Raw genomic sequence first — 57,671 nt, 5'->3', positions numbered from 1 at the left:
GCGATGTGTACTCTTATTTTGTTCACCATTTATCGGATTGATTGGATTCATGGCAAAGATGTTACATGTTCGCGCAATTTCATAAATACGTTGACTATCATAAGCAGCATCTGCAACGGAAAATAACACATGTTGATTTTGTATATCCTGAAGCAATACAGGTGCCATTTTGCTATCATGGACGTTTACTGTTGTAAACGCGTAAGACAACACAACACCTTCTGGTGTTGAACAAACATGAGCCTTATATCCTTTATACCAACCATAACGGGTCGATTTTCTCCATTTTGCTTGTGAATCATATAAACTACTCCGTAAAGCAGTACTATCGATTAATACACAAGGAATCAGATCTAAATTTAGTTCCTGAAGAACCTTTTCCCTGTTGTTTTCTTTTACCGCTCTTATTTTGAAATTTGGAAAATAGCTAATCGAAGGTTCCTAAGTTTTTAATCCATTTTTATTTTTTTAGCTGTTTCATTTGAATCTCGTTAAAAATAATTTTACTCATTCTCCGTACCTAATTTATATCGTTGGTTCCATTATAACGAGGTTTTTTGATAAAAATACACAAAAACCCCAAATCATTGTACTTGCCAATATTTTCCGGACGCTAAGTTAGGTGAATATTATGAATAGGCTTTCTCAAATTCAATAGGAGAAAGATAATCTAAAGAAGAATGCATTCTTTTTATATTGTAATACAACTCTATATATTTAAATATTTCTTTACGAGCTTGTTCAGGTGTTTTAAATTTAGCACCTTGAATAAGCTCTCTTTTTATAGTCTTGTAAAAGGATTCCATTAATGCATTATCATAAGGTTGTGGGAAAAACGACTGGAACATCCGCACGAATGATTTATTGGTTTACCAAAGATGAATCACCAATAAAACGCCGAAGAGAAGGACCTAATATTGGTGAACAGCGAAGAGTAATAAAAGAAGTAGCAGATTTAAAAGCAGATGCTCTTGTATGTGAATGTATGGCTGTTCAGCCAGATTACCAAATAACTTTTCAGAATATAATGATTAATTCGAATATAGATGTCATCGTCAATGTTTTAGAAGACCACATGGATGTTATGGGACCTACGCTTAATGAGGTAGCAGTTGCATTTACGGCAACCATTCCATACAATGGTTATTTAGTAACAATCGAAAGTGATTTTTTGGAACATTTCAAAAAAAAAAGCTAAACAAAGAAATACAAAGGTAATAACAGCAGAAAATTCAAAAATTTCAGATGAATTTTTACGAAAATTTGATTATATGGTATTCCCTGATAATGCATCGATTGCCGTAGCCGTTTCCGAAGCAATGGGAATTGATGAAGAAACAGCATTTCGTGGTATGTTAAATGCTCAACCAGATCCTGGAGCAATGCGAATTACACGATTTGGAGAAAAAATAGAACCATCATTTTTTGTAAATGGATTTGCAGCAAATGATGCATCATCAACCTTACGTATTTGGGAAAGAGTAAGTTCTTTTAAATATAGCGATAAAGCGCCCATTATTATTATGAATTGTAGAGCGGATCGTGTAGATAGAACTGAACAGTTTGCGAGGGATGTATTACCGTATATTGAGGCAGAAATATTATTAGCCAAAGGAGAGACAACCGCTCCTATTAAGGATTTTCATGAGAAAGGCGTAATACCAGCAAATTTATTTGTTGTTTTAGAAGGTTGGTCAACAGAGGAAATTATGAACGCTATGCGCCCGTATATAAGAGGTCGTATTGTATATGGTATAGGAAATATTCATGGAGCAGCTACACCATAAATTGATGCAATCAAAGAAGAAGAGCTATTAAGCCAAGTTAGCTAAAAACATAATAATTTATGGAGGGGAAGTAATGTTTGGATCAGATTTATATATCGCATTAGTATTAGGTGTAACCTTAAGCCTCATATATACAGAAAAAACGGGAATATTACCTTCAGGATTAATTGTAGCTGGTTGTTTATCCCTCATTTTTAATCAGCCTGTATTTATGGTTACTAGTATTTCTTATCAGTATTTTAACGTACTTAATCGTAACACATGGTATAGCACGTTTTACAATTTCATATGGCCGTCGAAAATTTGCAGCAATGCTTATTACTGGAATTTGCTTAAAACTTATATTTGATTATTTGTATCCTGTAATGCCGTTTGAAGTTTATGAGTTTCGAGGTATTGGTGTCATTGTCCCAGGATTAATTGCTAATACAATCCAAAAACAAGGTTTGCCATTAACTATTGGTAGCACACTTTTATTAAGTGGTCTTACCTTCGGAATTTTAAACGTTTATTATCTATTTTAAGGAGAGAAAAATGAAGAAAAATTTAACATTTCAAGAAAAGCTCTTAGCTTTTAGTAAAAAGACTAAGAAAAAAACACTCTATATACATTAACTACATTACTAGGTATTTTAATAGCGTTAATCTGTTTTTCATTTTTTGAGCGTACTAAAGCAACGGAATCGATAGCTGCCAATAAAGAAGTAATATTTACGATGACGATGGTTGGTGATGTAATGATGGGACGGAATATAAAAGAAATCTCCGAACGTTATGGTCCTACTTATGTTTTCAGATACACTTTACCATACTTTGAGAATTCAGATTACGTTAGTGGTAACTTTGAAAATCCTGTTTTACTAAAAACGAAGGATCAATATGAAAAAGCAGAGAAATATATTCACCTAGAAACACAAAGGCAAGCAGTTGTAACTACTAAAGAAGCTGGTTTTACAATTTTAAATTTAGCAAATAACCATATGATGGATTATGGTGAAAAAGGATTAAGGGATACCTTACAAGTTTTTAAGGAAGAAAACTTAGATTACATAGGAGCCGGGAAAAATTTAACAGACGCTAAAAATATTGTATATCAAGATTTAAAAGAAGACGGTTATAACGTTATTTATAAGGATTCCCCAGTATTTTATGGCGGAGTACAAGCTTTAGTTAGAGATGAAAAAATGAATGGTGCTGGGGATGGAAGGCTGAACGGATCTTGGAAATCTAACTAATAAGAGGGAGAGTGCAGTTTGATGGTGAAAAATACAATAAAATGGTTGGTGCCAATATTGGTTATAGCAGTATTACTTATTACACTTGGAAGCTATAAACGTTCATCAACAATCACATCTGAGGAACAAGAAAAGATTGACTATCATGTAAACGTTGATTGAACTACTCACCACTTAACGTCCTAAAGGACTGTTTGAAGTGGGAGATTCCTGCGAACACGGATGTATCCACCGGTTATCTTAGCAGGCTCTACCCATAGTCCCTACGGTGAGAACTAAAATGTCTTGTACGTTAACTCACCACACTACCTACTTTAGCTTGGTTTTCGCAATTTTGAGAAGCGTGGGGCGATAGAACGTTGAAGATTTTACGATTGCAAAGTTTTTCTGCAACCAACCTCATATCTTCAGTTTTCGAAGAGCAATCTGTACAAGTAAATGATAGCAAATATGTTGGCTTATGCCAACCGACATTCATCTCCTACCTAAAATTGGTATTTCACACCTTCACATTTTTGAGGAAGGAGTCTTCTGTCGGAAAACGATAAAACCATAAAAGTTAAGGATGTTCCAAAACGATACGATGTCTCATTAGATCAAGCCAAACGTTTGTCACGTTATTTAAAAATCACAATAGCTGCGAATAAACATTTAAGTGAATCAGTAAATCGAAAAGTTCATTTGATGGGATTAAAAGTACTAGCGCTCGCAGATTTGTTTAAGAATGAAGACTGGGAAGGACTTGAAGAAATTTTATCTTCTGTAAATGAAAATATTACAAGAGACCAGCTTAAACAAATGGTATTATCTTTAGAAGAAAAACGTGAACGAATACAGGCATTCCTAGAAGAAACAAAATTTAAAATCAAATATTTAGAAGAAAGTAGAAAAGATGCTAAAAAAAAATAGAACAACTAAAATCTATTTAAATTGAAATTAAAGTCTTAACGAATGATTTTCAAAAATATGATGAAATAACAAGAGAATTCTTATTAGAACATGTTGGAATTTATCAACGAACATCACAAGTGAAAAATGAAGCAACAAATACTCTAATTCTCATAAAACGCCTTGATTCTTTGTTTCAAAAAAAGCTGAGAAATATGGGTATCATCGCATATAATGACTTGAAATATACTCGTGAAATCAATGATTTAGACAAATTTGTAAGGGCTTATCTAGAACGGAAAAATAAGCGGGGATGTATCATTTGGGATTTCGAGAAAGAAGATAGAAGAGCTGAAAATAAGACTTATTTTGCGCCTTCTTCACCGTACTATAAAAAAGCGTTCAGTTAATTGGCGAAAGCCTTTTACAAAAAATAGAACAAACAAAAGAAGATTAAAAAAAGACTGAAGAACAAATAAAAGAAACTGAAAAAGAAATTCAAGATATAAGAAAAATTAATGTTAAATCATTTTCCGAAGCCGTTCTTGCATCTAATATGTTATTTACTAAGGAAATTCAAAAACATGGTGAATTACAATATAAGGCTAGGAAATGGTTGTACTCAAAAGGATATGTAGTTGGATTTGAAGTGACCCTACCTAATGGGAGACGTGTTGATGTAGCTGGTTTTAATGAAAATAGAGAAATTATATTTGTTGAAGTAAAAGCACCTAATAATGACTTTCAAAATGATAAGAAATGGAAAGAATATCTTTTGTACTGCGATAAATTTTACTTTTTTGGAGATTGGGAGTTCATACCACATAGTAAAGACGATAAAACAGATGCTGGTTTTTTATTGAAATATGGGAATACAATAGAAGCATGTTCTGAAACAGCAATTGAACACTCTGCAAAAATTCGTGATACTATCATTTTCTCCATTTCACGTGCTATATCAAAAAGTGGCCGTACACTTCTTTATTCGCATTATTTTGACCTATATAACTATTCGTTTATTGAGTTCCATATGGCGTACCGCCAACATTTTAACAAAAACATACGCTAAGCAAATTTCGACATGAAAAAACGTTGATTTTACTACTCTAAGAGCTATGAATAATCTCAAAAACATAGCTATTTGAAAGAAACGTAATTCAAATTTTTTCTAACATCCAATTTCTTTTAGATGGGCCTTAACTTTTGTGGTAAAATACATTAAAAAAGATAGGAAATCTAGACTTCAACATATGAAGAGAGGCAGCAATAGTTCTATTTTCATTTTCTGCCAGGGACACCGTCAGCATTTTGGAAAATAATCACGCTAAGAATTTTCAGTTCATTTTAACGATAATTAAAATTGTGTTGCATCGTAATGTTTTTTGTAGGGCAAAATCCATATCATTTCATGCTGAAATTTGTGATCTATCCCCTATTATAAAAGTGAAACTGACTCTTTTCCTCAATTATAAAGTAATCATTGACATCCACTACAACGTTGTAGTACGTTTAAACCACTATAACGTTGTAGTGGATGTCAGTGTGGACGCACAATGATATTTGAAGGGGTGTACACCGTGAAAAAATCTTATAAACTATCAGAAACAGAGCTGGAAGTAATGCAAGCAATCTGGAAATGTAATGGTCCCGTCAAATCCAGCGAATTATTAAAAATTTTTGCCGAAGATAAAGGGAAAGAATGGAAAGGTCAAACGATTGCAACCTTTTTGGCAAGATTGGCGGATAAAGGATTTTTATATGTTCATAAAGAGGGGAGATCAAATACTTATATACCTCGACTCTCTCCTAAAGAATACAAACGGTTAGAGGCACGTGGTGTACTCAACACTATGTATCAAGGATCCATAAAGAATTTCTTATCAGCGCTTTATGAAAATGAGAAAATGTCAAATGAAGAAATTAAAGAGCTGAAACAATGGTTCTCGAAAAAGTAGGTGAAATAACATGAATGAATGGTTAAAACTACTTACAACACTAACAGTCGCTGGAAGTACCGTAGTTATTTGTATGCTACTTATAAAACCAATTTCCCTAAAATTTCTCTCTGCAAATTGGCAATATCTAATTGGGAAGTTAGCCTTATTATTCTATACTTTACCTTTTGTTTGTATAATTCACATTTTCCCTTCTTTATCACCTACTATGATTGCAGCCTATAATCCAATAGAGTCCAAAGACTTAAATAAAATACTTTCAGAACAAAATATATCAATGGAAATGACAGTGTTGATTTTTACGATTTTGACTATTGGCAGCTTACTTTCTATAATTTGGTACATTTGTTGCTATAAAAAATTTGTTAAAGAAATTAAAAAAAGCAGTTTACCTGTACCTGAAAGTCATGAGGTGTATAAGTTATTTTGTTCCTGTAAACAAGAATTGGGGATAAAAAAGCAAGTACAGCTTGCGTATAACTATAAAATTTCAACCCCAGCCCTAGTTGGACTATGGAAGCCAACTTTACTTCTTCCAATTGAACAAGGGGATAACGTTGAGTTAAGTATGGTTATACGTCATGAGTTGATACACTTTAAGAGTAAAGATTTATGGATCAAAATGTTTACTTTAGTAGTAATTTCTCTCCATTGGTTCAATCCTTTAGTTTATGTTCTGCGTAAGCATATCCATACATGGAGCGAGTTTTCTTGTGATGAAAAGGTTGTAGTAAAAATGACTCGTGCTGAGCGAAAACGTTATGGTGAAACTATTTTAAATATGCTAGAGAATACCCCTGTAATCCGCTCAAACTTTAGTGTTTCGTTATCTGGAACCCGTAAGAATCTAGAGAGGAGATTAACTATGTTACTAAATGCAAAAAAGGTGAAAACATCTATTGTGGTTATTACAACCATAGGTATCATTGCAATTGGATACGTCGGGATTACAACATCATCTTTAGCATCAAAAAACATACCGATTGTAAGCGCTCTTGAGGTGAAAGAAGCTAAAATTGAACTTGATAATCCTAAAAATCTTGAATCAAATTCTTCATATGAACTAATTTCAGTAAAAAAATCTGATGAAAATAGATTTAGACCAGAGGTATGGAAAGATATCCTTAGCAAAATTGATAGCGGGGAAATTACCTGGGAAGATGAATAAATTAATCATTATTGAAAAACACTACTTCTCCAAAAAGTAGTGTTTTTCAATAATGATTAATTTATAAAATTGACAGTTACGTTCAAAATGATGGTTATTTGTTTAATTAGTTAGTTTAATAGTGATGTAATGATACCCTTATTAAAACTTAAATTGACTATTTACAGTTATTCGAGCATTGTTAGTAGAAGGTGTTCCGACAGCTACATAGTACTCACCAGCAGGACCATCTATTGAAACTTTAGTACCTGAAGAAATGCTTCCACCAGAGTAATTTTTTGTCCAATATTGAGTGCCAGTTTTAGCGTTGATGAAACCAATTTGAACGTTCTGTCCAGACGGACTCCATGTACAACTGTTTACAGTAACAGTCTCGCCTCTATTCATATAATATGTAGCACTAGATTTTGCATAAGTATTGATACCTAGACTAGTTGAGATATTGAAAGTTGCTCTTGTTGAAGGTAAGTCTGATCCATTCGGTGCTTCTACTTTATTGAATTCTGAAGAAGTAGGAAGTGCTACTAATTCCTGTGCCTGGATAACTGGTTGTGAAGGCGTTTGAATTGTATCAGCACTAACCCCACTAGCACCAATACCTAAAATACTAGCTGCCCCAATTACTGTAACTAAACCTTTTTTAAACATTAAAAACCTCTCCCTTTTCATTAAAATTTAAAACAATCGTATTATTTTCTGAATATTAAATGTAATTCTACACTAATTAATTTTTAGTATAATTATATTAAAATGAATTTTGACCCTTGAAAAATGGAGAAAATGCGCATAATCAATTAAATTCCATTGTGCGTCCACAATAAATCTTACTACACTCATGTAGTAACTTAAATCTACTACAATTATGTAGTAGATGTCAATGATTACATTATGCTATTTTAATAATTTTCAAATATATTGCACCATATATTTTTTGCTTAGCGTATATTTTCGTTAAAATGTTGGGGGTACGCCATGCCCATCAACTTAAGGATGGATACAAAACAAAATTTTGTTCATTTGAACTAAATTCTCCCCAGATGGGGGGATTTATTAAAAATAAGCACGCAAAATAAACCCTAACGGGTTTCATTTTTTCTTATGCAGCTTTCTTTTGCTTGCCGCATCCACTATACTCATAGATAACACCTATGATATCAAAGATCGTTTTCTTCTCATATCGATGAGATTTCCGTCCGTTTTGTTGTAGAAGGTGGAACAGGCGGGTTAGAAGCTTTGTTATCTCTTGGGTGTTTTGTATGGATTGATAGAGGAGAAATAGATGGTCTTGAATCATTCCAATTGCTTTATATTCACTTAATTCTTTTTGCTTCTTCTGTAATAAAAGTTGACGCATTTTAAACATGGTAGAAGAACATAACAAAATAGCGATCAGTTTTCCGTATAAATGGCACTCTATTCTTTCTTGTTTGACAGTGCGACAATGATCTATATCAAATAATGATTTCCACGTTTTAAAAACAATTTCTATCTGCCAGCGTAATGTATACAATTCATGTACTTGTTCCATCGGAACCCACTCCCAAGGTGCATTTGTCACATATACATTTAATCCCGCTACTAATTTACTTTTCTCTGAATAGGTTCTGTGTTTTGACTTTTCTTTTTCTGCAATTTTCTCTAGGCGTTTTTGTAATTGTGCCGCTGTTAAACGATGAAAAACGAGACGTGAAAATAACTGCTGTTTATCTCCAATATAAGCTTGCTGATATTCTATCGTTTCCCCTGGTTGGAGTTGATTCAAAATCTGTATGACATTGATTTGTATGTATTCTGATTGTTTTTTAATGGAACCATTTTTAAAATATTCCGGATCTGGATTTTTTACATATACGTTTGTATTTAACTTTAACCGCGAAATATAATACGTACCCCGTTGATCCATTTGATCTAAATCCTCTAATGAAAAATATCCTAAATCACGAATACATAAATCGCCTGGCCGTAACGTATCTAAACATTCTGTTCCGAATGTTTTATCATTATTTTTCCCCGGCCCCACTTGAAAATTAAGAAATTGTCCACTATGCAAATCATATTCTAATTGAATTTTGATCCCAGCTGTTTGCGCACAGCCACCTGAACCAGGATATATATGTTCCAAAGTATGGGGTACTTGAAACATAGTGGCATCCATGATGCGAATACGTTTAAAATGCGCAAAAAGTTGGCTAGAAATGTGAGTTTGTTCACAGATTTTTTGTTGTAACAACAAAGAAAAGATATGTTTTAAAAATAACACCGATTTTTCATTAAATCGTTTATTTAAGCCCTCCGGGCTAAGTACAGTACCTGTAATTGCGTGAAGTCTACTACATAATCGTACTAAAGGATCACTGGCCACCCTTTGACTAATCCAAATACAAATGGTAGCTAAATCTGATCCCGAAAATTTGCGTTTTCTCTTTACAAACTTTATCTCTCTTGCTAGTTCTTCCAAAAATTCAGGTGTGATATAGCGCTGTAATTCTTCCGCAAATGGTTGTAACTCCTCTTGAATCGAGAGATTCATAAAAAAACGTCACCCTTTCTCATTTATATTATGTAAGAAAGAATAACGTTTTTTTGTACTTGGGGGTAGTAAAAAGCCTTAAGTTGATGGGCATGTGGGGGTACGCCCATATGAAATTACTTTAACAAGCTTTCTAAAACTTCCAGTTTGTATTTAAGTATGAAAATTTATTTCTTGATTTGCTCTTGTTCCCATTTTTCCGTAATCACCCTATGTATGTATCGAGTGCGATGATATTCACGTTCACAACTATAGCAAACATGTTTATTTTTCAATTTTCCGTTTACCCAAAACACATCTAACCAGGTTATATGTGTTTCCAATCCACATACCGGACAAATTTTGGTACTTTTGTAGCTTTCGTTCTTCGTTAATCCATATTTATTAGACAAGTATTTCACTCTTCTAGTGCTTATATTCACTGCTTTAGGTATATCAGCTTGTGTTCCCCACTTATACATACTCTTAAGTATTTCTTCTTCTGATTTTCCATCTTCTTTAGAACGTATCACGTATCTTGTCAAAGAATGATCCAATATGAAATCCTCCCATCAATTTTGTACTTTTTCAAATCTAAAGTACAATTAATACATCTAGTAAGTTTGTATTTGGCCATTTGTTTCTGATTTCGTTTTTTATTTTAGCTAAATGAATAGGCTCATCCTGTTTTTCTAATGGAGAAAGACGAATCCATCCATTATTTTTGGAGAGTATACTTACTTTTTGATTATTTTTAGACAACAATTCCTCATCTAGAAGAGAAAGCTTTTTCTTCATCTGTTCAATTAGTTCTCAAATAGATGGTTCTACATCAAGGGGCAATTTTAGTGCTTGAAAATGTTCTTCTTTATAATCATCAAAATCCTGAGGTAAGTCTTCTTCTGGATTACGATATCTATTTGCTCCCTGAATCCAAATTTCTTTACAACGGAGTTTACCTCTTAAAGATTGTAAGACAGCGATTTCATAATTAATTCGATTCACCCGTCGAGTTCCATTGGTATCTGTTTGAATAATCGTATCCTTCCATTTTGGTTGCATTACACCATCGATTGGAACATCATCTTTCGAAGCAAAATATCTTTGGCCACTATTGGCATATTCTCGTGTTACTTGAATAGCGTGAATAACCGGTTGATGCATTTGGTTATTAGATCGCAATTCAAGAATGTCTAATAACTGAGGAATTGCATAATGGTAATTATTTTCATATGATGCGTGCATTTTTATATAAACTTTCTCCCTGAATAAACGTTTATTCCGTTTCAGTTCTTGTAAAATATCTTGAAGAGTTTGAGTATCCGCTACAGAATATAAAATTTCGCTAATAATCCCGTCGGGATGATCAATCGTAGCTTCTAATAGATTAATAACATATTTATTCTTGCCTTGGACTTTTTTCATTTCTTCAATAATTTCTTTATCTGTTTGTTTAGTAGCCCTTTTACCGATTTTATGAGTAATATCGATAAGTAAATCAGCTAAATGGTCTGTCACTTCTAATTGTCGGCACCAAAATAATATAGATAACAGGGTGTACCGAATTGATTCAGGATGGGCACGTAAATCAGTTCATGTTTCTGTCGCAGCCCTCAATCGATATTTTTTTAATAGTTTGGAAGGTATATGTTGAAATAAATCTAATGGTATTTGAAGATAGCGAATGGTCAATAATTTTTGTATTTCTTGATGAAGGATTTTTAAACTGGCACGACCTGGATCAGCAAGTAAATCACAAAATGTTAATAGTTCATTTTCTTCTAACTGTTCGTCGTTACTTATATCGAAGGTGTTGCAAAACTCATAAATATTCAAAAATGAATGCATAAAAAAATCCGTTTTTCTGGAAGAATGATAGTACCCTAAACTATCTCCAGAAAGGACGGATTTACTAGTATGATAACCAATTTTGATCAGAATCAATCTATTTTACAAAGTTTATTTACGTATGTAGACAGTTTAACTATTGGAGGCGTTCCGACTATTACAGGCCGTCCTCCAATCTGTAGAAAAGCTTTACTCAAATGTTTTTTTATAAAAACGGTATTCCAAATCAATTCTTTGCGTAAGTTAACTCGTTTTTTGCATCATTATCCTTCATTTCATGCATCTTGTGGTCTTTCTTTCGTTCCCCACATTTCTACTTTTTCACGTGTAGGTACTTGGTTTCGTGAAAAGGGTATTCCAGTCATTCATGGAAAGGTTCTTCTGGAACTAAATTTAGAGCTGATTCCTTGTGTATTAATCGATAGTACTGCCTTACGGAGTAGTTTATATGATTCACAAGCAAAATGGAGAAAATCGACCCGTTATGGTTGGTATAAAGGATATAAGGCTCATGTTTGTTCAACACCAGAAGGTGTTGTGTTGTCTTACGCGTTTACAACGGCAAACGTCCATGATAGCAAAATGGCTCCTGTATTGCTTCGGGATATACAAAACCAACATGTGTTATTTTCCATTGCAGATGCTGCTTATGATAGTCAACGTATTTATGAAATTGCGCGAACATGTAACATCTTTGATATGAATCCAATCAATCCGATAAATGGTGAACAAAATAAGAGTACACATCGCCGTATATTATCTCATTTTATACTAATCATCCTTGGCAAACAATTGATGAAAGAACGTGGGAAAATTGAACAACAGTTTAGTAAACACAAAGATAAAGGGCTGGAACCGCCACGTTGGTATGGTCAAAATCGCTATCTATTACATGTTCAGCTAGTTTTTCTGATTCATAACATTGCATATTTATTTTAGTTTTGCAACACCTTTGATACATAATAGCCTGACATAAACTTATGCAACGTGTCATCAATAGAACTAGAACAAACCATATCATGTACATCATAGCTTTAGTAAAAATAATTTATATTCTTTGAAATAATAGATTACATATATTTCATGAGGTCTTTCGAAAAATAAATTAAAGGAGAAACACTATGAATATAAAGACTGTTGAAAATGCAATAAAATTCCACGGGAAAAAGTTTGCTAAATTTGGTAAAGGGGAAGCATATATACGCAAATGTGTAAATAGAATACTTCCCGTATATGAAGAACATTTTACAGAGGAAGAGCTTTCTAAAATTGTATCAACTGCCATCGTTAACACTGTTGGCTGGTTATATTTCCCCAATAATTTAGTAGATATCTTAGAAAAAGAAAAAGAGCAAAAAATAGAAGATGAATTATTATGTCAACAAATCCAAAAAAGAAAATTAAAAGCACAAGCTCTTATGTTTGTACAAGATTTTAGAGAAGGGAAGGGTAGAATATGTAAAAGATTGGTGATATGAGTTTTTTTCAAAATATGGCTATAAATGAATTTCTTGATTATAGAAGCTGTTTAAAGTGTGGTGGAAAAATAAAAATTGTTAAGCTCACTTATACCAGAGATTTTGGGGTATTTTAACAAGGAACCATTCAAGAGATTAGACAAGATTGTAATTGCGAGCTAATTAAACAAGTTCGAGAGAATGATCAAAAAGCTCGATTATTAGCTATTAATAAATTTTCTATTATTAATGATGAACTTAAAGATGCAACTATAAATTCATTTGATTTTTATCAAGGAGACATAAAAAATATGGGGAGCCTGCCGCTAAATTTATTGAACTGGTTACAAGTTTTATAAAGGGTGATTCTTTTTACTTATATGAGAAAGTAGGACGGGGAAAGAGTCATTTAGCAAGTGCTGCACACCATCTATTGTTAGAGGGGGCATCTCATCTTTATTCATAAATTTCTCTACTATGTTTAGCCTTTTCAAACAATCTTATGACAAAGCAACTCCTTTTTCTGAATCTGATTTATACAGAGCGATCTATGAATCAGAGATGTTAATCTTAGATGATTTAGGAGTAGGAAGTATAAATGAGTGGAGAGCGGAAATCATCTACAATGTTCTTAAATCTAGACAAGGGAGAAGTACTATTTTCACTTCCAACTTCCATCCTAATGAATTAAATAAAAAGTTTGAATCTAGAGAAATTGATAGTCAAGCTTCTTTTTAGGAGGAAACTTATGAAAATATCTAATAGTTATCCAAGTATCCTATACCTACTGATCATAACTGACAAGACGCTACAAATAAATTAAAAATTTTACAAATGAATTGTAGCATTAATCTATTTCAACAAGATTTAGAATACCTCTTGAATAACCGCCTTACAAAGAAAAAAATATTGAAATAGCGAATGGATGCTAGCTAAAAGCCCATTCGCTATTATAGTTTAATATCAAATGTTCTAACCCCTCAATTTAAAAGAATCACTTAAATCATCTTTTCCCTTCAAACTGACGCTTTTCTAATCGCTCAATTGCTTCACGACGTTTAGAATCATCAATATTTGTATACAAAGATGTTGTTTCCATCGAATTATGCCCCATTTGATTTGCTAATAAAACTAGATCTTTGTTTTCATTATAATGATTCGTTGCGTATGTATGCCGCAGCTTGTGAGGGCTCTTTTTTTCATCAAATGCCCTGGTATATTTCTCTGTAAGCTTTTGTATTGCATTCACAGAAATTTGTGCGTATGAGCCTTTATAATTCGTTACAAATAGAATATCCTCATCATCAGGGCACTTATATCGGTTAGCACGTACTTTAAGATACTCTTGAACATCATCTAGAGCGGTTTGTGTAGCCAAAATAGATGATTTTTTATCTCCTTTACGTATAACTTTGATGTAACGAGTACGAAAATTAATACTAGAAATAGTTAAACTAGCTGCTTCAGATACCCGAAGACCTGTACCCAAGATTAAACTTAGAATAGCAATATCACGCTCTTTATCACGTTTAAAAAATCTTAGTTTACCAGGTGCGGTTTCTTGTAACATTTTCTCATATTCATTAGATAAAAAGCGCATGAATTTAATGTCATCATTGTTGTGAAAAATAACTTCCGAAATTTCTTTTGCTCTAGCTGCAGCATCAATTTTTTCCTTATGAATTTCCATTTTGGCCATAACATTTCTATAAAAGTAACATTCTCCATTATCATCCTCAGTATTGCTTGTTAGGTAGTTAAATAATGACTTTAGAGCCGAAAATGTCCGTATAACTGCTTTGGTTTTGTTACCTTGTCTCTCTAAATAACTTTTAAACCTTTTTACTTGTTTAAGAGGGAGGTGTTCCAATGTTTCAATTGTTACCTCATGTATTTCCGTTACCACTTTACTATCTACTGTAGCAAGACGAGAGGAGATTAACCATTGTAAAAACATTTCATATTCAATTAAGTACCCATACAAAGTAGCAGGGGAGAGGTTCGTTTTCTCTTCAATATATTCAATAATATACCACGGCATTTTTTCCTTATGACGTTCTACACGTGCTTGGTACACTTGTTTTTCTCGATTACTCAATTTTTTCACCTCAAACTTCAAAACAGTACATTGGATTTTATAATCAATGTACTGTTTTGTATAAATTTGTCTAATTTTACATTAAATACAATTTTAATTGATAGTCTTATGAAAACAACTTTATATAGAATTTCCGTTTAGATTAACTTTTAAAAGATTTTAATTTATTGCATAAATATCTCTAGATGCTGCATAGTCTTTTTTATATGATTATTTTTAAATACGTGTTTTTTACGTACATTCCAACTATGGATATAATTGATAATCTCATCGAAATCCATTATTGAATTATTTCCATACTTTATAGACCAATGTACAGTAGCTAAAAGCTCCATACCATAAGGGGTTTCAAATCCTTCAATTAAATTTTTTACCTCTTCAAGTCTTTTTAAAGATTCTTTATCATGAGAGATAAACTCGTTAGCTTCTAATATTGCATCTTCAAACAGATTAATATCAGATTTAGAATTTCGATCACCGTAACCACGAATATAATGTCCTTCTAAACGAATTAAAACGTGATTTAAATTTTCTGCATATGGACCATATTTATATTTCACAAAATTTAAACGAAGGGGCTCTCCACACTCTTGTAAAAAATAAGCTAATTTCTGTATTTCGAGAAGCGAAAGGTGATATCCTGGAGCTCTGTATTGCTCCATTAATAATAGTAAAAGGGCTCTTGCTTTTGTCATTTTTGGCTTAGTCGTACCTATTTTCATGCTATTTGGATCTGGGTGACCAGAAGGTTCATATAGATAAACTGTAGCATTTAAATCCTCTAATGACTTTATAATTAAAGGCTTTACTTCATTCCAATCTAAGCCTCCATTACCACATCCAAGAGGAGGTAGGGCGATCGATTTTATATTATAATTAATAATTTCATTTCTTAAAGAAATAAGCCCACTCTTAATATCTTCAATTATTGACTTATTCTTCCAATGCCTTTTAGTTGGAAAGTTTATAATATATTCTGGTGATCCTAAGAGGTGTGTTTTATATATAAACATTTTCCCAGGCTGAACTTGATTAATTTTACATGCCTTCTGATAAGCTTTAAAATTTTCAGGGAATGCTTGCTTAAATTGAAGGGCGATACCTTTTCCCATTACACCGACTGTATTAACGGTATTCACCAAAGCTTGTGCATCAGCTTCTAACAAATTGCCTTTTGTTATTTTAATCAATTTCTACCACCACCTTAATAATACCAATTAGGTTTTAATTTAACCGGTAAAGAAACATTATGTTCAGTTAATATTTTTTCGGTTTCTTCTTTATATTTTTGACTATAGACCGCAATCCCAATAATACAGTCAAGTGGAACATATTGGTAAACCAGAAATTCTGCCATTCTTCTACGCTTTCTATCATTGTCTTCAATAGTGTCATGCCAATATTGACTCTTCATTATATCCCAATCAATGTTGTGCAATTCTTTAAGATCATTATAATACTCAGTGAAATGCATTATTCCATGTCCATCAGTAAAACAAAAAGGAACCCCGTTTTGCTTTATTTTTTGCGCTGACGATACAAAATAAATGAGAGGCTCTTGCCCCTCATTATATTGTATGACATTACCTTTATAGATACTGTATAACATAGGTGATTTTGGAGCGAAATAGAATGGAACATATTTATGTAATGTTCCAAAAGGTTCTACTGGTACTGAGTAAGAAGCTCGTCTGCTTTGTATATCATTATTAGCAATATTACAATATGTTTGCCCATTATTCATGATGTTTGAGACACACACGAGTCCATTTGAAGATAATATTTTTGATAAATTCCTATAATGAGTCATATGATATATAAATGTTTTTGAATGCATTATGTACCTCACAATATTAACGTTAAATTTTATATATATTATAACACACTTCAATTATCAATTAAACTCGAATTTAATGTAAAATTAATAATGATAGAATAATTCTCCTTTTCATTACTAGTTGTTTGATTTGAACCATATTTTTGCCGCTTGGGCAGACTTATGGTTCTTTTGCTTTCTGGCGAACTTATGGTTCAATAGAATACATCGTTTCACCTATTACTTGTTAAGAACAGGAGGTAATTCCAAACACCACATCAACGGTAAAGATTGTACCATGGAGGACTGTCCCTTTTGAGCCTCTCAATCCTTGAAGGGCTCCCACGCTAGTTAATCAAATAATCTCTTTGCTTCGCTAAATCGTTTTGATTGACCAACATCCTTTTTTCCTATAACAGAGTTTTTGCTACTACACCAAGTGCTCCTGTTAACAATCCACTTATGATTAATCGTAAAATCCATGTAGTATTTGAACTAATTTTATCTAATTGTTTATTAATAGTTAAAACATCCTTTTCAGCTACTAGTATTCTTGTTTCTAAATTTTTTATATCATGTTGTATAGATTTTAAATCTAGTTTCATTTGATCAAAATCTTTTTCTAGTTCCTCCAATTTTGTCATATAACACATTTCTCCTTTAAAATTTAATTTAAATACCATATGTATATATATTATAATTAGAGGATAATGATACAATGAGAGGCCCAAAATCTACTAGGGTTGCACCACCTGTCCATCAAGCTACATTAATAAAAAATACGACAACTTTATGCTTTATATTAAAATTTCTGGCAAGTTTATGAGTCAAAAAAAGATTTATGGGTATCCACTTTGGTGTCTCTGTTTAAAAAGTACCCATTTTCTTGTCTCGATATGTGGATAAGAAAATGAGTACTAAATGAATTCCTTCCGTTGATAATTCATCTTTTTACATACCAGAATTAGATCCTACTTTCATGTCTTTTTACATGTATAAAGAATTGAACTACTCACCACTTAACGTCCTTACGGACTGTTTGAAGTGGGAGATTCCTGCGAACACCGATGTACCCAACAGTTATCTTAGCAGGCTCTGTCCGTAGTCCCTACGGTGAAAACATAAGTATCTTGTACGTTGACTCACCACGCTCCCTACTTTAGCTTGGTTTTCGCAACTTCAGCAAACGTGGGGCGAAAGAACGTTGAAGATTTTACGGTTGCAACGTTTTTCTGCAACCAACCTCATATCTTCAGTTTTCAAAGAGCAATCTGTACAAGTATATGGTAGCAAACATGTTGGCTTATGAAAACCGACATTCATCTCCCACCTAAAATTGGTGTTTTACACCTTCACATTTTTGAGGAAGGAGTCTTCTGTCGGAAAACGATAAAAATATATCCTTTTCGGACAAGAAAGGGCTACTTTTATTCGCATCATTGTTTTAATGTTCTGTAAATAATTCATTTGATCTTCACCTTCAACTCATAGCACATTATAATTATCGTTTAAACATTAAAATTTTCACATCTCATCCCTATTAAAAAATGAATTTAAAACAAAGACACCCCCTAAGGAATGCCTTTGTTTAAATTCATTTTTTATTTGAAGACTTACTGTTTCCGCAGCTCTCTTCAATTGGACCAAGCTATATTCATTTTGTAGAAGATTTCTTCCACCTTATATAAATAAGCAACTTCATACCCAGATGTTCCATTTGAACTACCCCCACTTTCACTTCGTTTAGAAGTGAGGGATTCCTAAGTAAAGAGTTCTATCGAACTCTAATTGATTAGACTAACCCCACAGCCCTTGCGTTTAGAAGCCTTATCGCTTCATTTTTTAGATTGATACTTGCGTTAATATCCCTATCATGGTGTGTACGACAAGAAGGATAGTCCCATTCACGTAGGTTTAGATTTTTAACGTCTTTATTTTGATATCCACAACAAGAACATAATTGGCTGGAAGCAAATGTTTTCGATACGACAATGACTTGTTTGCCATACCATCTTGCTTTGTATTCCAACATTGATCGAAAATGTGACCAAGATATCTCACTAATTATTTTTGCTAACTTATGATTCTTTAACATATTTGATACTTGCAAATCCTCTATACCGATAACATCGTGATTTTTGATGATTTCAGTTGAAATTTTGTCCAAGTAATCTTTTCTAGCATTTGATATGTATTCATGAATTTTAGCTACCTTTACTCGTTGTTTATTCCAGCGAGAAGATCCTTTCATTCTTCTAGAAAGAATACACTGTGCTTTCGCAAATTTCTCTTCTAATGATCGAAAAAATCCCGGATTTTTATAAGTTGTTCCGTTCCCAAAGTTTTGTGTTAACAAATTACAAAAAATTATACTTATTCATTTTGGTATTAACTTGTTTTCTCAATTTTATGGTAATGTACAATAATTTCTATGAGGTATTGATTATACACACTCTCTCCTTATTCCCTTTTTTATGATAAAATATGTGAGAATTAGTTATAAAAATCACTTTTCTTTAAATATTTATACAAACTCCCACTATCACAATCCAAGATTTTAGAAATTTGATAGTAAGACATACCTTGTTCTCTCATAACCACTGCTTTACGACAATGTTCCTTCTACTTTTCCCTTCTTTTTATTTTATGGTTTGCTTCATTTTCAAACAACTTAATTCCTAACTGGTAGATTTCTTTCCCAATTGAACAGTTACTTATACAATATTTATAACTCTTTCCATAAAAATCACATTTTTTACAATGATAATCTTGTAAATCTAAAATTTTTATTCTTTTTTCTTTGGCTTGCATATTTCTAACTCCTGAATATATAACATTTAGTTTTTTATAAAATCTATTGAAGAAAAACCTACTATAATTCAAAACAATTGGTAGATGCTTTCATATCATTATTAAACATAAAAATTCCCTCTTTAATAGATTTGCAAGTGTTTAACAGCAACAAATATTTCGGTTGGATGTTTTTTGAAATTCCCGCATTAAAAACACAAGATGTAAGATTATTTAATAAAGTCTAAAATGTAACACCTTCCCCGTTGTGAATAGAAGCTGCAGCAGAACGAAAGCGAGCTAATTAGGAGCAGCGTGAATAAATGAATTTTTCAACGTAAACTATCCTGCAATAGACCTAAATCATACATAGTGTCAACTAAACTTTCAACCAATGAGCAGTTCTTCCCTTTGAAACTAACTTTATTTGACCTAATGCGTGCAGATTAGCCAATGCTTTATTAATAGTACTCTCAGATATATCTGGATATATGTCACGGATATTCTCATTAGTAAACGTTTGATTTTGTATGCTTGTATATGGAATCTAAAATTGTATCATACAAATCTTGATAGGCCTCTAAAATAATATTTAAAAGCGTTTGTAGCCAAAAGCTAGTATTATGTTCATTATAGTACCAATTAACAGATGATTTATAAAGTGAGTCATAGTATTCTACTTCATTCTTCTCAAAATATTTATCTAAGCAAATATACTTTACAAATGTATGTCCACTTTTTCTTAATAATAATTTTATTAGCATGAGCGCTAGTTTTTCATTTCCTTGGTTAAAAGGAACTATGCAGTAAAAATTCAGCATAAAACGCGCTATCAGTATTAGTGAGTGAAACTCTTTACTACTACTTAAACAATTATATTGATTACATAATTGTTCCATAGTCTGAGGAATAAGTGTATGCGGTAGGGGGCGGTAACAAATAGTAGGAATTCCGTTTTCCGGTGTTCCTAGGATGGAAAGTGGTTTCTTACGCCATTTTGCAGTATCAGAGGTAATATAATTAAATAATTGGAAATGTAATTCTAGTATGGTATCTGGATTTACCGATAATGTACAAGTTTTTTTTTGTATTAAGATAAGTGCTTGATGATAACAAAAAACTGAATCTTCAATGACAGTTTGAGGTACAGCATCATAGAATAATAATTCCTTTAACCTTATATTTGTAACTTTCTTCTTCACATAAATATCATTATAATTTTTTACGTATTGACAGGATATACTCTCCTCTAAATCCTGAAATATATGAGGCAATTGTTCTTGATACGCGACTAATTTCCCTTTGTATTCACTTATTTCACTTATTAAGTTCATTAACTTTCTATTAGACTCATTATTATTGTAATTATCTTTGAAAAAATCCCTCATTTCATCCCTCCTAATAAACTAGTAACACATTTTGACATAAAATTATTTAGTGTACAAATCATTATGTGAAAGCTATAAATGTTATTCGCCCTAAATACAACAACTCCCGCCCTATTTACAATTTAAAGAGACTATTTTTACAGAGTAAAATCACAGTTACTCTGTAATAATTTATATATTACTTTTATTCATTATTACTCAAATCAATAAAGATAATAACAAAATAGTATTCATAGATAAAATAAGAATATTCAATATCAACAAATCTTAACAATACATTTGTTGATATATTTAAACAGTTAATTTCAGCTATTTTACGTTGTGATTATATCAAAATTAAAAGGGAAATACATTTCAAAAAAATGCTTTATATACGGAATTATTTGAATGTAACATATTATTTAGTCAAGTGGGTATAATGTACATTTATTTTCAAATATAGGTTCTGGTGCAAAAAAGCTAAAAGATTTGAAAATGGTCTTTCAAACTTGGTTATACTGGTACTACTACTTAAAAAGGTGGGTGATTTCAGTATGGAAAAAGAAAATATATTCAAATGGAAACATTATCAGTCTGATATCATTGTATTAGCGGTACGTTGGTACTTATGGTACAACCTCAGTCTTCGTGATTTGATGGAAATGATGGAAGAAAGAGAATTATCCTTGGTTCATACAACTATTATACGATGGGTTCATCAATATGGACCTGAATTAAATGAGCGTATTCGAAAACATTTGAAACGAACGAATGACTCTTGGAGAGTAGATGAAACCTACATCAAAATCAAAGGAGAAAACATGTACTTATATCGTGCGATTGATTCCGAAAGAAACACAATTGATTTTTATTTGAGTAGTAAATGCGATGCCAAAGCTGCCATGCGATTTCTAAAGAAATCCTTGGTTTCTTGTCATGCCACAGCACCTCGTTCTATAACTGCGGATGGAGATAAAGCCTATCCTGTTGTGATAAGGGAACTAAAAACGAACAGTGCATACCACAAGGTATGCCAATTCGTGTAAAAAAATATTTAAACAATATCATTGAACAAGACCAACGGTTTATCAAAAAACGGATTCGGAATATGCTCGGATTGTAATCAGTGCATACAGCTACAAAAATGATTGCTGGAATAGAAGCTACGCATATGGTCAAAAAAGGACAAACTCTCCAAGGGGCGAAGTCTGTCCAAAGGCAGATATATCTAATTAATGAACTCTTTGGTTTAACAGCATAACGTTCCATTCCGCTAGGAATCTTTTACTCTTCTTTCATATCCCACTATTTTTGCACCAGAATCCAAATATATCATGATAATACTTTCCTAACAAAACTAAGTATCTACTAGTGAAATTGGAGGGAAATATAATAGACCAAAAAACTCAGGATATCAAAGATGTTAAGTGAACTACCCACCACTTAGCGTCCTAACGGACTGTTTGAAGTAGGAGCTTCTCGGTTAGTCGTTACTTTTGGTAGCTAACGAATTCGTCCTAAGACAGCCGAGCTAACTCCCTTGTTCCAAGGGGTATTTTATTGCTATCTATGCTAACGCTAATAGGCGTATTGCTTCATTTTTGATATTGATAGCTGCGTTATAATCTCTATCGAGATTTACACCGCATATACAAGAATAGACTCGCTCAGACAATGACATATTTTTCACATTTCCACAACTGCTACATGTTTTTGTGGAAGGAAACCATTTGTCTATTTTCACAAGCTGTTTGCCTTGTTCATTTAGTTTATAAGCTAAGAAAGAAGTGAACATACCCCAAGCATTATCAGCGACGCTTTTTCCAAAATGAAGTGCTTGCGATATTCCCTTCATATTTAGATCTTCAATAGCTACAACATCAAAATGAGCAGCTAACTCTTTAGACTTATGATGAAGGAAGTTCTTACGTTGGTTTGCTACTTTTTCATGCAGCTTAGCTACACGGATACGTTGTTTATTCCAACGCCCTGAACCTTTTGTACGTCTTGATAATACTCGTTGAGCCTTTGCTAACTGGTCTAACATTTCACGATAGAACTTAGGATAATTGGCTCTCTCATCCTCAGAACTGACGTATAATTGATCCATCGCAAAGTCTAATCCAACAACTGTTTCTACTTCTTTTTGTACGATCTCTTTTTCGTATTCAGTCAAAATGGACACATAGTATTTACCAGTAGGTGTCATAGAAATCGTACATGACTTGATTATATGGTCTTGTGGTATTTCTCTATGCTGTTTGATACGTACCATTTTCAGTTTTGGCAATTTGATATGACCATTCAGCAACATGATATTTCCGTTTACTACATTCGTAGTATAAGATTTTCTGTCTTTTTTGCTTTTGAATGTTGGGAAGTCATTTTGACCACGAAAGAAATTTTTATAGGCAGTTTGCAAGTTTAGTTGAGCATTTGCCAAAGCTAATGAATCCACTTCTTTTAACCACTCAAATTTTGCTTTATGTTTTTCATACGCTTTTTTCCGTTCAGCTAACCTTCGGTTATACACGAAACGTACACAACCGAAGGTTTTACGCATAAGATGTGCTTGGTCTTCTGTTGGATACAAACGGAATTTATATGCTTTATTCTGCTTTGTCATATCATTTCACCTCACTTTTCACTTTGATTTTCAATATATGTTTTTACTACGTCTATTGGCGAACCACCAGTAGTTAGCAAGCAAAAACTTCTTGACCAAAACATCTCTTTCCAAAGTTTCTTTTTCACTTGTGGAAAGTCTCTTTTAATAAGTCGAGAACTTGCACTTTTATAAGCATTGATGAATTTTGTCATTTCTGTATTAGGGTGTGCCTTGAACAAAATATGAACATGGTCTACATCATGATTCCATTCAACTAATGTGATGTTATAGTTTTCAGATAGTCGAACAAACATATCTTTTGCATAGTCTGACATATCATCATCAAACACATTTCTTCTGTATTTCACGACCAACACAAGGTGATAATACAACAAGAATACTGAATAGTTATTACTATCTAATTTCATTTATATACCAGGGGTCACCATACATGCCCATCAACTTAAGAAATAAGACTACCCGCAAGTGTCAAAAAACGTTATTCTTTCTAAAAGCTAGCTAGAAAGGATGACATTTTTTATGAATCTTTCGATTCAAGATCAACTACAACTCTTTTCTGAAGAGCTGTATCGTCATTTAACCCCCTCTCTTTTGGAAGAACTCGCAAAAAAATTAGGTTTTGTAAAAAGAAAACGAAAGTTTTCAGGAAATGAATTAGCTACCATATGTATTTGGGGCAGTCAACGTACAGTGAGTGATTCTCTGGTTCGACTATGCAGTCAATTACACGCAGCCACAGGCACTCTTATGAGTCCAGAAGGACTCAATAAACGCTTTGATAAAAAAGCGGTTGAATTTTTGAAATATATTTTTTCTGCATTATGGAAAAGTACACTTTGTAAAACATCAGTCATTTCAAGTGCAGCACTCACGTATTTTCAACGAATCCGTATTTTAGATGCGACAATCTTCCAAGCACCGAAACATTTAGCACATGTATATCCTGGGTCAGGTGGTTGTGCACAAACAGCAGGTATCAAGATTCAATTAGAATATGACTTACACAGCGGACAGTTACTAAACTTCCAGGTAGGGCCAGGGAAAAATAATGATAAAACATTTGGAACAGATTGTTTAGATACCTTACGGCCAGGTGATCTATGTGTTCGTGATTTAGGCTATTTTTCATTAGAAGACTTAGATCAAATGGATCAACGTGGCGTGTGCTATATATCAAAATTTAAGTTAAACCATTCCGTCTATACGAAAAATCCATTTCCGGAATACTTTCGAAATGGGACAATCAAAAAACAGCCACAGTATATCCAAGTTGATTTAGAGAACATTATGAACATGTTAAAACCAGGACAAACGTACGAAATAAAAGAGTCGTATATTGGCAAGAATCAAAGATTATTTACAAGAGTAATTATCTACCGAATATATGTTACGAATACGCCTTGGGAGGTGGTTCCGATGGAACAAATCCATGATTTTTACTCTCTCCGCTGGCAGATCGAGATCATATTTAAAACGTGGAAATCTCTATTTCAAATTCATCATTAGCAAACTATAAAACAAGAAAGATTAGAATGCCATGTGTATGGCAAACTCATTGCTATTTTTATTTGTTCTTCCACGATGTTTAAAATGCGCCAACTTCTGTTGCAAAAGCACAAAAGAGAACTAAGCGAATATAAAGCAATTGGGATGATTCAAGATCATCTATCGCTGTTATATCTAGCAATACAGAGAAACACCCAAGTAATAACAAAGGTTTTAATCCGCCTGTTTACCCTACTACAGAAAAATGGCCGGAAATCTCATCGATATGAGAAGAAAACTGTCTTTGATATTATGGGTGTTATCTATGAGTATAGTGGACTTGGAAAACAAAAGAAAGCTGCATAAGTAAAAAAATCCAACCCGTTAGGGTTATTTCGTATGCTTATTTTTAAGAGGATTATACTGTTTAAAAGTTTTTTCATTTCAATCAATGGAAAAACGTGGAGTTTCTATCCTTAAGTTGATGGGCATGCGGCTGAACCCCATTTATTAAATTCACATTATTTTATGCCGATTTTAATAAATTAAAAATGCGAGGTATTCGACGATTGAATCGTCGAATACCTCGCTAAGTGGATGGAGTTTTTTCAGTGCCCTCGTACAAATACCGGGCTCATACCCTAGAGGCTGCCTAATGAAAAGACCTGTCTAACTTTCTGGAGTCACTTCAAAATCTAAAGGGACTTTTCATTCAATTAAGAATCTCTAATAAAATAATTTATGGAGAAGGAACTCTTGCTGCTGCAAAGAAATTTAAATTATTACCACCTATCGTAGTTCCAGGACCCAATGAGGTAAAAAAAGCAACGACATCTACTTGATCCCCAGCATTCAAACTATAGATCGTACTAGCAGTTGTCCCCATATTAAAAACACTTTGACTAAAATTTACCCGATAGTTATCAACTCTCACTATATTATTACCATTAACTCTTATTAAAAGTGTCAATCTCTGATCTATAGCCGCACTATCCGGAGAACCTACTACACTAGCTACAATAGAATAAACTCCTGATTGCTTAGGAACAAAAGTAGAATTCAATGAATCATATTCACCGTTCAAATCAAATATTAGTGTAGGAAACAGAATTTGTGTAGTTGTCCCATTGATTTGTTGAGAAACAGAATTTTCAGCTCTAAATGCAGATTGTGGTACCGATCCTGTAGGTCCGGTAGGTCCTGCTGGTCCAGGCTCCCCTTGAATCCCTGTTACTCCTTGAGGTCCGGTAGGTCCTGCTGGTCCAGGCTCCCCTTGAATTCCTGTTACTCCTTGAGGTCCGGTAGGGCCTGTTGGACCCGTTATACTTACCCCTGTTCCACCACCGGGCCCAGTTGGCCCAGTTGGACCAGTTCCTCCTGTTGGTCCTTCCTCTATAGGAGGAAACGCACATGGAAATGGAATATGATTACATTTATTAAACTTATTCATGTTTTCACCAACTTTTTAAAGGAATTGCAATTCCTTGAATATATGCCTAATATATTATGAAATACATTTAATAAAAGTTCGTACATTATCGAATTTCATTTTACTCACTTTCCCCTTTATAAAAAAATCTTAATAATCTTATAAAATAACAAAAAAAGTACAAAATTTTTCTACAGCTTTCAAACCAACAATAGATTTAATGTAAAAATTATAATTTTGATATTAAAATTTAATTATATAAGGACTATCCTTCTTTCAAATAAATAAAAAATGAAACTCCTGATAGGATTAGAAGTTCACTTTTATTTTAAACGCTTTTCTTGTTTTTGGTCTGTTCGGCTTGCGAAAGCTAAAAACCAGCCGAAAAAAGTTTTGCAAAGAGGGAGTAAAGCGGACAAGGTGGAGATTTTTTAAATGGGGTTCTCAAAAAATACTACCTGTTCCTTTCGGAACTTTTAACCCTAAATATATAGAGTGAGAAGAGAAAGACTTTAAAAAGTGTAAAAAAAGCTAATCAATTTGAAAATGGTCTTTTAAATTTGGCCATACTGATACTACTGCTGTCAAAAGGTATGTAACCTATATCGAAAGAGAAAATATATTCAAGTGGAAACATTTGAAACGAACGAATGATTCTTGAAGAGTGGATGAAACCTACATCAAAATCAAAAGCAAAAACATATACTTATACCTTGCTGTTGATTCCAAAGAAAGCACGCTTGATTTTTATTTGAGTACTAAACGAAATGCGAAAGCTCCCAAGCGTTTTCTAAAAAAAACCTTGGCTTCTTATCATGTCACAAAACCTCGTGTAATAACTGTGGATGGGGATAAAACCTATCCCGTTGCGATACGGGAATTAAAAAATGAAAAAAGCATACCACATGGTATGCCACTTCGAGTAAAAAAATATTTAAATAATATGATTAAGCAAGACCATCGGTTTATCAAAAAACGAATCTGGAATATGCTTGGATTAAAATCATTATGAACCGCTACAAAAATGATTGTTGGAATAGAGGCCATGCATATGGTCAAAAAAGGACAACTCAAATTAAGGGAGCAGTCTATCAGAAATCAGAATATATTTATCCAGCACTTATTTAGATTGAACGTATAAGAGCTGATTCTGTTAGGAATCCATATCTTATGTAACTTACAAGAACTTAACAATAAAGTGAACTATCCGCCACTTAACGTCCTAACGGACTGTTTGAAGTGGGGGCTACTCGGTTAATCATTACTTTTGATAGCTAACGAATTTGTCCTTAGACAGCCGAGCTAACACCCTTGTTCCAAAGGTTTCTTTATTGCTATTTATCCTAATGCTAATAGGCGTATTTCTTCATTTTTGATATTGATAGCTGCGTTATAATCACTTTCGAGATTTACACGCATATACACGAATAGATTCGTTCAGACAAAGTTATATTTTTCATATTTCCACAATTGCTACATGTTTTGGTGGAAGGAAACCATTATTCTATTTTCAGAAGTTGTTTTCCTTGTTCGTTTAATTAATAAGCTAAGAAAGAAGTGAACATACCCCATCCATTATCAGTGACACTTTTTCCAAAATGAAGTGCTTGCGACATTCCTTTCATGTTTAGATCTTCAATAACTACGACATCAAAATGATCAGCTAACTTTTTAGACTCATGATGAAGGAAATTCTTACGTTGGTTAGCTACTTTCTCATGTAACTTAGCTATACGAATACGTTGTTTATGCCAACGCTCAGAACCTTTAATGCGCCTTAATAATACTCGTTGTACCTTTGCTAATCGTTCTAACATGTTACGAAAGAACTTAGGATAATTGACTTTCTCATCCTCGGAACCAACGTATAATCTATCCTTCGCAAAGTCTCCCCCCCTACTGTTTCTACTTCTTTTCGTACAATCTCTTTCTCATATTCAGTCAAGATGGACACATAGTATTTACCAGTAGGTGTCAAAGAAATCGTACATGACTTGATTATATGGTCTTGTGGTATTTCTCTATGTTGTTTGATACGTACCATTTTCAGTTTTGGTAATTTGATATGACCATTCAGCAACATGATATTTCCGTTTACTACATTCGTAGTATAAGATTTTCTGTCTTTTTTACTTTTGAGTGTTGGAAAGTCATTATGACCACGAAAGAAATTCTTATAGGCAGTTTGCAAGTTTAGTTGAGCATTTGCCAAAAATAATGAATCCACTTCTTTTAACCACTCAAATTCTGCTTTATATTTCGCGGGAGTTGGAGGCTTTTGTTTCTTTAGTTGCTCCTTATCATCTTTGTATTTTTCATCCGCTTCTTTTCGTTCAGCTAACATTCTATTATACACAAAACGTACACAACCTAAGGTTTTACGCATAAGATATGCTTGTTCTTCTGTTGGAAGCATACGGAATTTATATGCTTTATTCTGCTTTGTCATCTCATTTACTTTCCATAATATTTCTTCTGGATGATGAACACTCGTATTAAAACAAAAAAACACCTTCACTGAATTTTCATACGTGTATGCGAATTCAGGAGGTGTTTTTTTCATATATCACTATACGGGTTCACTTAATATTGATCTAAAGGGGTTTTTATTATTTGAATTTTCCCTTTATGTATAATTTTTTTTAAATAATCATGCCAGATTTTCTATCTTATCTCTTCTGACCAATTACGTTTTTTATTAATACATTTCACTATAGACATTAATATACCTAAAGATATTAACATTGTTCCTAATAAGGTTGAGATAAAAGAGAAGTACCCACCGGTTTCAGGTAATTTTTTATCTGGATTTATTATTATAGTCGATATTTCTTCTTTTGGATGGAGTTGATTTTCTTCTACTTCATTATTATTGTTTGTATCTTCTCCCAGTATACCATATACTCTTGTGTTTGTTGTTTGGTGATTTAATATTTCTGATGCGTATGAAATATTTGTTTCAAAAAGAATTAATATGAAGCACATGCTAAGGAACAATTGTTTCATTAATGCTTTCTTATGTGTCCTTCTACCTTTCATTTTTAATGCTAACTGCTTACTCAACTTCGGTCCCATCCATTTTTAGAGCTTTGAACTTTAATGTCATTTTATATTCGACATTTTGTTTTTCTTCTCCAAGTAACGTTTCATCAACATTTCCAGTAAATTTGAAACTTACTTCTTTATTTGCATCTTTTTCATCTAACTTCCCTTCGTTATTTGCTAACTTTACTAATTCAGATTCTTGAGTTACAGCTATCTTATTATCCCTAATTAATTCTTTTGTTTCAAAATCTCCTTCAATTTTCGAAACAAGATTCAAGGTTTTTACTGCCGTGTCCTCTTTACCAGTAAAACCTTTTAAAAATACTTTTACAGGTCTACCAGAGTTATTGATAATTTTATAATTTTCTGGCGAAACAATTGTTTTATGTTCTGTTTTTTCATCAGAGAAAAATACAACATCTGTTGGTAGTGTTACATTAATCCATTTGTTGTCTCCTTCTGGAATAGCTTCACCAGGATCTGTATTATCTGCTTCGCCAATAACACCCTTAGCTGTAATATTTGCCTCTGTTTGACCTTCTATCGTTTGATACTCACCTTCTGCTGCGAACGTATTTACTCCGCCTCCCATTGCCATCATACCTAATAATACAATACTTGCTAATTTTTTTTGTACTCTCATATTAATTCCTCTTTTCTGTTTTTACTATTTAAATAAATTTAATATTTATTACCTAGCTCTTTATAATAATCTGCATTTCTGCTTGAGTTGTTCCTTGTTTCTTTTTACTCTTTGGATCAAATATATCAACATCCGCTGTGGCTTTGTATTTACCTGCTTTTAGCTTTTTTTCTAAAGTTACTTGTTTAACTTCATTTCCAGGATATATGGCACCTGTTTCATAAATGATCTCATTTGTATTATCAATTTTTATTTTTACGTTTATTGGATAAACATTACTTGATTCATTTTTAATATGAAGGAATCCTTTACCTGATTTTTCTTCAAAAATAGCCTCTGGATAGATACTTAAGGTAAATTGTGAAGCATCAACCTTTTCTTGCGCTATTTTATTCTTATCTATTTTCTGTGTTACCTTTTCATCTGGCAAAAAATCTCCCGCAATGATTTCAGGTGCAAATCTAGTATTTAGTGTATAGATTGTTAAAGCACCTAGAAAGGTGAGAAAAAAAACAATAAGTAAATTCCTTTTTTTATTTTTCTTGTGAATATTACCTTTTAGCATAATTAACTCCCTGAGTATATTATTAATTTGCACTAAATTTAAAAACTAAATTATGATTCGTATTTTTCTTATCCTTTGTTATTTTTCCAAAATACGTTCCTGTAAAATTTATCATTAATTTGTCTTTTGGGTTCAGTGTTCCAATTTCCGTAATTCCACTCATTTCATTAAGACTATTTATTCTTTCTATGCCATCTGCTACTAAATTTAACCGCATTGATTCTTCAATCCCTAAACTTGGATTTTGATCATCGGGTGTTAATAATTTTATTCCTGCATTTTCCTTTGTTTCCATTGAAACAAATTTTAGACTCAAATTTACTTCATCAGAATGATTTTCTATATAATAATTATTAGATTGAATGTTTCCTGTCTCTTTATCATTTGAGGAGAAAATCATTTCTATTGGAATCGTAACTTTAATCAATTTTTTCATGTCCAAAAAAATATAATTGAACGTTGTCGTTTCTTTTACAGTATTTGGTTTACCTGCTTGAGGAACACCTTCACCGGGTTTTTGATCTCCTGCTAACCAGCCAATGTATTTATAATCTATTCCATCGTGTTCAAATCGATTTTTGGGTTCAGGTGAAAATGAATCTACCCCATATGTTAGTTCTGTTTGTAACGTATCTAACAACTTTCCTTCACTACTATAAATATTCTCAGTTACAACAGGATTCACTATATATGTAACAGTATAAATATATTCTACTTTTTTCCCTGATTTTAGTGTTTCACTTACCACAACATCTATTAATTGCTCTCCATCTTTCTTTGTGTCGGGAAGTTTATCCTTAAAACGTTCAACTCTAATATTCTCATATCCTTTCAAATCAATGCTATCTCCTATTTTTTCTATTAACTCTTGATTAGATGTTCCATTTTTTATATTAACTTTTTTGGGAGTTAGCTGATTAACATGTAAGGGGTTAAATGTAGTTTTTGATATTTCGTAATACACGGTTTTCAATCCTGCATGCTGTATAGTCTCTTCATCATTAACTATTAATACATTTCTCTTTCCTGATTCGGCATGCCATACTTCAATAATGTCACCTGAATTTACATCTATTCGCTGTGTACCATTATTAAAAGATTGGATTTTTTCTTTTGCAAGATCATTTCCTAGTGCGGTAATAGCAATATCTGTCTTTATATCATTAAGATTTTGAACACTTTGATTTGGGATTTTTCGTCCAATCCTAAAATACTGTTTATCAGCAAATTGAGAATGTACATTCCCATCTTCATCTCCACGAGTTATTCCCTCGGCAGCCGATATATAATTTGACTTCCCATCATGGTCTATTGTAAATGCTCCTATTGAATAGTCATTTTCACCTCTTAATAAAATTGAGTTTCCCCAATAAACATTAACAGGAATAACATATTCTTTCTCATTCCCATATTTGTCCACTAAATCTATATGAATACTTTGATTATTACCAACGACATTTGCAAAAAATGAATATGATGAATCTTTTAATTTTACATCATCACCACTCTCAATTGTAAGAAATTCATTTATATTATCATCTGTAATTTTAACTTTGTCTCCTAAGATAAACGTCTTTCTTTTGGGTTTTGCTTGAATTGTCTGCGGTATTGATTTGAATTTTACAGTTTGATGCATTGCATTTGTACCAGTTGCACCTGTGAAACCCCAAAACACGTTATTACTACCAAAAACTAACATGGGATCAAAATGTACATTTTCTTCCCAATATGCCTTACCTAGTACATCCGAAAATCGATACGTTAGATTTTTGGATTTTGAATTCCATTGAACTTCTAATTTATTTTGTCCAAGCAAGTCACGGCTCTGAATTTGTTTTAGGTTTTGATGTACCATTCCTTTGCCATCAAATTCAGAGCGTGTAATTGAATTTGCAATATGCATATATCCAAAATCTTGAGTGATATTAGCATCTAATCCATCTCCATTGTGGTAGAAATCAAATTCAATAGCCCATCCATTTTCAATATAATTTTGTGCCGATCCCATAGGAGATGTCTTCCATACCCCCAGTGATTGACCATTATCTCCTGTTGCGTTAATACCTCTTGGATCATTATGAAGAACAAAAGCCATACCATCTGCCGCAGTATTAATATATGTTGAATTGAATTGAATACTCATCTCAGTATTCCAATTTTGAGTCATATCAAGTTGCTTTTTGGACCAAATTGCACCTAATTGCTCCGGTTCATCCTTGGTTACATGGACTGTCTCACCATCAGCAATTGAATTTGCTTTATTTGGAACTTCAAAATTCCCTTCAATTGGTAAAAACCTCTGGTTTTTTGAAGATGATGAGACTTCTTTTTTTTCTTCATTTTCTACTATTTTATTTGTCTTTGATCCTTGATCGTCTTTTTCTATATTTCCTTCTTGATCAGTTGTAGGATTCGTCCCGACATCACTTTCATTTTTCGAGCTAGATTTTATTGATTGAACATTTGTTGATTTTGTTACTGCAAAAACAGTATTTAAATTAGTATTCATTATCCAAATGCTCATTATCAATAAAGCTATGATTTTTTTAAAATATAGATTCATGTTCTCCTACCTTTCATTTTTTCATATCAACCCCCACATGTAAAAATAGTAAATGAAATCTATAAATTATATTTACCATGATATTTGGAATTTTTTCCGAATATTTGAAGATGGAATTAACTCATCATCTAGAAATATTGCAATAGCTCTACTACTTAATTCTAACAAAACACATCACACCTCTCTAAAAAATTATCCTCTACAAGACTATCATTTAGATTCAAAAGAAAAATTACAAAAAGTTCTGTTGTCAAATTTATTTTTTGTTTATTGCAAAGCTCGTACTATCTAAGTTTATTTGAAACTCAATATTTTTTGTACGAATCATAAGAAGGAAACTCTCTGTCCAAATGCATGTACAAGTCACAATATAGTAAACTCGTAATTTAATAATCGTATCAACAACTATAAAAGATACAATTATTCATAAATATACATGTCTAGAATTTCATTGTGTGGAATAATATATACAAATGAACAGGATTTACCGTCATTTTGCTCTGATGAGCTTAATTATACATAGTAAAATGATAGTATATGGTTAACAGAAGTAGAAAGTATTGCTTTCAATCCACATTAAAAAATATGGAAGGTTATTTTTTATAATTTTTTAAGAAACAGAACGATTTTCCACGATTGAAGTCAAAACAGAATAAAATTCAATCCTACACACAAAAGCAAACTAATAGATTAATTATTGCAATTGAAAATAGAATTAAACTACCTAAAATTCAAAGTTTTGAAGTTTGAAATACCGTGAGGTAACAGGAGGGATTTTAAATACTACTGCTAGACGAAATTCAAGTGGTAAATAATTTGCATCTTTATTAATCGAGACACAATTTTCAAAAAATAAAATCTTCTAATGGGATTGGTATCGTAATAAAAGATTTTGCTATATTTCAAACGGAGCCACATACATTGTTTCGTACATTAGAAAGCAAGGTAATGGCAGCACAACACAATCTTTCCGAAAGAAAGATATGGCTCTTCGAAATCGAATATACAATGTTTTAAAGTAGCAAAAACCTATGAACATATCAGTAATGTAAGAAAAGATCACTTGGGTTAATATCTATCAAAAGGCCCGATGTAATTATTATTGAGGATATACAAATAAGTAATATGCTAAATACGAAGAACTTGTCAAGGTAATCAGTGAAGTATTTTGATTACAATTTGAATACAAAGTAAAATTATATAGGAAGTAAGTTGTAGTTACCAAAATAAAGGCGTTAAGTAATGAGTAGGTTTTTAGTATTAGTCTACTTAAATAAACTAAAACCAACCGATTAGTTGAAGAGGAAGTACTCAAAAGAGTACTTCCTCTTCGCATGGTTCGATAAGAGACTTGTTTTCCAATCTAATAAGTCTGATGACATAATACTAGCGCATGTGAAATTATAATACAGTTTCGAGTTTTTTATAGATGTTATTCTACACTTTTCAAAAGCAAAAAATTCGTTTTTATCAGCTAAAAATCATGCTATCCTATTAAGTGTCTGTTCTTTGTTTTAATTCGTTTGCGGCTCCATTTATGGAGCCTATTTTTTTATACAGAAAAAGGTTATCTTATAATGAATATTCTCATAACAAACCAGCTAAATTAATTCACATAAAAAATTTCAGAAATTACTTTTATTCATTGAACTACTCATCGCTTATCAGTTCTAACGAAATATTTGAAGTTGGAGATTCATAGGTACGGAAACCTTGCGGTTAAGAGACACATTGATATTTCTCTAAGATTCAAACCTACATAAAAAATCTAAATCTTCGTAATGTGTGCTCATTCCAATCAACTTAAGGAGTGAGACTATACTTAAAGTTAAAAGCACGTTTCTATACTCTCATGTTAGTGAGGTTAGGTGATGCTTTTTTATAAATATGCATCCAAAACAAAAGTTGTCTATACTTTCCGAAGAATTAATACTTTGCATTCATATATTATAATTTATTAATTTCTGATGATAAACAATGTACGTCATAACCTTTAATTGCAGGCAATTACTCTTTAAATCCTTAAGAAATCTATAAAGCTTTTCAGGGATATTACATACGCACGTTCTTTTTTGTATATTTTCTCTTTTTTGAAGGGATAAAATTTGCTGTAAGCTTACTTCTTATAGCTTCTCTTTTCGTGAAAGGCTTTTAATTTCTTGTTTTGAAGCATCGCCTTATTAATAAAACCACCAATTTATTGCAAACTACCCTCTTAATGAATAAATCCTCTTAATAAAACTGTAATTATAAGCTCAAAATTCAAAGTTTTAAACCATCTTAAAGTAATATATTATTTATAATTAATGAGGGTGTTGCAAAACTAAAATAAATATGCAATGTTATGAATCAGAAAAACTAGCTGGATATGCAGTAGATAGCGATTTTGTCCATACCAGCGCGGCTGTTCCAGCCCTTTATCTTTGAGATTGCTAAACTGCTGTTCAATTTTCCCGCGCTCTTTCATCAACTGTTTCCCAAAGGTTGTAGTTACAAAAAGTGATAACACACGGCGGTGTGAACTTTTAATTTGTTCGCCATTTCTTGAATTAATGGGATTTACCGGAAAGATATCACACGTACCTGCAATTTTATAAATGTGTTGGCTATCATAAGCGGCGTCTGCTATAGAAAACAACACATGTTGGTCTTCTATGTCTTGAAGTAGTACAGGAGCCATCTTGCTATCGTGTACGTTCGCTGTTGTAAACGCATAAGATAATACAACACCTTCTGGTGTTGAACAAACATGAGCCTTATATCCTTTATACCAACCATAACGAGTCGATTTCCCCCACTTCGCTTGTGAATCATACAAACTACTCCGTAAGGCCGTGCTATCAATTAAGACACAAGGAATCAGTCCTAAATTAAGTTCCTGAAGAACCTTTTCATGAATGATTGGAATACCTTCTTCACGAAACCAAGTGCCTACACGTGAAAAAGTAGAAATATGAGGAACAAAAGATAAACCACAAGATGCACGAAAGGAAGGGTATTGATGCAAAAAACGAGTCAATTTGCGTAAAGAATTGATTTGGAATACGGTTTTCAAGAAAAAACATTTGAGTAAAGCTTTTCTACAAATGGGTGGACGGCCTGTAATAGGCGGAACGCCTTCTATGGTTAAACTGGTTAAACTGTCTACATACGCAAATAAAATTTGTAAAATGGATTGATTCTGATCAAAATTGGTTATCATACTAGTAAATCCGTCCTTTCTGGAGATAGTTTGGATTACTATCATTCTTCCAGGAAAACGGATTTTTTTATGCATTCATGTTTGGATATTTATGAGTTTTGCAACACCCTCATTAATATTAAGACTTAATTATTATATAAAAATATATATTATTAAATTTCACGATGTTTTTCAAAATTAAACCTATTCATTCTTGAGGGCGTTGCAAAACTAAAATAAATATGCAATGTTACGAATCAAAAAAACTAGCTGTACATGCAGTAGATAACGATTTTAACCATACCAACGTGGCTGTTCCAGCCCTTTATCTTTCAATTTACTAAACTGTTGTTCAATTTTCCCGCGCTCTTTCATCAACTTCTTGCCGAAGATGGTTTGTGTAAAATAAGACAATACACGACGATGTGTGCTCTTAATTTGTTCACCATTCCGTGGATTGATTGGATTCATGGCAAAGAAATTACATGTTCATGCAATTTCATAAATGTGCTGACTATCATAAGCAGCATCTGCAACAGAAAACAACAAATTTTGGTCTTGTATATCTTGAAGTAATACAGGAGCCATTTTGCTATCATGTACGTTCGCTATTGTAATTGCATACGACAATACAACACCTTCTGGTGTAAAACAGACCTGAGCTTTATATCCCTTATACCAACCATAACGAGTAGATTTCCCCCATTTTGATTGGGAATCATATAAACTACTCCGTAAGGCCTTGCTATCAATTAAAATGCACGGAATTAAATCTAAATTCATTTCTTGAAGAGTTTGTTTATGAATCAATGGAATACCTTCGTTGCGAAACCAGGTACTTACACGTGAAAAGGTAGATTTTTGAGGGACAAAAGAAAGACCACAAGATACGCGAAATGAAGGATATTGATGCAAAAAGCGGGTTAATTTACGTAAAGAGTCAATTTGGAATACAGTTTTCAAGAAAAAACATTTCAGTAAAGCTTTTCTACAGATTCGTGGGCGACCTGTAACAGGCGGAACGCCTCCTACTGTTAAACTGTCTACATATGCAAATAAAATCTGTAAAGTGGATTGATTTTGATTAAAATTGGTTATCATACTAGTAAATTCGTCCTTTCTGGAGATAGTTTGGGATACTATCACTCTTCCGAGAAAACGGATTTCTTTATGTATTTATTTTTGGATATGAATGAGTTTTGCAACACCCTCATTCATATCTAATTTAACTAAGTCAAGAGATAGCTTTTTTGAAAATGATACTAAATTCTATTTTATTGTTTAAACATATTACTCCCTAAAACTAATAAGGGGTACAGCCGAGATACGTATAAAAATAGGTCAAAAGCTTACTTATATTTCTAATTTTTATTTTTTTATAAGACTCTTTTATTCGTCTAAATAAAAACCAGGCTAAAAAATTGTATATCTGTGTTAACTAGATATAGAAATACAACTAGCATTTCGGCACATACTAAGCAAATTGTAATTAGAAAAGAGCTACATTTTATACCGCTAGGAGTAAATTAACTCTTGCATATTTAAAGGACGTAATGATATCTTTTATTTTTAGTTCCCTACCATCTTTACTTTTATATGTAAAATGAGGCATAGCGTTGGAATATAAATGAAAATAAGATACAAAGATAAATTGGAAATCTGTGTAATAAAGTTATCAATGGTTTGTCTATCCTTTAACAACATTGAGATGATTACTGTCACAATAAGAGATATCCGTAGAATATATTTTTGTTTAATATGAAAAATTCCTCTCATACCTCTTGTATGTGCCCAAAGTGGTAAAATTATGCTACTAATCATAATTAACGCATACCCACATACTACAATATATTCTATTCTTTCGAGAAAAGAAAATTGAATTACCTGTGTCATAGAAAGTTGTGACCAAATCATTTTAGATAATTGACCTTCACTAAAAAATGCCAAAGCAGAAATCACGCTTAATAAGTAAAGGAAATTGGAAAATAATACACTATATTGTGCGAATTTAAAGGACTTTTTTGGAGATTTGATAAACGGATAAATCATAAGAATAATTTCAAAACCAGCCATCGTGTATCCAGAACCTTTTGCAGCTAGCAAAATTTCTGATATATTGTGGTTAAACATTGGTAAGAAATTCTCGAAGTGACCAAATCTTATCAAGCAATACAAACAAAGTATCATGTAACTAATAGATGCAAAAATAGAAATTACACATATGCCAGTGATAACCCGGAAACCGGATGAAATAATATAATAAATTAAAATAGACAATATTATGCTCAAAATGAGAGTAGATGCGGTAGGAAATAGCCATACTTGTACAATTTCAACATAGGTACGTAAAGTAGAAACGCTCATCATCAAAAAGTATAACATAAATCCTATATTAAACAGCTTTCCCAAAAAAGGGCCTAGTACATATGTATGGATATCCAAAATGCTTCCATCAATAAGTGATAACATGTAGTACATAATCCAAATGAGACAATGAATTACAATGCCCGTAAATAACACTCCTATCCAAGCATCATAACCAGCTTCTTTCGCGATAATTCGTGAAAATCCAAGTACACCCGCTCCAAATTGTTCTCCATGTATAACAAAAAACACAAAGAAAGGAGATATCATATGGCTCATTTTAACTTTCATTATCCTCACCCCAATTCTTAGTTCTCTTTTATTATTTATATTTTTTTAACTTCTATTCATATTTTAAAAATAGGTTCTGAATTTCTAAATACTAAAGAACTTTAAGTAATCAAAACGTATGCTGAAAATTATAAATACTGAACTGGAATGAACATATGTAAAGTTCTGCAGAGTTACATTAAAAAGGTCAAGTTTGAGCTTATAATGGAATCGTTTCTTGAATTGATTATAGGGTTATCTAAAAATTCAATTACAAAATAGCCGAATTGTTTTATATGTCTAGTTATTTCTTGCTATTACTACTTAACTTTCTAAGAAATTTTGAAGGTAATATTTTACCCCTCTTAATTTAAATAGCAATTTGGAACTAGTCTTTCCAAAGGGTTTCGATTAACCTCCAATCAATTATACCTTTAATTACTAGATCTATATGTTTATAATTCCTATGGTTATCTAGATTGAAAAAGTTTAAATTTTTCTAATTGTGAATTCTAGGCATAAGCTTAATTACTAATAGATAGGATAAAACAAATACAGGTGTAGATTGCCCTTGTTTATCCGCATGAAGGATATCTGGTTAGCTGTTTGTGTTAGGCCTAGATTACATCCATATCCGAATTTAGTAAGGATATATTTGCCCATCCCCTCCGAAAAGACCTACGGTAATATGTCAACTTAAAAATAATACCGTTTGAAGTTATCAAAAGACAAATTACCTAAAAAAGACATGACGAAACTAGACCAGTAACAGACGTAAAATACTGGAATGTATGGAAAGATAGCGATGATAAGTTTTATGTCACCCTTTCAGGCGCAAAGAGTGAATGATTACGTAGTAGCGTATTTACCAATCGTACAAATTTTCTTACGGTTAGAACGAGTGCACGTTTATCTGGATGTTTTGGGATTTCATTATACTTTTTCGTGTAGTATTCTTGGCATTCCAATACATGCTTCCTTACAGAGTTGGCGGCTTCAATTAAGTAATACCGCTAAAAAACATTCCATTACGAAATAATGAAATGTTTTTTAGCGGTGAATCGTTTCCGAATGCGTATGCATTGGGGAGTAAGACGTTTTGTGTTACAAAAGGGTTATTAAAAAAAGCGAATGAGGATAAACTTGCAGTGAGTTTATCACATGAACTTGGTCATTTGAAGTATGGAGATAATAAACGTTCTGTCATGGCATACTTTGAATACAGCAGGAACAGTCGCTTCATGGATATTAGTAGCTATGTTAACGATTTTATCTCTTCTCTCGAATCGTGTGCCAATTGTGGCTGTATTAGCACCACTTGCAGCGGTCGAATTAATAGCTATGCAAGTGGTTTTACATCGAGTTACGGAGTTATCATTTCGAGTGGCAAGAAGAAATGATAACTCCGAGCGGATGCGTATGCAGTCGAATTAGCAATGGGAGAAGGTTTGATGTTCTTTTAAAAAAAATATAAGGAACTGGACACGTTTAGAAGCGACTCACCCAAATGAAGCGCTTGTTACAGACATTACCTACCTACGATTTCAAGAGGGCTTCCGCTATCTTTCTGTTGTACAAGATATTTATAATAACGAAGTTGTTTCTTGGAAAATTTCCAAGCGTAATGATAATGAACTTGTATTAGATACAATTGAAATGTTAGCACAAAAAAGAGATGTGCGTGGAACCATTCTCCATTCAGATCAGGGGTTCCAGTACACATCTCATGCCTACAACAAACGACTTTTAGATTTAGGTATTATTGGCAGCCACTCTCGCAAAGGAAACTGCCATGATAATGCCTGTATCGAGTCAGTTTTCTCCCATTTTAAATCGGAGATGTTGTATTTGAATCGTTTTAAAACAGAAGCGGATTTAATACAAGCAATTGAAGAATATATTTACTTTTATAACTATAAACGTTTCCAAAAACGACTCAACCATCGAGCTCCGATAGAATATCGAATCTCCATGGCTGCTTAGTCTTTTTAATACTGTCTACTTGACAGGGATAAGACCAACCATAACCACTAGGCGTTTTGTCTGAAAAAATACCATTTTCCACTTTAATACATTTTAAATTGCGCACTATTTTTATGAAATTAATATTTAAAACTTCCAATGTAAACTTTTAAATTTAGTTTACATTGGAAGTTACAATTAAAATGCACATACACTGCAATGTGCATTTACAAAATAGTCTTGGTCGAAAATAAGTACGAAATTTTTTTAGATTTTACTGTGAAAACATACTAAAGTATAATTTGTCGGAAAGTGAAATGTAATTTCATCTATATTAATAAAACTGGTTTATTCCATTTTTAGGATTTAATTAGGAATTATGCGCAGTTTCATATATTATTATCTCCATAAGTTTTAGAACCAACATCACTATTTTTAAATTGCTGACTTACTAGGAGATGCTGGTTCCCACTTTTATGAGCTATACACTAGTATTTCTCTATTATCTTTTGTTATTGCATATATATCTACCTTCTCAAAAATAATGTTTATGCCGTTGCTACTGTAATCTCGCAAGTTTACTTTCACATCACTATTATCATTTACCAGACCACTATCAAGCGTTTTATCGATAGGATTCACACCTAATCCTGGTATAGCGGGTCGGTTTTTCACTCTGTATTTTGTTACATAGTTTTGTAAAGGTTTTATATTTTTGAATGTAACCGCATCTAAAGACATTCCAACATTACTTTTATCTTCATAATAATCTTTGTATATTCCTTTAATATCATCATCTGAAAGATCTTTAGGTTTCAATGCAGATATTTCAGTAAATGTAACATCATCCCAATGTACATTAGAAGCGTTTTTTATATATATTTTATCAATCGGATTGCTTTCAGAATTTTGTACTAATATATCAACCCTTTGGTAATCCTTACTGCCTAATTTTACTTTCTTACTTACTATTGTAGATTTTTCACCTTTCACTTCAATTGTAGGCTCTAAACCTAAATTACCATTATATGGTTTTATATACATGCTAAGATAGTAACTAGTATTTTTCTTTAGGTTACTTTTTGCTGATGAAGTCAAATCTAAATATGACGTACCAGAAATACTAGTATATGAATGTTTCCCTGTATTAGAGGCCGTACTAAAAACTGCTGTTGAATACCAGTCTCCTAAAGGTCCTTTGTATGATCCACCTTCCGCGCCATCATACAAGGTGGCCATTTTGATTGTAAAATTCATCCTTGGTGTCAATTTCACATCATATAACGTTTTGACATCCTTGAATTTCCCCGTTGTATCATTGATTTGCTTCTTCACTTCTTTTGCCGTATTCTCATCCAGGTAAGTCATCACACTCGCTTCATAAATTGGTTTGTCGTTATAGGACAACAATCCATCGACTTCTTTTATCTGGTCGGGATATGAAAGTTTAAGCGTCTCTTTTAAGGTTGGTCTGACCCCATTTGGTGAGACAAAGAAAAAACACCTAGACAACATGTTTCCTATAAGCTATAGGTGACATGTTAGCTAATTTCCTCTGAATCCGTTCATTATTATAGTAGTGGATGTATTCATCCACAGTTTGTATTATACTAGCATTATTCGATTGTTTTATATTTTGCGCATAGAATCCTTCGGATTTCAAATGAGAATGAAAGGATTCTATGAGGGCATTATCATGGCAGTTTCCTGTACGAGACATGCTTGTGATAATGCCTTTTTCTTTGGCATATGTTTGAAATTGCTTTGATGTATACACTTTTCCTTGATCCGAATGTAAAATCGTATCAATCACATTTCGCTTTCTTAAGGCCTCTTTTAGAGTATCTAATACAAGAGAAACATCCTGTGTCTCACCTATTTTATAACTTACAATTTCATTGTTAAACCCATCTATAATAGATGAAAAATAAAGAGTCTTATTGCCGAACATCAAATACGTGATATCCGTGAACCATTTTTCATTAGGCTTGGTGGCTTTAAACCTCCGTTGTATTCTATTTTTAGCTACTACTGGTTCATGACCAAGCACAAATATCTTTTTCTTTTTTCTAACCCGAGATAATACGTTGTATTTTCTCATGATACGTAATACTTTTTTATGATTCATTACGATGTTAAATTGAGCACGTAGACAAGCTGTAACCCGACGATATCCATACCGATATTTATGATGTTGACATATTTCTATTACGGTTTTTTCTTCATGATTAGTTACTGTTTTCTCCTGCTTTTTCCAACGATAATAAGTAGCACGTGAAATATTAAATATGGAACACAGTTCTGCAATTGTAAAAATTGATTGCCATTCCTTTATCATTTTCATTATTTCTTCTTTTCCTCCCACCTCCTTAAGATTTCTTGGCACTTTTCCAGCAATATAATCTTTGCCTTTAAATAACGTATTTCTAATTCTTTTTGTTCAAGTTCTGTTAACCTTTTTAAGCCTTTTCCATGTGCAGATTGTCTTCCAATAGACTGTTCAAACCGATAGGTTTCTCCTTCACGATACCATTTCATCCAAGTTTTAATTTGAGCCACATGTTTAATTCCTAAGGCATCCATAATTTCTTTGTTTTTGAATCCTTGGTGTTTCATTTCAACTACTTTCCACTTTATTTCGGCGGGATAATGCGTCTTTTTCCCCATACGAAAAACACCTCCATTAAAATTATAACTGATACTTACGATTTAGAGAGGTGTTTTTTTTCGTCTCATTCTCTGGGTTCACTCCAATCTTCTGGATGATTATAATCTTTTGCGGCCACACGTTTCTCTGCCACACGTTTTCCATCATCCACGATAATAGAAGCAGTTTTGGCTTCAATTTGTTGTGTCACACCATTCCATGTCCCACCTGTCACAATATTACCATGTGTATCTCTCACCTTATAGACGCCGTCTGTTTGATCTGTTTCTAACATTACAGGTGTATTATTTAACAGTTGACCTACCTGTTGCTTATTCAATGTAATCGGATGTGAGTTAAAATCATCCATCGATGTGATCGCGATTCCATTTTGACCTTGTTTCGGATAACTTTGTCCTGGTGAGATACTTAATGCAGTCGTATTCGATTTTGCTGTTATCGTTGCGATGGTATCTTTATTTAATACAAAACTCGTTGTTGGCTTTACATCATAGATTGCACCCGTTCCCACGTTATTGTAGCGAACATTCGCATTTAAATACCCCGCTGAAGCTGTATTAAATTGCGAAGTATTTCCCGTAGATGTTCCCCATTCATACCCAACTGTTTCAGAATGTTGATAGTTTGCACTTACACCAAAAGATAGGCCTAATGCTCCCCCACCAGCTTCAATAGAAGCCCCTTCTGTATTCGTATACGACCAATTCGTAGATGAATGAGACTCGATACTATTTGATAAGTTCTCATCTGGAGACAATATCACTTTTTCCATACTCACATTCACACTTGGAAAAGCCGCAACTAATGGGTTAAATGTTTCTTTTGCATTTGACAAATCTAAATCCCTTGCTGCTTTTTCATAATCTGTATAAGGATCTCCAACCGTGTGAGTATCTAGTGGGTTTGAAACAAATTTCGTATATCCTTTACTTGCTAATGAATCATCCCATTTGACGGCAATCTTATTTTGGATGGTATACCCATTTTCTTCCCAAATGTCTGGAATAGAATCTCCATCTGTATCCGTGTCTTCATCCCTAGTACTCTTCACTTTTTGAGTAATAAGGTTTGTTTTTGTTGCTTTTGTTAGAAATTCTTGTGTTTCTTTTTTATTAAATTCAGGGTTTCTTAATTCATCTAGTTGAATTTGCTGGGACTGTTGCTTAGTATCTACTTTAAAGAGTTTCAAATTTTTAAAGGTTTGACTATCCGCATTAAATGGTTCATCAGCTTGATATTCTATTTTGATAGAAACGAACTGTCCTTTTTCTAAATGGACAACTTGTTTTTCTTTCCCTTTATTAGAAATAACTTTCCCATCGATTTCTATCATCGTATGTTCATCATCTGATAAGTTAAATGTAAAATCGCCTGCTTCTTTACTTTGAATTAAACCAACCCAACGAATAGACTGAAAGTCTTGTTGTTTTTGATTTAGTAATGTATTTGCTGTTTGTTGATCATATACAAGAGTATTCCCACGCGTTGGTGCAAATACAGTAAGATCATTAAAATCTTTCCCTTTAAAGTAATAGCCAAGTAATCCTTTTCGATCTACTTCTTTCTCTTGGTTTACCTGAGCTGCAGGTGTTTGTTTTGTTTGACTAGCTGCGTAAGCAGCGTTCATATCTCCATTAAAAAGCATAGGGGCTAATAGCGTACAAGTTACAACGCTTGCTATTTGTTTCTTCATCTAATTCATCTCCTTATTTTGTTACTAATGTCGCATCCACTACATATCTCTTAACGCCTTTAATAACGACCTCTGTTATTTTATTAATATGGTATTTACTATCTTTATCTAGCAGAATTTCTTTTTCACTTGCAAATCCACCAATGGCACTTAAATATGCGGCCGTACTTCCTTTCGGAACTTGTAATCGTAAAATGATCTTTCTTGATCCAAAAGCAGCAAGACGTTCGCTTGATAAGCTCGTGCTCATATACCCTTTATCTTCTTTTATGGTATTTAAAAATTTCTCTTCAAAATCTTTTATAGAAGGTAACGGATCACTTATTTGATAACCAAATTCTGGCATACCACACCATCTATATACGGTAATATTTTCTGGTATTGGCTTTTGTCCTAAAGCCTCAGAAATATTTGTTATTTTTTCATCTAGTTTTTCATTTCCACTTCCGCCTTGATTTCGTAAATAATCATTAATTTCTTTATAATCTTGTCTAGCATACCCATCTAAAGCGTCTCTTTGTTCAGCGGTTAAATTTTTAGCCCAGTCTTCATAGTTTTTCATACCCCAGCTATGTGCTTCTGCATTGATATCATTTTTAAAGTCAAGGCTCTTTTTTAATGTCCCTTCAACTTGTAAACACTCATATCCTTTTTTCACTACTTTGGATATATTTTCTATATGAAGTACATACCCATTATCAATAAGCATTTTGTACTCATTGTTACTTAAAATCACACCCGCTTTCGTTGGAGTCGTAGAACCTTTTCCACTTGGCACCGTAACCTTCAGAATGACTCTCTCTTTACTGGAAACCGGCTGCGCGGTTAAATGTGTATCTAAATAACTATCAAACTTAATATCTTGTCCTGAAAATTGTTCTTTAAACTTTTGATAGGATTCAGAGTTAATTGTATTCCCTTCAGTTAAAGGCTTATTAAACCCAATCATTGCTGGTTCCACATTTTTATAAGTGGTTATAGAATTTGTGAGATTCGCTTTCTCAAACATCTTGTCAATTTCTTTTAAATCTTTCATTTCATCTTCAAATGAACCGGGCATTGTTGATATGATTATTATTTCCGTGCATAGACATCCTTTATTTTTTTATTTGAAATACGAAAGGACATTCGCTCTTCCTACACTGACAAAACCCTCTTATCAGAAATAGGGATTACGATATCTTTGGGGAATATATACAAAAAGGGAAGAAGTGCAAGATGGGAAGGGGTTTCGAGAAGTGCTCATGTAAAGAATCCATCCTTTAGTCAATTTGACCAAAAGATGCCCCCGAACTTTCAATTCGATCTCTTACAATATCAACACCATACTTAATGATTTTGCATCCCATGCATCATGAATTTGTAGGTTCTCTTGTATCAGGAGATTGGATTTCTTTTTCACTTCATCAGTCTTTCTTTGTAAAGAACTTAAAAAGAACTTAAAAACATCTTAAAAAGAACACACAAAAAATCCCTAACAAATTTGTTAGGGACTTCTCACGATACTTTCTAGGGATTTCGTAAAAACTAACGAAAGTACGTCAATTATAACATCTTTCTGCATTATTCGAAAGATTGCGAAATATTTATTTTGCATACATATACCTTGCACATACCACGGCTCTTTCCTATCAGATATATGCAGATGATACATATTGCGAAGTGTACATATTATGTGTATAAACAGCGTTAGAAGTGAAATCCCCGCCACATTTACTGTCTTTTTTCAATGTGAATCCCTTGTAGACTGGTTTGATTTAATTGATGTTTTTCATCAAACCATAATAAAAAAGAATCTTTTATTAACAGGAAAATTCCACTTTTTTGTAACTTGCCTCCAAAGGAACTGACCCATATACAATCCCCACGTTTTATATACTGACAAAGATGATTCTTCTCACCCTTTTTCCTACAATTGTTACACTCACATACTCTTTCTTGTTTCATACGCCTTCACCTTCCTCTATATTTCTATTGCGTCTTCTTCATACAATAGCCTATGTGGATCCTTCTTCATTGGAATAGGCTTTTGCCTATTTGAAATCATTTCTCATGTATTTTTAATGCATGTACTTTGACATCTCCATATTCAAGCATACGTATATTTTTGTATTTTTGTGGGAAAAGGCCCAATCCGCAAACCCTTCTTTTGCATATAACATACTGTAGTTTAAAAACAAAAAATGAGGTGACACAAGAATGTCTAGAAGAAGATTTCAACATTTATGTGAGGGAGATCGCATCCGTGTCTATTCTGCAGGAAATAGGCTAGATGGCGAAGGAACATTTATCCGCTTTTTAGAAGATGGCGATGAGGACTTTTTATATTGGATCAATCGTCGTGGAAATCTAAACTATACGAGTTTAGATGCGATTAATATCGAGAAAATACGCCATGATTGTTGTGACCGGGATCGCGACCGCGATCTTGACTAATATTCTCTTTGTTATCTAAAATCCCTATCAACATTCTCCTAGAACTATTCTCTTTTTCTCATTTCGCTTGTCATGTATGATTGCTTCTTTACACCAAAAACATTCCTACTCATATCAAGGCGAGATATAGTAAACTTCATATATCTCGTCTTTTTCATGATAAATTTTCAAATCATTCGTCTGTATAAGTAATTTCATCCTTTCCTTACCAGAAAGGATTTCACTCTTGTGGGGAAACATTTCTTTTTATAGCTCCTAATGGAGCTCTTTTTTTAGTAAAATAGTAGGCTCCTCTCTTGATCCAAAAGATGTTTTTTCACATATCCTATTATAGGAAAACTATTTGTACCTTTTACTGAAAAAGAATGGATGTGAATGAAATGAAACAAGAAAATGAAAATGGATTTGAAATAGAAGTTGAACAAATTGACACGAAAATTGAATGCGAAAGTTGTTGTATTTCTCCAGGTGAACATACGGGTATATCTGGTGGTGTGGCCCTAACTGGATTTATTGATGTGGAAAAAATCATAACGGTAAAACATAACGGGTGTAAAGAAAAATTGTTTTTAGAGAAAAAACTTCCTTTTCAAATTGTAATCTTAAATTTAGGGAAACAGAGTGACAATGCGAGCGTAAAGCCGAAACACTCATCCTAATTTTCCATCTCATGCATCCTGTATATCCTATTGCCGAGATATTCCCACAGATTAAATACAAAATTAGTTACGTATAAGAAAAGGTACAATCCAATCTTCCTAAGTAGCAATCCTAAGCATCTCACAAAACACACCAAATCTACCTGTGACAAAAGGAGTATTTGATATGTTTTTCTTTTCGAATGTGTGAGATTATACATAAGAGTCGATAATGTTAATTGAATTGTATCCAAAATTTTTTCTCCCTTATTAACAGCGCTAATATGTATTGGCGCCCAGAGTATCGGAAACCTACAAAGATTTCCGATACTCTACAATCTTTTTGAATTTTAGCAAACGTAGATAAAAATTTTACAAATTATATTAAACTAATCTTGCATAAAGTACTACAGCTTCAACCTCAAACCAAAATTCATCAATTTAACTCACCCACATAAAACTTAGTTTCTTCCTATTTAAATTCACCTACAATTCCTCTAAAAATATTTAAGTAAATGAATTATCTATTATCCTATTAACCAAGAAGACTCCCTCCTAGAGAAACTAGATGGGTTACAACCCAATAAGTAAGTTGGAAATGAATTGGCTTCGGACAAGGGGTATGAATCTAACCTAATTATTCAACATATTTGAACTACCCCCACTTTCACTTCATTTAGAAGTGAGGGATTCCTAATCAATTAGAGTTCGATAGAACTCTAATTGATTAGGCTAACCCCGTAGTCCTTGCGGTTAGAAGCCTTATCACTTCATTCTTTAGATTGATACTTGCGTTAATATCCCTATCATGGTGTGTACGACAAGAAGGACAGTCCCATTCACGTAAGTTTAGATTTTTAACGTCTTTATTTTGATATCCACAACAAGAACATAATTGGCTGGAAGCAAATGTTTTCGATACGACAATGACTTGTTTGCCATACGATTTTGCTTTGTATTCTAACATGGATCGAAATTGCGACCAAGATACCTCACTAATTGCTTTTGCTAACTTATGATTCTTTAACATATTCAATACTTACAAATCCTCTATACCGATAACATCTTGGTTTTTGATGATTTCAGTTGAAATTTTGTCCAAGTAATCTTTTTAGCATTTGATATGTATTCATGAATTCTAGCTACCTTTACTCGTTGTATATTCCAGCAAGAAGATCCTTTCATTCTTCTAGAAAGAACACGCTGTGCTTTCGCCAACTTATTTTCTAATGATCGGAAAAACTTCGGATTTTCATAGTGTGTTCCATCTGACAAAATAGCGAAATCTTTTAGTCCTACATCTATTCCAATGTAAGAATGTGTTTTTGGAAGTTCGTGTACTTCTGTTTCAACTAATAGTGACACAAAATATCTACTAGAAGGGTTCCGTCTAACTGTAGCATTTACAATACGCCCCTCTACTTCGCAACTTTTGGCAAATCGAACAACGCCTAGTTTCGGCAACTTTATTTTGTTCCCTACAACGGCAATGTTTTCATTTGTTTGTTTTGTGGTATAAGATTGTACGTTGTTCTTCTTAGATTTAAAGCGCGGTGCGCTGTTTTATTTTTTGAAAAAGCGTGTATACGCATCCGCAAGGTTGCGAACAGACGACTGCATCGCAATACTATCCACTTTTCTTGTAGCCAAACAAACTCTTTCTTCATGGCAGGAAGTTTGGCAGAGCATGTACCATATGTTAAACCTTTCCCAGTTTCTTTGTATGCGTGATCCCATAGGGATAGAATGATTGAATACAAAGCGAGAACAACCTATCGTTTTGTTAATTAGAATTGCTTGTGCTCGATTTGGATAGATACGAAACTTATAGGTTTTATTGATCATCATTTCATTCACCTCTATTTCGGTATATGACTATTATATACAGAACGTACATTCTGTCGATAGTGAAGGAACACTTTATGTATGTCGAACATTGAAGATGGCTTCTTGCCATTCCTTGTTCGAAGCAGATTCATCTCCCACCTACTCACTGGGCTGTGACCTTTCACGCTTCTTGAGGAAGGAGTCTTCTTGGCTAAAATGATTGAATATAAAACGATTTTCGTTTTATATTCAATCATTTTCTCTCTCGATGGGATAAAGCATACAAAGAAATAGAAAAAAATTTAACCTTTGGTAAAATAATCTGCTAAACTTCCTGTCCTAAAGAACGAATTTATTTGGCTACAAGAAAAGTGGATAGTATTACAAATCAATTGTCTGTTTGCAACCTTACAGATCTTTATTCACCTTTTTCAAAAACAAATGAGAAAATTGCCGTTAAAAGAAATAAAATTAAGTGCCAAAAATAGGACTTATTAGAAAAATGCTTAAACAATAATGTAGCTGCCTAAAAATAAAAAATGCTTCCTTACCTGATTAATAGAATATATACAGGTAAGGAAGCATTTTTCAATATTACTTACTAGGTCTCCAAAAACTAGTGTTTTTTGCAAAAATCCCCTTAAAACTTATTTGTTTTTTGAGAAAATAATATAACTAGGATCATAATAAACCCATTGATTATCTCCTATCCTAAACCATCCATTTTGTTCTTTGTATACTGTATACTTCTCATTTTTGTTTAATTTACGAATTACTTCATAAGTTGTTCCGGGTCCTTTTCTTAAATTAACTCCACTTCCCATTATAGTAACAATTCCTATCGTACTGTTATTACTTCCGTCATGTATTACATTCAGCATTCGATTTAAAAACGCTGCTGCTTCTCCACGAGACGCTGTTCCCTTTGGCATAAATTCATTTTTTTCATTTCCTTTTACAATTCCTAATCCATAAACACGTTGTACAGCTTCTATGTCAAATGCTAGATTTTGATCAATAAAAGGTAATACTATTTGTTCTCCAATTATACCTTTGTATTGTAATGCTCGGTCTATCATAATAACTACTTCATCTCTTTTAATCGTATCATTAGGAGCAAATAAATTATTTCCTTGTCCTCTAATAATCCCTGCTGCTGCGGCTCGATTAATTCCATCAATCAATGAAGGATTTGCAGTATGAATATCTGAAAAATCCGATGTACCTGCAGGTAAATTTAGAGCTCTGGTAATAAGAGTAGCAAATTCTCCACGAGACACAAGACGCTCCGGCCAATACGAGCCTTGCCCATCTCCCAACATAATTCCTTGGGCCGCTAACTCACGAATATCTTTCTCATACCAGCTACCTGTTATGTCATCTTTATTATCGGAATTAAAGTAGGCTTGTGTACCGTTTAAAAAATCTTCCCAGCCATTTCTATTAATCATTTTTGATGGGCAAATTTTCCCACTCCACTTTTGGTGTTTTACTACATGATCTAAAGAAATATTCAATTCTTTCATCAAATAAGCAGTTAATTTACGAGCATTATCTAATGCTTTATTATAATTACCATCACTATTTACTGCAATTTCAATTGCAATCGATTGTCTGTTTCCAGTTCCGTTTGTTCCATCCCCTGCATGCCATCCATTTTCATCTAACGGAAGATGCTGGTAAATCTCTTTATCATCCACTGTAAAATGCCACGAAGCTGCACGATCTGTATTTCCTGTTGCTTGGTTATATAAATATTGCGCATGATTTCTTGCGCCTGCACCTGGGCTGTCATTATCTGTTTCATGAATTGTAATATATTTTGCATTCATGGCATACCCTGGACGAATACTCTCATTCCCTCTTGGAACAATCCATTCTGTAAAAGGTACATCATAAACTATATTTGTACTTAACTTCGATTTTGCAAGCGAGGATTTCGTTCCCTCAAATTTAACACCCTTAGATTTAATCCATTTTACCCCATTTTCAGTTTGCACTTGAAACCATTCCCCTGCTTGTAGGATCGCTTCCACAGTTTTTGGTTGCAGGGTACCATTTTCTTTAAACCCATCAAATGGTAAAGAATAGATCTCTATTTCTTCATTGATTACTATATTTCTTGAATCATTCGGTAAAGTATAAATCTCCCTTTCTACAATTAAGTTTTCACTATTATAAACCCAACCATTCCCTGAACTTGTTTCAATATAATACCAATCTCCCTTCTTTTTCGTCGATTTTGTAACTTGATTTGGAATTTGGGAGATTATACTTGACTGTACATTGGGAGATTCATATAAATAGGTTTGTTTTTGAATATTTACAAGAAAATCTCCTTTTATTTCACCATTTGCATCTACCTTTACTCCTTTACCATTTTCGTGCTTCATGTTATTCTCAATATTCTCTATTACTTGCATATCTGATGGTGTTTCACCCAATTCTGTTATTCCATTTTCTATTGGGTCTGCAAATGAAACAGTTGGAACCATTACTACTTGTAATGTCATAATTGTTGCTAAAACATTGCTAATTTTTTTATTCATATCTTTACTTAACACGTTTTAAACTTCTATGTGTCGTGTTAACCTTTCCTCCTTTTGCTGGTTATTTTATTCTAGTTATCTTACAAATTCATGTTATTTTTTAATGTCCAATATTTCTTTCCATTTGTAATGAAAGAAAATTCTATCCATCCATTTGGATCTTCTCGATATGGGATTATTTGTATTCCAGTAGTTAGTAATCCCACCTTATTTTCTTCGATATTAGGTTCACTTTTTATTTGTAAATCAAATGGATATGGTACATGATAGTACAATTCCGGATTTAAGATTGTAGCTACTGAATCAGTTGGAAATATCTTATATGGAATCTCATTTGATAATGCGTTAACATCTAATGTGTTTGGGTTTTTAGACAGTTCTGTAGCAAATTTATAGTCTTCTAACTTAAAACCTTTTATACGCTCCATAATACTTGCAATTTTTTCAGACCATTTTGGATCTGATGCATACTTTACATTCATCCCCGCTAATGTTGGCCCATTATAATAAGCACCGTCTTTTTCTAAGTAACTTTTCCTTACATAGTTTGCATTATAAGAAATACTATCACTATAAGTCGGTAAATATATTGCGTTCTTAAACGGATCAACATCATATGCACGTAACCCAAACAAATTATGTTTTCGATATGCAATTTCTGATTTTCCATAGCCTGATTCTAAAATCGCGTGTGAGGCTAAATAAAGCGCACTGACCCCATGCTCGTATTGCGCACGTACAAAATCTTGTCCATGACCAACTAGCGGGCTGTCTGCATGATATTTCGCAATATAGTTATCTATCTCTTTTCCACTAACATTTGCAGCTAATTTTAAATCTAAATCTATATATGAAGTAGCATTTATATTATTCTCATCACTTTTCACATTCATTACGCGATATAAGAATTGAGCATACTGTTCACGTGTTACAATCATGCCTGGTTCAAATTTTCCATTTCCTGTCCCTATTGTAATTCCGTTTGATTGCAAGGCACTTATTGCATCGTTTGCCCATAAATTTGTTGGCACATCACTAAATGTATGCTCTGTTTTTACTACCAATCGAAAAGCTTGTTTTAGAACTTGAGCCATTTCAGCACGTGTTAAGGAATCCTTTGGTCTAAAATTACCATGTTCATCCCCTCTAAAAATTCCCATCTCGGTTAAAGTTAAAATTTCATTTGGAAACATTGTTGAACCCACATTCACATCATGATAAGGGTTGTTATACTCTTTTTTTAATTCTAGGTTTAATGCACGATATATTAATGCTGCTACTTGTTCTCGTGTTACATCATCCCCTAAGCCAAACTTTCCATTGTCATATCCAGCAATAATATTTTTATTAGCTAAATCCATAATTGCTTCATAAGCCCAGTGAGTATTTTGTACATCTGGAAATTCAATCTTTTTGTTATTCCAATTTACTGGACTGCTCTTGGTATCGGCAAAAGAAATAATCGGAATCGTTACCACTTGTAATGCCATTGCGATAGATAAAATATTACATAATCCTTTTTTCATAGTCATCTTGAGCACGATTTCTATTAATTTAAACCATGCTTTTCCTTCCACATTTTTAGTTTTACTAGTTATTAAAACTCTTAATTTTTAGGCTTAAACTACCAAAAATAATTTAATATTAGATTTCAACATTTTTTTTTATATATTTATATCATTACCCATAAGCATATTTCTCATAAATTGAGCTAAGATTATATTTCCTCTCTAAACTTATCCTTTGCTCGTCTTCACACCAGTAAAATAAGATATCGTGAATTGTGGCGTAACGTTTATTTTTTAAAAATAGCCTTATGAATGATGGCAAGCAATCATGTAATTGTAAAAATAGATAATTTCTTAGAATCTCTTCCTTGTATTTGACACCTTTACAAACATACATTAATTCTTCAAAATAATATAAATGTTGTGGAACCTGAATCATTTCAAAAAATGGTACATATGATAATAGCTTTCCAATAAAGTGTTCATATTGATTCATTAATTCTTGCGTCATATGTTTCATCATTTCTTTAATTACGTACAAATAATCATCTACATACGTTGTCTTTAATGGATTCAATCGATCCGTAATTTGAGAAAGTACAGCTTTCTGACAAGCCATAACAGCCTCACTAGGTCCATAATAAGATAAAAACTCTATGCATTTACGATACTTTGTTAACAAGTCATATTTATATAAATCACACAAAAACACATTACAGTATACTGCTAAATTCATTATATTATTATTTAATTGTTCTTTTGATAGTGTTTTTGCCTGCTTACACATGTAAAAGAATTTTAGTTCCAACACTTCTTTATGCGAAAGTAGACTGCTATAATTGTTGATACATTTTTCATTAAATTTAATTCTTTCCCATATTTGAACAGCAGCACTATTCAATTCACCTACACGGTACTTAATAATTAAATAATTTAAAGCAACTACTTGTGTTAAAAGGTCCCAAGTTTCATATTTCATTGAAGTTAGTACAAAATCATCTAATCCTTGACTTCTCATAAATTCATTTGCTTCTTTATACCATCCAATCTCCTGGCATAAACGGATGATACGTATTAAAGTAGGAATATTATCTTTATGAAACTGTGGTAACTCTTTAACTTTATTCATCCCAAATATGATAAAGGGGATTAAATTTTCTTCCTTATAAAACTCTTTTTCTTTCCACAATAAAATCGTTCGCCTTTTCTTGCCTCCTCTTGGATAACAAGGTACAAGTAAAGAAAATAGTTCGGCAAAATTCTTTGGTTCCATATACACATCTGTAACTAAATCCCACTTAAGATTATATTCCCTAAACCTCAAACTACCCCTCCTTCCAAACTGGTTCTAATAGTAATATAAATTTACTTATCAAATATCAAAAATAATTCTCACTTTCCTTATTAATATGAATATCCTATTAATTAATATTCTAATATTATTGAGCATGCTATATTATTTGTATCGTAATCTGCTCTCAATTATAAAACTAATATTAATTATTACCATCCAAAAAACTTCCTTTGTAAAGTGGAGTAATATTTACAAAATATTTTCTTAAACGATGTCAAACTGTACACACTAAACATTTACAAAAAATAGGCTACATAGCTATACTTTAATATCCTAGCTTATAATGTCTAAAATAAATAATTAGCTTAGTTACTTATACTTTATTTAGCAGAAAACTTCATACAATCTTACAAAATAAATTCTTGCTATAGTAATAATGATGGAAAAAGGGGGTGATTAATTAGTTAGAGGGTGTTGCAAAACTAAAATAAATATGTGCACTGTTATGAATCAGAAAAACTAGCTGAACATGTAATAGATAGCGATTTTGACCATACCAACGTAGCTGTTCCAGCCCTTTATCTTTGAGTTTACTAAACTGTTGTTCAATTTTCCCACGTTCTTTCATCAATTGTTTGCCAAGGATCGTTTGTATAAAATGAGATAATATACGGCGATGTATACTTTTATTTTGTTCATCATTTCTCGGATTGATTGGATTCATGGCAAAAATGTTACATGTTCGCGCAATTTCATAAATACGTTGACTATCTTAAGCAGCATCTGCAACGGAAAATAACACATGTTGGTTTTGTATATCCTGAAGCAATACAGAAGCCATTTTGCTATCATGGACGTTTGCTGTTGTAAACGCGTAAGACAACACAACACCTTCTGGTGTTGAACAAACATGATCCTTATATCCTTTATACCAACAATAACAGTTCCATATTTCCCATTTTGCTTGTGAATCATATAAACTAATCCGTAAGGCAGTACTATCGATTAATACACAAAGAATCAGCTCCAAATTTAGTTACTGAAGAACCTTTTCATAAATGACTGGAATAACCTTTTCACGAAACCAAGTACCTACACGTGAAAAAGTAGAAATGTGGGGAACGAAAGAAAGACCACAAGATGCAAGAAATGAAGGATATTGATGCAAAAAACGAGTTAACTTACGCAAAGAATTGATTTGGAATACCGTTTTTTATAAAAAACATTTGAATAAAGCTTTTCTACAGATTGGCGGACGGCCTGTAATAGTTAAACTTTCTACATACGCAAATAAATTTTGTGAAATAGATTGATTCTGATCAAAATTGGTTATCATACTAGTAAATCCGTTTTTCTGGAAGAATGGATTTTTTTATGTATTAATTTTTGAATATTTATGAATTTCGCAACACCTTTACTTTTAATAAAACAGGCTTTTCATTTCGAATAATTTTATATTCGAGTGGTTTTACTATGATACTCAATACTTCCAACCATCATCTATTTTTTTAATTTATTCATCATTTCTTCTGTTGGAATGTTTATCTCCATTAGTGCATGCAACTTCTTATTGGTAGCCATATCAATTTCTTCAACTTCAGAATTTTCAATGATACAATTTATTCCGTTGTACTTCGTTCCGTATGTCATTCGTTGAACAATTTTTTCAATACTTCTTCTGGCTGGACATGTTCTAAACTTGACACTGCAACAATGAAGTCGAAGTTATTAGGTTTCATGTCATAGTTTCCTATATCAACTTTTTCGGTTTGAATTACTTCTTTAACTTTATACTCTTCACTGTATTGATTTAATTTTTGCAAAGCAGAGTCTAATAAATCAACACACACAACTTTACCGCCATTTTCTTTTATAGCTGGGGCTAATGGATACTATTTCTACCCACTCCAGAACCTAAATCAAGAACACTAAGATTGTCTTTTCCTTCAAACAATGCAATTGATCTATTAAGTTTTTTACAGGTCTGTGTAACCACGAACCTTC

Annotated in this window: 41 protein-coding genes and 18 pseudogenes (2 of these 59 cut by a window edge); 21 read left to right on the top strand and 38 right to left on the bottom strand. The window is 32.7% G+C overall.

What is annotated here, in order from left to right:
• Together NST86_RS32330 and NST86_RS32325 are read right to left on the bottom strand one after the other, a co-directional pair.
• A pseudogene (locus tag NST86_RS32330) lies at positions 1–381 on the bottom strand (transposase) (its annotated part extends 189 nt beyond the left edge of the window); the annotation flags it as partial.
• Positions 382–629: 248 nt separating this feature from the next.
• A pseudogene (locus tag NST86_RS32325) lies at positions 630–821 on the bottom strand (IS3 family transposase); the annotation flags it as partial.
• On the opposite strand from NST86_RS32325, the pseudogene pgsB reads away from it, so the two are divergent.
• The 9 genes and pseudogenes from pgsB to NST86_RS32280 form a co-directional block, all read left to right on the top strand.
• Positions 818–1,787, top strand: a pseudogene (gene pgsB / locus NST86_RS32320) (poly-gamma-glutamate synthase PgsB); the annotation flags it as partial. The pseudogenes NST86_RS32325 and pgsB sit on opposite strands and share 4 nt — an antisense overlap.
• Before the next feature lie 73 nt (positions 1,788–1,860).
• Positions 1,861–2,311: pseudogene (pgsC, locus tag NST86_RS32315) on the top strand (poly-gamma-glutamate biosynthesis protein PgsC).
• Between the two features lie 192 nt (positions 2,312–2,503).
• On the top strand, positions 2,504–3,022 hold the full coding sequence (locus NST86_RS32310; protein WP_327952510.1) for a CapA family protein: 519 nt from the start codon (positions 2,504–2,506) through the stop codon (positions 3,020–3,022).
• A 21-nt stretch (positions 3,023–3,043) separates the two neighbouring features.
• Positions 3,044–3,184 (top strand): CapE family protein, encoded by a 141-nt coding sequence (locus NST86_RS32305; protein ID WP_327952509.1) that lies wholly within the window; start codon positions 3,044–3,046, stop codon positions 3,182–3,184.
• Positions 3,185–3,631: 447 nt separating this feature from the next.
• Positions 3,632–3,931, top strand: coding sequence for a hypothetical protein (locus tag NST86_RS32300; RefSeq protein ID WP_327952508.1), 300 nt, complete (start codon positions 3,632–3,634; stop codon positions 3,929–3,931).
• 119 nt (positions 3,932–4,050) lie between these two features.
• A complete protein-coding gene (locus NST86_RS32295; RefSeq protein ID WP_327952507.1) occupies positions 4,051–4,320 on the top strand; it encodes a hypothetical protein in 270 nt (89 codons plus the stop codon).
• A 146-nt stretch (positions 4,321–4,466) separates the two neighbouring features.
• Positions 4,467–4,979, top strand: a complete 513-nt coding sequence (locus tag NST86_RS32290) for an MmcB family DNA repair protein (protein ID WP_327952506.1) — start codon at positions 4,467–4,469, stop codon at positions 4,977–4,979.
• A gap of 508 nt (positions 4,980–5,487) precedes the next feature.
• Positions 5,488–5,865 carry a BlaI/MecI/CopY family transcriptional regulator gene (locus NST86_RS32285; protein ID WP_327952505.1) on the top strand — a complete coding sequence of 126 codons (378 nt, stop codon included), beginning with the start codon at positions 5,488–5,490 and terminating at the stop codon, positions 5,863–5,865.
• Positions 5,866–5,875: 10 nt separating this feature from the next.
• Positions 5,876–7,033 carry a M56 family metallopeptidase gene (locus tag NST86_RS32280; protein ID WP_327952504.1) on the top strand — a complete coding sequence of 386 codons (1,158 nt, stop codon included), beginning with the start codon at positions 5,876–5,878 and terminating at the stop codon, positions 7,031–7,033.
• Positions 7,034–7,174: 141 nt separating this feature from the next.
• On the opposite strand, the gene NST86_RS32275 is transcribed toward NST86_RS32280, so the two are convergent.
• The 4 genes and pseudogenes from NST86_RS32275 to NST86_RS35020 all read right to left on the bottom strand — a co-directional run.
• Entirely contained in the window at positions 7,175–7,681 is a 507-nt protein-coding gene (locus NST86_RS32275; protein ID WP_327952503.1) for a hypothetical protein, read from the bottom strand.
• 448 nt (positions 7,682–8,129) lie between these two features.
• Positions 8,130–9,563, bottom strand: coding sequence for an IS4 family transposase (locus NST86_RS32270; protein ID WP_340935327.1), 1,434 nt, complete (start codon positions 9,561–9,563; stop codon positions 8,130–8,132).
• 167 nt (positions 9,564–9,730) lie between these two features.
• On the bottom strand, positions 9,731–10,099 hold the full coding sequence (locus tag NST86_RS32265; protein ID WP_327952502.1) for a hypothetical protein: 369 nt from the start codon (positions 10,097–10,099) through the stop codon (positions 9,731–9,733).
• 49 nt (positions 10,100–10,148) lie between these two features.
• Positions 10,149–11,348, bottom strand: a pseudogene (locus NST86_RS35020) (Tn3 family transposase); the annotation flags it as partial.
• Positions 11,349–11,459: 111 nt separating this feature from the next.
• Between NST86_RS35020 and NST86_RS32250 the strand changes: the two are divergent.
• From NST86_RS32250 to NST86_RS32240, 3 genes are all read left to right on the top strand, one after another.
• Entirely contained in the window at positions 11,460–12,329 is an 870-nt protein-coding gene (locus NST86_RS32250; protein WP_327952498.1) for a transposase, read from the top strand.
• Between the two features lie 182 nt (positions 12,330–12,511).
• Positions 12,512–12,868 carry a hypothetical protein gene (locus tag NST86_RS32245; protein WP_327952497.1) on the top strand — a complete coding sequence of 119 codons (357 nt, stop codon included), beginning with the start codon at positions 12,512–12,514 and terminating at the stop codon, positions 12,866–12,868.
• Between the two features lie 411 nt (positions 12,869–13,279).
• Positions 13,280–13,585, top strand: coding sequence for a hypothetical protein (locus NST86_RS32240; protein WP_327952514.1), 306 nt, complete (start codon positions 13,280–13,282; stop codon positions 13,583–13,585).
• A gap of 265 nt (positions 13,586–13,850) precedes the next feature.
• On the opposite strand, the gene xerS is transcribed toward NST86_RS32240, so the two are convergent.
• The 8 genes and pseudogenes from xerS to NST86_RS32205 all read right to left on the bottom strand — a co-directional run bounded on the left by xerS (position 13,851) and on the right by NST86_RS32205 (position 20,939).
• Positions 13,851–14,945, bottom strand: a complete 1,095-nt coding sequence (gene xerS / locus NST86_RS32235) for a tyrosine recombinase XerS (protein ID WP_327952496.1) — start codon at positions 14,943–14,945, stop codon at positions 13,851–13,853.
• A 164-nt stretch (positions 14,946–15,109) separates the two neighbouring features.
• Entirely contained in the window at positions 15,110–16,135 is a 1,026-nt protein-coding gene (gene darG / locus NST86_RS32230) for a type II toxin-antitoxin system antitoxin DNA ADP-ribosyl glycohydrolase DarG (RefSeq protein WP_340935317.1), read from the bottom strand.
• 14 nt (positions 16,136–16,149) lie between these two features.
• Positions 16,150–16,782, bottom strand: coding sequence for a type II toxin-antitoxin system toxin DNA ADP-ribosyl transferase DarT (darT, locus tag NST86_RS32225; protein ID WP_340935315.1), 633 nt, complete (start codon positions 16,780–16,782; stop codon positions 16,150–16,152).
• Between the two features lie 389 nt (positions 16,783–17,171).
• Positions 17,172–17,405 (bottom strand): hemolysin XhlA family protein, encoded by a 234-nt coding sequence (locus tag NST86_RS32220; protein ID WP_086423906.1) that lies wholly within the window; start codon positions 17,403–17,405, stop codon positions 17,172–17,174.
• Between the two features lie 1,148 nt (positions 17,406–18,553).
• Entirely contained in the window at positions 18,554–19,138 is a 585-nt protein-coding gene (locus NST86_RS32215) for a transposase (protein ID WP_254914304.1), read from the bottom strand.
• A 116-nt stretch (positions 19,139–19,254) separates the two neighbouring features.
• The gene (locus tag NST86_RS35015; RefSeq protein WP_423220092.1) at positions 19,255–19,362 is read right to left on the bottom strand and encodes a hypothetical protein; all 108 of its coding nucleotides are present in this window, start codon (positions 19,360–19,362) and stop codon (positions 19,255–19,257) included.
• Between the two features lie 21 nt (positions 19,363–19,383).
• Positions 19,384–19,572, bottom strand: a complete 189-nt coding sequence (locus NST86_RS32210; protein WP_086423904.1) for a zinc-finger domain-containing protein — start codon at positions 19,570–19,572, stop codon at positions 19,384–19,386.
• A 358-nt stretch (positions 19,573–19,930) separates the two neighbouring features.
• Positions 19,931–20,939: pseudogene (locus NST86_RS32205) on the bottom strand (Fic family protein).
• Positions 20,940–21,472: 533 nt separating this feature from the next.
• Here NST86_RS32205 and NST86_RS32200 point away from each other — a divergent pair.
• Positions 21,473–22,179, top strand: a pseudogene (locus NST86_RS32200) (IS6 family transposase).
• 306 nt (positions 22,180–22,485) lie between these two features.
• Here the strand turns inward: NST86_RS32200 and NST86_RS32195 are convergent.
• Together NST86_RS32195 and tnpA are read right to left on the bottom strand one after the other, a co-directional pair.
• A complete protein-coding gene (locus tag NST86_RS32195) occupies positions 22,486–23,544 on the bottom strand; it encodes an RNA-guided endonuclease TnpB family protein (RefSeq protein ID WP_340935313.1) in 1,059 nt (352 codons plus the stop codon).
• An 11-nt stretch (positions 23,545–23,555) separates the two neighbouring features.
• Complete coding sequence (tnpA, locus tag NST86_RS32190; RefSeq protein WP_340935311.1) at positions 23,556–23,954, bottom strand: IS200/IS605 family transposase; 399 nt, start codon at positions 23,952–23,954, stop codon at positions 23,556–23,558.
• Positions 23,955–24,066: 112 nt separating this feature from the next.
• On the opposite strand from tnpA, the pseudogene NST86_RS32185 reads away from it, so the two are divergent.
• A pseudogene (locus NST86_RS32185) lies at positions 24,067–25,398 on the top strand (IS4 family transposase).
• A 373-nt stretch (positions 25,399–25,771) separates the two neighbouring features.
• Here NST86_RS32185 and NST86_RS32180 read toward each other — a convergent pair.
• Positions 25,772–26,482, bottom strand: a complete 711-nt coding sequence (locus tag NST86_RS32180; RefSeq protein ID WP_277996587.1) for a hypothetical protein — start codon at positions 26,480–26,482, stop codon at positions 25,772–25,774.
• Positions 26,483–27,095: 613 nt separating this feature from the next.
• Here NST86_RS32180 and NST86_RS32175 point away from each other — a divergent pair.
• Positions 27,096–27,602 (top strand): annotated as a pseudogene (locus NST86_RS32175) (IS6 family transposase); the annotation flags it as partial.
• 197 nt (positions 27,603–27,799) lie between these two features.
• On the opposite strand, the pseudogene NST86_RS32170 reads toward NST86_RS32175, so the two are convergent.
• The 10 genes and pseudogenes from NST86_RS32170 to NST86_RS32125 all read right to left on the bottom strand — a co-directional run.
• Positions 27,800–28,910 (bottom strand): annotated as a pseudogene (locus NST86_RS32170) (RNA-guided endonuclease TnpB family protein).
• Positions 28,911–29,125: 215 nt separating this feature from the next.
• Positions 29,126–29,524, bottom strand: a complete 399-nt coding sequence (locus NST86_RS32165) for an LPXTG cell wall anchor domain-containing protein (protein ID WP_086424400.1) — start codon at positions 29,522–29,524, stop codon at positions 29,126–29,128.
• Positions 29,517–30,149: a hypothetical protein gene (locus NST86_RS32160; RefSeq protein WP_061664855.1), complete on the bottom strand. Its 633-nt coding sequence runs from the start codon at positions 30,147–30,149 to the stop codon at positions 29,517–29,519. The genes NST86_RS32165 and NST86_RS32160 overlap by 8 nt, the downstream gene beginning before the upstream one ends.
• Before the next feature lie 52 nt (positions 30,150–30,201).
• Positions 30,202–30,714, bottom strand: coding sequence for a hypothetical protein (locus NST86_RS32155; protein WP_327952482.1), 513 nt, complete (start codon positions 30,712–30,714; stop codon positions 30,202–30,204).
• A gap of 22 nt (positions 30,715–30,736) precedes the next feature.
• A complete protein-coding gene (locus tag NST86_RS32150; RefSeq protein ID WP_340935305.1) occupies positions 30,737–33,223 on the bottom strand; it encodes an L-type lectin-domain containing protein in 2,487 nt (828 codons plus the stop codon).
• 2,377 nt (positions 33,224–35,600) lie between these two features.
• Positions 35,601–36,479 carry a transposase gene (locus NST86_RS32145; protein WP_327953197.1) on the bottom strand — a complete coding sequence of 293 codons (879 nt, stop codon included), beginning with the start codon at positions 36,477–36,479 and terminating at the stop codon, positions 35,601–35,603.
• A gap of 210 nt (positions 36,480–36,689) precedes the next feature.
• A pseudogene (locus NST86_RS32140) lies at positions 36,690–37,559 on the bottom strand (transposase).
• A 468-nt stretch (positions 37,560–38,027) separates the two neighbouring features.
• Entirely contained in the window at positions 38,028–39,116 is a 1,089-nt protein-coding gene (locus NST86_RS32135) for a GerAB/ArcD/ProY family transporter (RefSeq protein WP_176343009.1), read from the bottom strand.
• 283 nt (positions 39,117–39,399) lie between these two features.
• Positions 39,400–39,690 (bottom strand): annotated as a pseudogene (locus NST86_RS35010) (Tn3 family transposase); the annotation flags it as partial.
• A 217-nt stretch (positions 39,691–39,907) separates the two neighbouring features.
• Positions 39,908–40,143 (bottom strand): annotated as a pseudogene (locus NST86_RS32125) (IS110 family transposase); the annotation flags it as partial.
• Between NST86_RS32125 and NST86_RS32120 the strand changes: the two are divergent.
• The 3 genes and pseudogenes from NST86_RS32120 to NST86_RS32110 all read left to right on the top strand — a co-directional run.
• Positions 40,136–40,243 (top strand): annotated as a pseudogene (locus NST86_RS32120) (hypothetical protein); the annotation flags it as partial. The pseudogenes NST86_RS32125 and NST86_RS32120 sit on opposite strands and share 8 nt — an antisense overlap.
• Before the next feature lie 31 nt (positions 40,244–40,274).
• A complete protein-coding gene (locus tag NST86_RS32115; protein WP_254914317.1) occupies positions 40,275–40,526 on the top strand; it encodes a hypothetical protein in 252 nt (83 codons plus the stop codon).
• Between the two features lie 36 nt (positions 40,527–40,562).
• Positions 40,563–41,075: an IS3 family transposase gene (locus NST86_RS32110; RefSeq protein WP_340935429.1), complete on the top strand. Its 513-nt coding sequence runs from the start codon at positions 40,563–40,565 to the stop codon at positions 41,073–41,075.
• Positions 41,076–41,528: 453 nt separating this feature from the next.
• Here NST86_RS32110 and NST86_RS32105 read toward each other — a convergent pair whose 3' ends face one another.
• The 5 genes from NST86_RS32105 to NST86_RS32085 all read right to left on the bottom strand — a co-directional run bounded on the left by NST86_RS32105 (position 41,529) and on the right by NST86_RS32085 (position 47,362).
• Positions 41,529–42,464 carry a hypothetical protein gene (locus NST86_RS32105; RefSeq protein WP_340935303.1) on the bottom strand — a complete coding sequence of 312 codons (936 nt, stop codon included), beginning with the start codon at positions 42,462–42,464 and terminating at the stop codon, positions 41,529–41,531.
• Positions 42,465–42,558: 94 nt separating this feature from the next.
• Positions 42,559–43,721, bottom strand: a protein-coding gene (locus tag NST86_RS32100; protein WP_085963828.1) for an IS3 family transposase whose coding sequence is annotated in 2 segments (ribosomal slippage) — positions 42,559–43,454 and positions 43,454–43,721 — 1,164 coding nt in all. Because the reading frame shifts where the segments join, the coding sequence is not laid out codon by codon here.
• Between the two features lie 65 nt (positions 43,722–43,786).
• A complete protein-coding gene (locus NST86_RS32095; RefSeq protein ID WP_340935300.1) occupies positions 43,787–45,415 on the bottom strand; it encodes a binary toxin-like calcium binding domain-containing protein in 1,629 nt (542 codons plus the stop codon).
• Positions 45,416–45,428: 13 nt separating this feature from the next.
• Entirely contained in the window at positions 45,429–46,451 is a 1,023-nt protein-coding gene (locus tag NST86_RS32090) for an ADP-ribosyltransferase (protein WP_340935299.1), read from the bottom strand.
• Positions 46,452–47,128: 677 nt separating this feature from the next.
• Positions 47,129–47,362 carry a hypothetical protein gene (locus NST86_RS32085; RefSeq protein ID WP_086423163.1) on the bottom strand — a complete coding sequence of 78 codons (234 nt, stop codon included), beginning with the start codon at positions 47,360–47,362 and terminating at the stop codon, positions 47,129–47,131.
• A gap of 252 nt (positions 47,363–47,614) precedes the next feature.
• On the opposite strand from NST86_RS32085, the gene NST86_RS32080 reads away from it, so the two are divergent.
• Positions 47,615–47,851 (top strand): hypothetical protein, encoded by a 237-nt coding sequence (locus tag NST86_RS32080; protein WP_061885041.1) that lies wholly within the window; start codon positions 47,615–47,617, stop codon positions 47,849–47,851.
• A gap of 380 nt (positions 47,852–48,231) precedes the next feature.
• Positions 48,232–48,510, top strand: coding sequence for a hypothetical protein (locus NST86_RS32075; protein ID WP_340935296.1), 279 nt, complete (start codon positions 48,232–48,234; stop codon positions 48,508–48,510).
• A gap of 706 nt (positions 48,511–49,216) precedes the next feature.
• Here NST86_RS32075 and tnpB read toward each other — a convergent pair.
• Positions 49,217–50,337 (bottom strand): annotated as a pseudogene (tnpB, locus tag NST86_RS32070) (IS200/IS605 family element RNA-guided endonuclease TnpB).
• 218 nt (positions 50,338–50,555) lie between these two features.
• On the opposite strand from tnpB, the pseudogene NST86_RS32065 reads away from it, so the two are divergent.
• Positions 50,556–50,815 (top strand): annotated as a pseudogene (locus tag NST86_RS32065) (hypothetical protein); the annotation flags it as partial.
• Positions 50,816–50,963: 148 nt separating this feature from the next.
• Here NST86_RS32065 and NST86_RS32060 read toward each other — a convergent pair.
• The 5 genes and pseudogenes from NST86_RS32060 to NST86_RS32040 all read right to left on the bottom strand — a co-directional run.
• Positions 50,964–52,865, bottom strand: a complete 1,902-nt coding sequence (locus NST86_RS32060; RefSeq protein WP_086424395.1) for an S-layer homology domain-containing protein — start codon at positions 52,863–52,865, stop codon at positions 50,964–50,966.
• Positions 52,866–52,945: 80 nt separating this feature from the next.
• Positions 52,946–54,391 (bottom strand): S-layer homology domain-containing protein, encoded by a 1,446-nt coding sequence (locus NST86_RS32055; RefSeq protein ID WP_086424396.1) that lies wholly within the window; start codon positions 54,389–54,391, stop codon positions 52,946–52,948.
• Between the two features lie 154 nt (positions 54,392–54,545).
• Positions 54,546–55,646, bottom strand: coding sequence for a DUF3965 domain-containing protein (locus tag NST86_RS32050; protein ID WP_086424397.1), 1,101 nt, complete (start codon positions 55,644–55,646; stop codon positions 54,546–54,548).
• Between the two features lie 481 nt (positions 55,647–56,127).
• A pseudogene (locus tag NST86_RS32045) lies at positions 56,128–57,003 on the bottom strand (transposase).
• A gap of 58 nt (positions 57,004–57,061) precedes the next feature.
• Positions 57,062–57,671: pseudogene (locus NST86_RS32040) on the bottom strand (class I SAM-dependent methyltransferase) (it continues 78 nt past the right edge of the window).

The sequence above is a fragment of the Bacillus sp. FSL L8-0199 genome, assembly GCF_038005705.1.
Taxonomy (GTDB): Bacteria; Bacillota; Bacilli; order Bacillales; family Bacillaceae_G; genus Bacillus_A; species Bacillus_A cereus.
The sequence above is the reverse complement of the archived record's forward strand: the minus strand, read 5'-3'. Positions and strand labels throughout refer to the sequence as shown.

Coding starts and splice junctions, on each gene's coding strand:
- NST86_RS32155 (WP_327952482.1), bottom strand. CDS start 30,714: ATGCTAAAAGGTAATATTCACAAGAAAAATAAAAAAAGGAATTTACTT.
- NST86_RS32145 (WP_327953197.1), bottom strand. CDS start 36,479: ATGATAACCAATTTTGATCAGAATCAATCCATTTTACAAATTTTATTT.
- NST86_RS32075 (WP_340935296.1), top strand. CDS start 48,232: ATGAAACAAGAAAATGAAAATGGATTTGAAATAGAAGTTGAACAAATT.
- NST86_RS32060 (WP_086424395.1), bottom strand. CDS start 52,865: ATGAATAAAAAAATTAGCAATGTTTTAGCAACAATTATGACATTACAA.
- NST86_RS32115 (WP_254914317.1), top strand. CDS start 40,275: ATGGAGATAATAAACGTTCTGTCATGGCATACTTTGAATACAGCAGGA.
- NST86_RS32080 (WP_061885041.1), top strand. CDS start 47,615: ATGTCTAGAAGAAGATTTCAACATTTATGTGAGGGAGATCGCATCCGT.
- darT (WP_340935315.1), bottom strand. CDS start 16,782: ATGCATTCAAAAACATTTATATATCATATGACTCATTATAGGAATTTA.
- NST86_RS32055 (WP_086424396.1), bottom strand. CDS start 54,391: ATGAAAAAAGGATTATGTAATATTTTATCTATCGCAATGGCATTACAA.
- NST86_RS32270 (WP_340935327.1), bottom strand. CDS start 9,563: ATGAATCTCTCGATTCAAGAGGAGTTACAACCATTTGCGGAAGAATTA.
- NST86_RS32090 (WP_340935299.1), bottom strand. CDS start 46,451: ATGAAAGATTTAAAAGAAATTGACAAGATGTTTGAGAAAGCGAATCTC.
- NST86_RS32180 (WP_277996587.1), bottom strand. CDS start 26,482: ATGAATAAGTTTAATAAATGTAATCATATTCCATTTCCATGTGCGTTT.
- NST86_RS32195 (WP_340935313.1), bottom strand. CDS start 23,544: ATGACAAAGCAGAATAAAGCATATAAATTCCGTTTGTATCCAACAGAA.
- NST86_RS32250 (WP_327952498.1), top strand. CDS start 11,460: ATGATAACCAATTTTGATCAGAATCAATCTATTTTACAAAGTTTATTT.
- NST86_RS32150 (WP_340935305.1), bottom strand. CDS start 33,223: ATGAATACTAATTTAAATACTGTTTTTGCAGTAACAAAATCAACAAAT.
- NST86_RS32210 (WP_086423904.1), bottom strand. CDS start 19,572: ATGCAAGCCAAAGAAAAAAGAATAAAAATTTTAGATTTACAAGATTAT.
- NST86_RS32280 (WP_327952504.1), top strand. CDS start 5,876: ATGAATGAATGGTTAAAACTACTTACAACACTAACAGTCGCTGGAAGT.
- tnpA (WP_340935311.1), bottom strand. CDS start 23,954: ATGAAATTAGATAGTAATAACTATTCAGTATTCTTGTTGTATTATCAC.
- NST86_RS32305 (WP_327952509.1), top strand. CDS start 3,044: ATGGTGAAAAATACAATAAAATGGTTGGTGCCAATATTGGTTATAGCA.
- NST86_RS32275 (WP_327952503.1), bottom strand. CDS start 7,681: ATGTTTAAAAAAGGTTTAGTTACAGTAATTGGGGCAGCTAGTATTTTA.
- NST86_RS32085 (WP_086423163.1), bottom strand. CDS start 47,362: ATGAAACAAGAAAGAGTATGTGAGTGTAACAATTGTAGGAAAAAGGGT.
- NST86_RS32310 (WP_327952510.1), top strand. CDS start 2,504: ATGACGATGGTTGGTGATGTAATGATGGGACGGAATATAAAAGAAATC.
- NST86_RS32245 (WP_327952497.1), top strand. CDS start 12,512: ATGAATATAAAGACTGTTGAAAATGCAATAAAATTCCACGGGAAAAAG.
- NST86_RS32220 (WP_086423906.1), bottom strand. CDS start 17,405: ATGACAAAATTGGAGGAACTAGAAAAAGATTTTGATCAAATGAAACTA.
- NST86_RS32095 (WP_340935300.1), bottom strand. CDS start 45,415: ATGAAGAAACAAATAGCAAGCGTTGTAACTTGTACGCTATTAGCCCCT.
- NST86_RS32290 (WP_327952506.1), top strand. CDS start 4,467: ATGTTATTTACTAAGGAAATTCAAAAACATGGTGAATTACAATATAAG.
- NST86_RS32160 (WP_061664855.1), bottom strand. CDS start 30,149: ATGAGAGTACAAAAAAAATTAGCAAGTATTGTATTATTAGGTATGATG.
- NST86_RS32050 (WP_086424397.1), bottom strand. CDS start 55,646: ATGGAACCAAAGAATTTTGCCGAACTATTTTCTTTACTTGTACCTTGT.